The organism is Bradyrhizobium sp. WYCCWR 13022, assembly GCF_030435535.1.
Lineage (GTDB): Bacteria > Pseudomonadota > Alphaproteobacteria > Rhizobiales > Xanthobacteraceae > Bradyrhizobium.
This window is the reverse complement of record NZ_JAUIZJ010000006.1, coordinates 1-57,671: the sequence shown is the minus strand read 5'-3', so window position 1 is coordinate 57,671 and position 57,671 is coordinate 1. Positions and strand designations below refer to the sequence as shown.

General features: G+C 63.4%; 42 protein-coding genes and 1 pseudogene (1 of these 43 running past the window's edge). 23 read left to right on the top strand and 20 right to left on the bottom strand.

Features of this window, described 5'->3' with window-relative positions:
* The 4 genes in view from flgH to flgF are tightly spaced (at most 16 nt apart) and all read right to left on the bottom strand, a layout consistent with a single transcriptional unit that may run on beyond the window.
* A protein-coding gene (gene flgH / locus QY049_RS11570) for a flagellar basal body L-ring protein FlgH (protein WP_194481802.1) crosses the window boundary here: on the bottom strand, positions 1–29 show its 5' portion. The gene continues 733 nt to the left of window position 1, outside the view; the window shows 29 of its 762 coding nt (coding positions 1–29); it begins with the start codon at positions 27–29; its stop codon lies off the left edge, out of view.
* 9 nt (positions 30–38) lie between these two features.
* Entirely contained in the window at positions 39–1,172 is a 1,134-nt protein-coding gene (flgA, locus tag QY049_RS11565; protein ID WP_301269358.1) for a flagellar basal body P-ring formation chaperone FlgA, read from the bottom strand.
* A 10-nt stretch (positions 1,173–1,182) separates the two neighbouring features.
* A complete protein-coding gene (gene flgG / locus QY049_RS11560; protein ID WP_194481803.1) occupies positions 1,183–1,971 on the bottom strand; it encodes a flagellar basal-body rod protein FlgG in 789 nt (262 codons plus the stop codon).
* Between the two features lie 16 nt (positions 1,972–1,987).
* Positions 1,988–2,749, bottom strand: a complete 762-nt coding sequence (flgF, locus tag QY049_RS11555) for a flagellar basal-body rod protein FlgF (protein ID WP_194481804.1) — start codon at positions 2,747–2,749, stop codon at positions 1,988–1,990.
* 386 nt (positions 2,750–3,135) lie between these two features.
* Between flgF and fliL the strand changes: the two genes are divergently transcribed.
* From fliL to QY049_RS11530, 5 genes are all read left to right on the top strand, one after another.
* The gene (fliL, locus tag QY049_RS11550) at positions 3,136–3,633 is read left to right on the top strand and encodes a flagellar basal body-associated protein FliL (RefSeq protein ID WP_301269352.1); all 498 of its coding nucleotides are present in this window, start codon (positions 3,136–3,138) and stop codon (positions 3,631–3,633) included.
* Positions 3,634–3,663: 30 nt separating this feature from the next.
* The gene (gene fliM / locus QY049_RS11545) at positions 3,664–4,866 is read left to right on the top strand and encodes a flagellar motor switch protein FliM (RefSeq protein ID WP_301269351.1); all 1,203 of its coding nucleotides are present in this window, start codon (positions 3,664–3,666) and stop codon (positions 4,864–4,866) included.
* Positions 4,863–5,309, top strand: coding sequence for a DUF6468 domain-containing protein (locus QY049_RS11540; RefSeq protein WP_194481807.1), 447 nt, complete (start codon positions 4,863–4,865; stop codon positions 5,307–5,309). The genes fliM and QY049_RS11540 overlap by 4 nt, the downstream gene beginning before the upstream one ends.
* A gap of 9 nt (positions 5,310–5,318) precedes the next feature.
* Positions 5,319–6,080, top strand: a complete 762-nt coding sequence (locus QY049_RS11535; protein WP_194481808.1) for a MotE family protein — start codon at positions 5,319–5,321, stop codon at positions 6,078–6,080.
* A gap of 103 nt (positions 6,081–6,183) precedes the next feature.
* A complete protein-coding gene (locus QY049_RS11530; protein ID WP_301269350.1) occupies positions 6,184–9,957 on the top strand; it encodes a lipopolysaccharide assembly protein LapB in 3,774 nt (1,257 codons plus the stop codon).
* A gap of 196 nt (positions 9,958–10,153) precedes the next feature.
* On the opposite strand, the gene fliP is transcribed toward QY049_RS11530, so the two are convergent.
* The gene (gene fliP / locus QY049_RS11525) at positions 10,154–10,909 is read right to left on the bottom strand and encodes a flagellar type III secretion system pore protein FliP (RefSeq protein WP_194481810.1); all 756 of its coding nucleotides are present in this window, start codon (positions 10,907–10,909) and stop codon (positions 10,154–10,156) included.
* Positions 10,906–11,886, bottom strand: coding sequence for a flagellar biosynthetic protein FliO (locus QY049_RS11520; RefSeq protein ID WP_301269349.1), 981 nt, complete (start codon positions 11,884–11,886; stop codon positions 10,906–10,908). The genes fliP and QY049_RS11520 overlap by 4 nt, the downstream gene beginning before the upstream one ends.
* A gap of 361 nt (positions 11,887–12,247) precedes the next feature.
* On the opposite strand from QY049_RS11520, the gene flgB reads away from it, so the two are divergent.
* From flgB to QY049_RS11475, 9 genes are all read left to right on the top strand, one after another.
* On the top strand, positions 12,248–12,652 hold the full coding sequence (gene flgB, locus QY049_RS11515) for a flagellar basal body rod protein FlgB (RefSeq protein ID WP_301269348.1): 405 nt from the start codon (positions 12,248–12,250) through the stop codon (positions 12,650–12,652).
* Positions 12,653–12,670: 18 nt separating this feature from the next.
* Complete coding sequence (gene flgC / locus QY049_RS11510; RefSeq protein WP_194481813.1) at positions 12,671–13,096, top strand: flagellar basal body rod protein FlgC; 426 nt, start codon at positions 12,671–12,673, stop codon at positions 13,094–13,096.
* 17 nt (positions 13,097–13,113) lie between these two features.
* A complete protein-coding gene (gene fliE, locus QY049_RS11505) occupies positions 13,114–13,422 on the top strand; it encodes a flagellar hook-basal body complex protein FliE (protein WP_194481814.1) in 309 nt (102 codons plus the stop codon).
* 167 nt (positions 13,423–13,589) lie between these two features.
* Positions 13,590–13,853: a flagellar biosynthesis protein FliQ gene (gene fliQ / locus QY049_RS11500; protein ID WP_194481815.1), complete on the top strand. Its 264-nt coding sequence runs from the start codon at positions 13,590–13,592 to the stop codon at positions 13,851–13,853.
* Positions 13,854–13,870: 17 nt separating this feature from the next.
* The gene (fliR, locus tag QY049_RS11495) at positions 13,871–14,641 is read left to right on the top strand and encodes a flagellar biosynthetic protein FliR (protein ID WP_194481816.1); all 771 of its coding nucleotides are present in this window, start codon (positions 13,871–13,873) and stop codon (positions 14,639–14,641) included.
* Between the two features lie 173 nt (positions 14,642–14,814).
* Positions 14,815–15,894, top strand: coding sequence for a flagellar biosynthesis protein FlhB (flhB, locus tag QY049_RS11490; protein WP_194481817.1), 1,080 nt, complete (start codon positions 14,815–14,817; stop codon positions 15,892–15,894).
* Between the two features lie 155 nt (positions 15,895–16,049).
* A complete protein-coding gene (gene cckA / locus QY049_RS11485) occupies positions 16,050–18,635 on the top strand; it encodes a cell cycle histidine kinase CckA (RefSeq protein ID WP_194481818.1) in 2,586 nt (861 codons plus the stop codon).
* A 214-nt stretch (positions 18,636–18,849) separates the two neighbouring features.
* Positions 18,850–19,857: a Tim44 domain-containing protein gene (locus QY049_RS11480; RefSeq protein ID WP_194481819.1), complete on the top strand. Its 1,008-nt coding sequence runs from the start codon at positions 18,850–18,852 to the stop codon at positions 19,855–19,857.
* Between the two features lie 139 nt (positions 19,858–19,996).
* Complete coding sequence (locus QY049_RS11475; protein WP_301269347.1) at positions 19,997–20,704, top strand: glutathione S-transferase; 708 nt, start codon at positions 19,997–19,999, stop codon at positions 20,702–20,704.
* Between the two features lies 1 nt (position 20,705).
* Here QY049_RS11475 and QY049_RS11470 read toward each other — a convergent pair.
* The 3 genes and pseudogenes from QY049_RS11470 to QY049_RS11460 form a co-directional block, all read right to left on the bottom strand.
* Positions 20,706–21,373 (bottom strand): annotated as a pseudogene (locus tag QY049_RS11470) (isoprenylcysteine carboxylmethyltransferase family protein).
* Between the two features lie 117 nt (positions 21,374–21,490).
* On the bottom strand, positions 21,491–21,664 hold the full coding sequence (locus QY049_RS11465; RefSeq protein ID WP_194481822.1) for a hypothetical protein: 174 nt from the start codon (positions 21,662–21,664) through the stop codon (positions 21,491–21,493).
* Between the two features lie 106 nt (positions 21,665–21,770).
* The gene (locus QY049_RS11460; protein WP_194481823.1) at positions 21,771–22,250 is read right to left on the bottom strand and encodes a hypothetical protein; all 480 of its coding nucleotides are present in this window, start codon (positions 22,248–22,250) and stop codon (positions 21,771–21,773) included.
* A gap of 246 nt (positions 22,251–22,496) precedes the next feature.
* Here QY049_RS11460 and QY049_RS11455 point away from each other — a divergent pair, with 246 nt between their 5' ends.
* Positions 22,497–24,152, top strand: coding sequence for a fumarate hydratase (locus tag QY049_RS11455; RefSeq protein ID WP_194481824.1), 1,656 nt, complete (start codon positions 22,497–22,499; stop codon positions 24,150–24,152).
* A gap of 41 nt (positions 24,153–24,193) precedes the next feature.
* Here the strand turns inward: QY049_RS11455 and QY049_RS11450 are convergent, their stop codons facing one another.
* The 5 genes from QY049_RS11450 to QY049_RS11430 all read right to left on the bottom strand — a co-directional run bounded on the left by QY049_RS11450 (position 24,194) and on the right by QY049_RS11430 (position 27,754).
* Positions 24,194–24,490 carry a hypothetical protein gene (locus QY049_RS11450; protein ID WP_194481825.1) on the bottom strand — a complete coding sequence of 99 codons (297 nt, stop codon included), beginning with the start codon at positions 24,488–24,490 and terminating at the stop codon, positions 24,194–24,196.
* 120 nt (positions 24,491–24,610) lie between these two features.
* The gene (locus QY049_RS11445) at positions 24,611–25,165 is read right to left on the bottom strand and encodes an inner membrane-spanning protein YciB (protein ID WP_194481826.1); all 555 of its coding nucleotides are present in this window, start codon (positions 25,163–25,165) and stop codon (positions 24,611–24,613) included.
* Between the two features lie 13 nt (positions 25,166–25,178).
* Entirely contained in the window at positions 25,179–25,754 is a 576-nt protein-coding gene (locus QY049_RS11440) for a hypothetical protein (protein WP_194481827.1), read from the bottom strand.
* Between the two features lie 75 nt (positions 25,755–25,829).
* On the bottom strand, positions 25,830–26,312 hold the full coding sequence (locus tag QY049_RS11435) for an MAPEG family protein (RefSeq protein WP_301269346.1): 483 nt from the start codon (positions 26,310–26,312) through the stop codon (positions 25,830–25,832).
* Between the two features lie 44 nt (positions 26,313–26,356).
* Positions 26,357–27,754 (bottom strand): carotenoid oxygenase family protein, encoded by a 1,398-nt coding sequence (locus QY049_RS11430; protein ID WP_301269345.1) that lies wholly within the window; start codon positions 27,752–27,754, stop codon positions 26,357–26,359.
* A 105-nt stretch (positions 27,755–27,859) separates the two neighbouring features.
* On the opposite strand from QY049_RS11430, the gene QY049_RS11425 reads away from it, so the two are divergent.
* From QY049_RS11425 to QY049_RS11415, 3 genes are all read left to right on the top strand, one after another.
* Complete coding sequence (locus QY049_RS11425) at positions 27,860–28,576, top strand: TetR/AcrR family transcriptional regulator (protein ID WP_194481830.1); 717 nt, start codon at positions 27,860–27,862, stop codon at positions 28,574–28,576.
* A gap of 216 nt (positions 28,577–28,792) precedes the next feature.
* Complete coding sequence (locus tag QY049_RS11420; protein WP_246755785.1) at positions 28,793–29,251, top strand: DUF6321 domain-containing protein; 459 nt, start codon at positions 28,793–28,795, stop codon at positions 29,249–29,251.
* 159 nt (positions 29,252–29,410) lie between these two features.
* Positions 29,411–29,977, top strand: coding sequence for an SET domain-containing protein (locus tag QY049_RS11415; protein WP_194481832.1), 567 nt, complete (start codon positions 29,411–29,413; stop codon positions 29,975–29,977).
* Positions 29,978–30,030: 53 nt separating this feature from the next.
* Here the strand turns inward: QY049_RS11415 and QY049_RS11410 are convergent, their stop codons facing one another.
* From QY049_RS11410 to QY049_RS11395, 4 genes are all read right to left on the bottom strand, one after another.
* The gene (locus tag QY049_RS11410; RefSeq protein WP_194481833.1) at positions 30,031–30,429 is read right to left on the bottom strand and encodes a hypothetical protein; all 399 of its coding nucleotides are present in this window, start codon (positions 30,427–30,429) and stop codon (positions 30,031–30,033) included.
* Positions 30,430–30,465: 36 nt separating this feature from the next.
* Positions 30,466–30,696, bottom strand: a complete 231-nt coding sequence (locus tag QY049_RS11405; protein ID WP_194481834.1) for a hypothetical protein — start codon at positions 30,694–30,696, stop codon at positions 30,466–30,468.
* 162 nt (positions 30,697–30,858) lie between these two features.
* The gene (locus QY049_RS11400; RefSeq protein ID WP_246755786.1) at positions 30,859–31,479 is read right to left on the bottom strand and encodes a hypothetical protein; all 621 of its coding nucleotides are present in this window, start codon (positions 31,477–31,479) and stop codon (positions 30,859–30,861) included.
* Positions 31,480–31,869: 390 nt separating this feature from the next.
* A complete protein-coding gene (locus QY049_RS11395) occupies positions 31,870–32,349 on the bottom strand; it encodes a ParB N-terminal domain-containing protein (RefSeq protein WP_194481835.1) in 480 nt (159 codons plus the stop codon).
* A 633-nt stretch (positions 32,350–32,982) separates the two neighbouring features.
* On the opposite strand from QY049_RS11395, the gene QY049_RS11390 reads away from it, so the two are divergent.
* Positions 32,983–33,159, top strand: a complete 177-nt coding sequence (locus tag QY049_RS11390; protein ID WP_194481836.1) for a hypothetical protein — start codon at positions 32,983–32,985, stop codon at positions 33,157–33,159.
* Positions 33,160–33,537: 378 nt separating this feature from the next.
* Positions 33,538–51,852 (top strand): Ig-like domain-containing protein, encoded by an 18,315-nt coding sequence (locus QY049_RS11385; RefSeq protein WP_301269344.1) that lies wholly within the window; start codon positions 33,538–33,540, stop codon positions 51,850–51,852.
* Between the two features lie 295 nt (positions 51,853–52,147).
* On the opposite strand, the gene QY049_RS11380 is transcribed toward QY049_RS11385, so the two are convergent.
* Together QY049_RS11380 and QY049_RS11375 are read right to left on the bottom strand one after the other, a co-directional pair.
* Positions 52,148–52,465, bottom strand: a complete 318-nt coding sequence (locus QY049_RS11380; RefSeq protein ID WP_194481838.1) for a hypothetical protein — start codon at positions 52,463–52,465, stop codon at positions 52,148–52,150.
* 75 nt (positions 52,466–52,540) lie between these two features.
* On the bottom strand, positions 52,541–52,987 hold the full coding sequence (locus QY049_RS11375; protein WP_194481839.1) for a hypothetical protein: 447 nt from the start codon (positions 52,985–52,987) through the stop codon (positions 52,541–52,543).
* Positions 52,988–53,224: 237 nt separating this feature from the next.
* Here QY049_RS11375 and QY049_RS11370 point away from each other — a divergent pair, with 237 nt between their 5' ends.
* The 3 genes from QY049_RS11370 to QY049_RS11360 all read left to right on the top strand — a co-directional run.
* Positions 53,225–53,680, top strand: coding sequence for a hypothetical protein (locus tag QY049_RS11370; RefSeq protein ID WP_194481840.1), 456 nt, complete (start codon positions 53,225–53,227; stop codon positions 53,678–53,680).
* A 96-nt stretch (positions 53,681–53,776) separates the two neighbouring features.
* A complete protein-coding gene (locus tag QY049_RS11365) occupies positions 53,777–54,088 on the top strand; it encodes a hypothetical protein (protein WP_194481841.1) in 312 nt (103 codons plus the stop codon).
* 334 nt (positions 54,089–54,422) lie between these two features.
* A partial coding sequence (locus QY049_RS11360) for a hypothetical protein (RefSeq protein ID WP_301269343.1) occupies positions 54,423–57,671 on the top strand: 3,249 nt, incomplete at its 3' end.

Sequence of the window (57,671 nt, the reverse complement as noted above, 5' to 3'; positions counted from 1 at the left end):
AGACGGTGAGCCGAACTGAAAGCGGACATGACTAACTCTTACTTGGCTTGAGCTTGCGAGGCGCGAGCTTGCGGGATCTGGGCTTCTGCGACCTGGGCCGGCGACGCGGGGGGCTGGACCAGGTTCCGAAGCAGGGATGCGGTGTCGACGGGGGCGGGGGCTTCGTCGCGCTTCAGCGAGGAGGTCTGCTCGACCGCGGCCGGCATCGGCGCTGACTGGCTGGCGCCCTCAACCGTCACCTGGCCGCGGCCGGTGACGATACCGGTCAGCGTCCGCTTGGTCTGCAGATTGAGAACGCTCACGGTGTCGCCCTCGGCGCCGTTGTCGATCGCCTTGCCGCGGGTGGTGAGGTAGATTCCGGGGACCTGGTAGATGACGGTGACGCTCTGGTCGCGCGACACGAGTTCGGGCTTGGCAATGTCGGCGACGCGGATCGGCGTGCCCGCGCGCATCGGCCGGCGCAGCTGCATGCCGACTGCGCGCTCGCGCAGCGCGGGCTCGCCGGCCACTTCCGCCTTCGGCCGACGCTCCTGCGCGACGTCGGAGGCTTTCAGCATCTCGCTGCGGTCGATGTCGCGGGTCAGAACAGCGACCTCGACGGTCTCGATCGCGGTGCCGGTCAGGCGCAGCTTGGTCGGCGCGGTGGTGCTGTCGTTGGCGATCTCGAAAGTGACATCGAAGCGGCCGCCGCGCGCATCGTAGCGGGTCGCGACCGGCTGGAGCGCGCCGGTGTTGGAGGCGTCCAGCCGCATGTCGGAGATGCCGCGGTCGAAGGTGACGGTGATGTTGGCGGCATCGCCCAGGCCAAAGCGTCGCTCGAGCGCGGAGGCGACCGCGTCTTCGAGTTCCTTGTTGGCGAGCGTGCGGGCGAGGCGGGTGACCTGGACTTCCTTGATGTCGCCGGTCATCACGCCGATCACCTGCTTGGCGCGGAGCACGTTCAGGACCTGGGCGACCGGCAGCGCGCCGGTGGTGCCGAGATCGGGCGAGCGATAGACCGGGATCTGCGCGGCCGCCCCGGCATTGTCGATGAGGTCGCCGACGCGCACCACGTCGGAGGTGACGTTGACGCTGGCGCGCAGCGTCGGCGTGGCGATGCCGTCGTCGGCGGCCTGTGCTGGCAGCGCCAGCACGAGCAGGGTGGAGAGGGTGAGAAGCGCGGTGCGGATCATCATCATCACCTCAGCGGAACAGCGCCGTGGTCGATTGCATCATCTGGTCGGCGGCGCTGATCACCTTGGCGTTCATCTCGTAGGCTCGCTGGGCTGCGATCAGGTCGCTCATCTCCGAGACGACGTCGACATTGGCCTGTTCGAGGCTGCCTTGCGTGATCTTGCCGTAGCCTTCGGAGTTCGCGGTGCCGTCCTGCGGCGAGCCTGACGATGTCGTCTCGGTGAACTGGTTGCTGCCGACCGGCTGCAGGCCCGCCTTGTTGATGAAGCGGGTTATGCCGATCTGGCCGAGAACGGTGTTGCTCGACGAGCCCGGCAGCGTCACGGTCACCTGGCCCTGCTCGTTGACGGTGATGCCCGAGGCGTTGTTCGGGATCGTGATGGTCGGCTGCACAGGGTTGCCGCCTGCGGTGACGACGCGGCCCTGATTGTCCATCTGGAAGGTGCCGTCGCGGGTGTACTGGTAGGTGCCGTCGGGCATCAGGATCTTGAAGAAGCCTTCGCCCGAGATGGCGAGGTCGAGATCGTTGCCGGTCTGCGACAGCGTGCCCTGGGTCATGCTGCGCGGAGTGCCGACGGTCTTGACGCCGCCGCCGATGTCGACGCCGACGGGCAGGATGGTGCCCTGGTCCGAGGCTTGGGCGCCGACGCGGCGGATGTGCTCGTAGATCAGGTCCTGGAACGCCGCGGTCTGCTTCTTGAAGCCGGTGGTGCGCAGGTTGGCGATGTTGTTGGAGATCACCTGAACGTTGAGTTCCTGTGCCGCCATTCCGGTCGCTGCGGTGTGAAGCGCCTGCATCTCAGTTCTCCCTCAATCAGGCCGGCACGTCGGCGAGCTTTTCGATCGCCGATTTGTGGAGGTCGCTCTGCTGCTGGAGCAGGTTGGCGATCGCGGTGTAGCTGCGCATCACCTCGACCATGCGGCTCATCTCGCCGACCGAATTCACGTTCGACTTCTCGATGTAACCCTGCTGGAGGGTGGACTTGGCGTCGACCTGCTGGTTGGCGTTGCCTGCCGCGTAGAGGTTGGCGCCGAGCTTGGTCAGCTTGGCCGGATCGTCGAAGCTCACCATGCGGATCTTGCCGCGGATCGAGTCGGTCTTGGCCGTGCCCTCCAGCACCGTCACGGTGCCGTCGGGGGCGACGTTGATGTCGTGGTCGGTCGGCTGGAACACGATCGGACCGCCGGTGCCGAGCACCAGATTGCCGTCGGAGGTGATGAGCTGGCCGGTGCTGCTGAGCGCGAACTTGCCGTCGCGGGTGTAACGCTCGGCGCCGTTGGCCTGCACGGCGAAAAACGCGTTGCCGCTGATCGCCATGTCCAGAGGGTTGTTGGTCGCCTCCATCGGCCCCTGGCCGACGTCGCGGTAGGTGCCGCGGTCCTGCACATAGGAGACCCGGCGGTCTGAGCCGATGAAATTGTCCTCATGCGCGTTCGAGTTCAGATACTCCTCGAACAGCGAATGGTCGGCCTTGAAGCCGTTGGTGTTGGCGTTGGCGACGTTGTTGGCGATGACATCCATCTGCCGCTCCAACGTCATCTGCCGTGACAATCCGATCAGAAGCGCATTCTGCATCGGTCAATCTCCCCTCAAGTGAGCCCGGCCATTTCGCTCTCCCAAGCGCCTTGGCCGATCCCGTGAAAGAGGCCGTCGGGTTCTCCCAAACCGTTCGGTCTCGGCCCTCTCTTAGCGAAAGCCGTGCCAACTCGGAAAGACGTGCAATTACAGCCGGTTGTCTATTTTTCGGCGGCGCGCGTGGGGGGCAGAAAGGTTCTGTTAGCCATGTTTGCCCGGCAGATTTTTCCTAGCTGAGGCCCAATCGAAAGGTTCCGTTAACCATTATTACCGTAGCGTTTGCGCTTAAGAGGAGCGCATTGCGCTGGGGCATTTGTATCGCGTCACCGTCTGCCACGAGGCTTCGCTCTTTCGACCCTTTTTGAGATGAGCGAGCCCGGACGATCATGGCAGATGAAGCGGAAGGCGGCGCAGCCGCCGAAGGCGCGGAAGCCGCTGCCCCCAAAAGCAAGTTCAAGCTGATCCTGATCGTCGTCGGCGTGCTGGTCGTACTCGGCGGCGGCGCCGCGTCCTGGTTCCTGTTCTTCCGCCATGGCGACGGCGAGCATCACGCCGAGGCTGCGCCTCCGCCGAAGCCGCCGGCCTTCGTCGACGTACCCGACATGATGGTCAACCTCGCCGGCGCGCCCGGCGAGCGCGTGCAATATCTCAAGCTCAAGATCGTGCTCGAGCTGAAGGAAGAGAAGCAGATCGAGGCGATCAAGCCCTCGATGCCGCGCGTCACCGACATCTTCCAGACCTATGTGCGCGAGCTCCGCTCCTCCGACCTCAACGGGTCTGCCGGCATCTTCCGCCTCAGGGAAGAGCTGACCAAGCGCGTCAACGCTGCGGTCGCGCCGATCCAGGTCAGCGCGGTGCTGTTCAAGGAAGTCGTGCTCCAGTGAGGATGCTGCGGAAGGGTACGGGCTAGCGCCATGGCCGGCAACGAGCAGATGGACCAGGATGCGATTGCCGCCCAATGGGAGGCGTCGCTCGATTCCGAGGATCCCGCGGAGGCCGCGAAGGCTGCTGCCGAAAACGAACTCTCGGAGACCATGGCCCTGCAATGGGCGGCCATGGTCGAGGACGGCAGCCGCGATCTCGGCAACGGCAAGAACTCCGGCGAGCGGGTGCTGTCGCAGGAGGAGATCGACAATCTCCTCGGCTTCACCGTCGGCGACGTCACGCTCGACGACCACAGCGGCATTCGCGCGATCATCGACTCGGCGATGGTCTCCTACGAGCGTCTGCCGATGCTCGAAATCGTCTTCGACCGCCTGGTGCGGCTGTTGACGACCTCCTTGCGCAATTTCACCTCCGACAACGTCGAAGTCTCGCTCGACCGCATCACGTCGGTGCGTTTCGGCGACTACATGAACTCGATCCCGCTGCCTGCCGTGCTCTCGGTCTTCAAGGCCGAGGAGTGGGAAAACTTCGGCATGGCGACGGTCGATTCCAGCCTGATCTACTCGATGATCGACGTGCTGCTCGGCGGCCGCCGCGGCTCGAGCCAGCTGCGCATCGAGGGCCGGCCCTACACCACGATCGAGACCGAGCTGGTCAAGCGCCTGGTCGAGGTGGTGCTGGCCGACGCCGAGCAGGCGTTCCGGCCGCTGTCGCCAGTGACTTTCACGATCGACCGGCTCGAGACCAACCCGCGCTTCGCCGCGATCAGCCGTCCCGCCAACGCTGCCATCCTGGTGCGCCTGCGCATCGACATGGAAGATCGCGGCGGCAACATCGAGCTGCTGCTTCCTTACGCGACCATCGAACCGATCAGGCCCGTCCTGCTCCAGATGTTCATGGGCGAGAAGTTCGGCCGTGATCCGATCTGGGAAGGCCATTTCGCCACCGAGATCGTGCAGGCCGAGATTTCCGTCGATGCGGTGCTCTACGAGGCCGATATTCCGCTCAAGCAACTGATGCGGCTGAAGGTCGGCGACACGCTGCCGCTGGACATGCGCGCCGACGCCAACGTCTCCGTGCGCTGCGGCGACGTCATCATCACTGAGGGACGCATGGGCCGGGTCGGGGAGCGCGTTGCGATCCGCGTGACGAAACCCTTGCGCAAGCCAAGTACGACACTTGCGATGTTCGAGAAGGTGGACGAACAGAACAAGCTGATGGAGGCCCCATGAACCACTCCCTGGGAATGGCGATCGAGACGCTGGTGGCTATCCTGCTGATGCTCACGATCGGCTACTGCATGCTGCTCAACAAGCGGCTGACGCGGCTGAAGGCGGACGAGCATTCGCTGAAGGCCGTGATCGGCGAGTTGATCACTGCGACCGAGATCGCCGAGCGCGCGATCGGCGGGCTCAAGCTCGCGGTGCGCGACGTCAACGAGAATCTCGGCAACCAGCTCGCGGCTGCGACGCAGATGTCCGACCAACTCTACAAGCAGCTCGGCGAAGCCGACAACGTGGTGCGCCGGCTCTCCAAGATCGCGATCGCTGCGCGTCCGGTGACGAATCCGGAAACGGCCGCCGCGCCCGCCTCAAAGCCGTCGTCGGCGAAGGCGGTGGCCGCCGCCGCCGAAGCCTTCTCCGAGCGCCGGCGGTCCAACGGTCTCGCCGCATAAAGTCAGGGTATGAAGTCCTTTCGTAACATCCGCGTCATTCCGGTCGTCCTGGTTGCGGTCGCGGGTCTCGCCACGCTGAAGGTGGCGGGGCTCGTGATCAATGGCGGCTACGTCTTCGACTACCAGCCGAACAGTGTGAAGAAGTCCTGGGCGCAGGAGAATCTGAACTTCCCGACCGGGCGGGAGGATCCTGACATCACCGGCTCGACGCATGGCGAGCCGAAGGAAGCGCCCAAGCCGGCCGCGCCCGAAAGCAAGCCCGAGGGCACGCCGGTCAAGCTGGACGAGTCCCAGCCGCAGATTTCGGACTCGGAGCGTGCGATCCTGGAGCGGCTGCAGTCGCGCCGCCAGGAGATCGAGGCCCGCCAGCGCGAGATCGACATCCGCGAGAGCCTGCTGAAGTCGGCGGAGAAGCGTATCGAAGGCAAGGTCGAGGAGATGAAGGCGGTGGAATCCCGCATCACCGCGACCCAGGCCGAGCAGAAGGCCGCGGAGGCCCAGCGCCTGAAAGGCCTCGTGACCATGTACGAGGGCATGAAGCCCAAGGACGCTGCGCGGGTGTTCGACCGGCTGGAAATGAGCGTGTTGATCGAGATCGCCTCGGCGATCGCCCCTCGAAAGATGTCCGACATACTGGGCCTGATGTCGTCGGAGGCTGCCGAGCGGCTGACCGTCGAGATGGCGCGCCGTGCCAACGGGGGCGGGGATCAGTCCGCTTCCGCCGGGGACCTGCCGAAGATCGAAGGCAAGCCGACGCAAAAGCCGAATTGAGGGCTCATACTTAAGAAGTCCTTAATTGGCAAAACCTACATTCGAGGGCATGGGCCGGCACCAGTGCCGGCGTGGACTCGTCGAACCGGAAGAAATGCCGCCAATGGCGCAGAAGGCTGCCGCTGGATTTGTGTCGCGAGCCCGCGCCTTGGCGCTTGGGCTGTCGTGCCATGTCCGCAAGGCCGTCCTGCTGGGCGCCTGCGGGTTGATCGGCCTGAGCTCGGTTGCCCACGCGGCCGATCCTGTCAGGGGCGAGGCGACTTTCTCGGCTGGCGGCGGCTTTGCCCGCCTCGTGATCAAGCTCGGCGAAGACGTCCCCTCCGAGGTGACGACGGCCGGCTCCATCCTCATCATCCGCTTCGACCGCCCCGTCGACGTTCCCGTCGATCGCGTACCGGAGGGAGCGCCCGACTACGTCAACTCTGCCCGCCGCGATCCCGACGGCGTCGCGATCCGGTTGTCGCTGGCGCGGCGCGTCACCGTCAACACCATGAATGCCGGCGAGCGCACCTACATCGACCTGCTGCCGGAAGGCTGGAAGGGGCCGCCGCCCAGCCTGCCGATGGACGTGGTGAAGGAACTCGCCGAACGCGCCCGTGTCGCCGAGCGCGCGCTTCGCGCCCAGCGCGCCGCGGCCGAGACCAAGAAGCGTCCGCCGATCCGCGTACGCGCCTCGATCCAGCCGACCTTCGTGCGCTTCGTGTTCGAGATGCCCGACGGCGTCGGTGTCTCCTCCGTGCTGAACGAGCAGAAGCTGACGCTCGCCTTCAACGCCAATCTCAATTTCGACCTTGCCGACGCCGTCGTCGCAGCGCCTCCGAACGTGGCTTCGATCAAGCAGAAGGCCGACGTCGACCAGACCAGTGTCGAGATCGCGCTGATCGGCGATTCCGACGTGCACTCCTTCCGCGACGACAAGAACTACGTCGTCGACATCGCCTTCCAGCCCGACAAGGGCAAGACTGCCGCGACGCCCAAAGCCGCGATCGCGAAGGCGGAGGCCGGCGGTCACGGACCGGCCCGCGCTGCGGAGAAGCCGGCGGCCGCGAAGCCGAAGGACTCCCATAGTGAGATCGCGCCGCCGACCTCGGAGGCAATCGCACGCGAAGCCAAGATCGAGGTCAAGCCCGAAGCGAAGTCGGAAGCGAAGCCCGAGGCGGCTGCCGCGATGCCGCTCGCCGAGGGGGCGAAGCCGGCGGTTGTAGCGCCCGTTGCCGAAGCCCCGCACGCCGAAGCGCCCAAGGAAGCAGCCAAGGAAGCCGCGATGCCCGCGGTGCCCGCGAAGGAAGCGGTCACGCCCGTCAAGTCGGCGGAGCCCGTCGTTGCCGAAGCACCCAAAGCGGAAGCCGTCAAGGAAGCTCCGAAAGAGGCCGTGCAGGCTGAAGCCAAGCCTGCCAAGCCCGCACCGGCCGAGGCGCAGGCCGCGCCGTCGCCTGCCGCCAGCGTCGATGCGCAGCGCGACAGCGACGGGCTGCGCGTGACGTTCCCGCTTTCTGTTGCAACCCCGGCCGCCGCATTTCGCCGCGGCGACACGGTGTGGCTGGTGTTCGACTCGCAAAAGCCTCTTGACGTCGAGGCGATCCGCACCCGAGGCGGCGCGATGATCGGCGAGGTCAGCCGCATGCCGCTCGACAAGGGGCAGGCGGTCCGCATCCGCCTCACCCGTCCGCTGGTCTATTCGCTGACCAGCGAGGAGGTCGGCAAGGAGACCAACTGGCTGCTCACGCTCGCCGACAAGATTCAGGCGACGCCGCTGCCGCTGATGATGTCGCGCAACATCACCGATCCCGCGCTCGCCAACATCGCGATCCCCTTCGCCAATCCGGGCCTGCTGCACAAGTTCACCGATCCCGATGCCGGCGACATGCTCTACGTCGTCACCGCGCAGCGGCCGGTTCGCGGCTTCATCAAGCGGCAGGATCTCGTCGATCTGTCGCTGCTGGAATCCGCCCATGGCATCGCGATCCGGCCGAACTCCGACGAGGTCGGCGTCGAGGTCGGATCAGACAAGGTCATTCTCGGCAAGAAGGGCGGCCTGACGCTGTCGCCGGTCGACGTCTCGGCCGAGCGCGCACCGACCGCGGTGCGGCCGGTCTTCAATCCCGAAGGCTGGCGCAAGGGTCAGTCGGAAGATTTCTGGACGCGCCAGAGCGATCTGATCACGGCGATCTCGGCCGTCGAGCCGGCGCAGCGCTCGCTGCCGCGGCTCGACCTCGCCCAGTTCTACATGTCGCGCGCGATGTACTACGAAGCCAAGTCCGTGACCGACGTGATGCTGAGCGATCCCCTCAACAAGGAGGAGAGCAGTGCGCTGATCATCCACGCGATCGCGAGCATCCTGATCGGGCGGCCGGCGCAGGGCCTGAAGGATCTCGCCAATCCCGTGATCGGCAACAGCCACGATTCCCAGCTCTGGAAGGCGCTGGCCTATGCGCGCCAGGGCAAATGGGCGGACGCCCGCGAGAAGTTCAAGAACGTCGAATTCGCCATCGCTTCGCTGCCGCTCGACATCCAGCGCATCGTGACGATGGACGCGATGCGCGCCTCGCTCGAGGTCAAGGACTATGCCGGTGCCTCCAAGCGCCGCGGTGAGATCGAGGTGGTCGGCGTGCCGCCGGAGGCCGCGCCCGGCTTTGCCGTGCTGCGCGGCCGGCTCGCCGAAGCGCTCGGTCACGACAAGGACGCCCTCGACGACTACAAATTCGCCGTCGGCTCGAACGACCGGCCGGCAGCCGCCGAAGCCAAGCAGCTCGAGGTCGCGCTACGGCAGAAGCGCGACGAGATCAGCAAGGAAGACGCACTGAAGGAGCTCGAGACGCTGTCGATGACCTGGCGCGGCGACGCGATCGAGGTCAAGACGCTTCAGATGCTGTCGCAGCTCTATGCCGAGAGCGGGCGGTACCGCGACGCGCTCACCGCGGCGCGCACTGCGACCAGGCTCCAGCCCAATGCGGAAGCCTCGCGCCAGGCGCAGGATCTGGCGTCGGATCTGTTCACGCAGATTTTCCTGGGACCCAAGGGCGACGAGCTGCCGCCGGTCGAGGCGCTCGGGATGTTCTACGAGTTCCGCGAACTGACGCCGATCGGCCGGCGCGGCGACGAACTGATCCGCCGCCTGGCCGATCGTCTCGCCTCGGTCGACCTGCTCGACCAGGCCGCCGAGCTCCTGCAATACCAGGTCGACCATCGCCTCGAAGGCGCGGCGAGGGCGCAGGTCGCCGCGCGCCTTGCCATGATCTATCTCGCCAACCGCAAGCCGGACATGGCGATCACGGCGCTGCGCGCGAGCCGCATCAGCGATCTCTCCGGCGAATTGCGCCAGCAGCGCCTGCTGCTCGAAGCGCGCGCGCAGAGCGATGTCGGCCGCCATGACCTCGCGCTCGACATCGTCTCCAACGTCTCGGGGCGCGAAGTGCTGCGGCTGCGGTCCGACATTTTCTGGGCGGCGCGGCGCTGGCGCGAGTCCGCCGAGCAGATCGAGCTCTACTACGGCGATCGCTTCCGCGATTTCAAGCCGCTCAACGCGGTCGAGAAGAGCGATATCATCCGTGCCGCCGTCGGCTATGCGCTCGCCGACGACTCGATCGGCCTGTCGCGCTTCCGGGAGAAATACGCGCCCCTGATGAGCGAGAGCGCCGATCGGCTCGCCTTCGACGTCGCCAGCAAGCCGGCTGCTGCCTCCAGCGCCGAATTTGCCGAAATCGCAAAGCTCGCCGCAAGCGTCGACACGCTCGACGGTTTCCTCCGCGAGATGAAGCAGCGTTTCCCCGACGCCACCGCGCGCGCACCGGCCTCGCCACAGGCCAGGGACGAGACCGAGCACACCGGCTCGCTGCCCACGATCCCCGTCGTGCGGCAGATCAAGATGACGCGGTAGCGAAAACAACCCCATGCACAGTAGACGGCAGCCATCGAATCAAAGGGGCAGCTGACGTTGCGATTGAATGCGGATTTTACGAAATAGGTTTGACTCGTCGGGCAAACCACTGGCATGATGTTATCATGCGCATCGCCCCTCCGTCGCCGGCGGATCCAGCCGCCAAACTCGGTCCGCGACGGCTCCGCATTCGACGCTACCCCCCGTAACTCTGCACCAGACTTCCCGCCACCAGCGACCAGCCGTCGACCAGCACGAAGAAGATCAGCTTGAACGGCAGCGAGATCGTCGCGGGCGGCAGCATCATCATGCCCATCGACATCAACACCGAGGCGACGACGAGGTCGATGATGAGGAAGGGGAGAAACAGCAAGAAGCCGATCTCGAAGGCGCGCTTGAGCTCGGAGATCATGAAAGCGGGGACGAGGATGCGCAGCTCAAGCGCGTCGGGCGTCGCCGGCGGCGGCTCGCCGGAGAGATCCAGAAACAGCTTCAGGTCCTTCTCGCGCACGTTCTTCTGCATGAATCCGCGCAAGGGGACGGAGGCGCGCTGAAGCGCGTCCTCGACGCTGATCTGGTTGGCGACGAGCGGACGGATGCCGTCGTCGTAGGACTTTTGCAGCACCGGCCCCATCACGAAGAAGGTGAGGAACATCGCCAGCGCCAGGATCACCGAGTTGGGCGGGGCGGTCGCCGTGCCCATCGCAGTGCGCAGCAGCGACAGCACGACCACGATGCGCGTGAACGACGTCATCATGATCAGGATGGACGGCGCGATCGACAGCACCGTGAGCAGCGCGATCAGCTGGATGGCGCGCTCAGTGACGCCACCGCCGCCCTGGCCGCCGAGATTGATGCTGATGTCCTGCGCATGCGCAGGCATCGCGAGCGACATCGCGGCGATCAGGACAGAGAAAAAGAATACTCTACGCGGGAAGGACGGCAGCCTCACGAAGACGGCTTCGGACGGCCGAGCAGGGAGGCCATCTCGTCTTCGAGATTTTCAAAGCTGGTCTTTTCCGCGGCCGGCTTGGCCGCCGGCGCCGGAGGGGGCGGCGGCTCGACGCGTGCGGCGCGCGGAGAAGCCGTGGGCGCCTCCGGCGCGACCGGCGGCGCGATGGTCTCGCCGGCCGGACGGCGCAGGGCCGCCTCGAGGCGCTGGGCCATCTCGGCGAGATTTTGCTCGGCGCTCGACGGCGCGGCAACCGCGGGGGCCGGCGGCGGCACCGGCGGAGCCTGCGGCACGGGCGGAGGAGGAGGCGGCGGCGCGACTGCGCGCTCGGCGCGCACCGACGGCATCTTCGGCGGCTCGCCCTGACGCGGCGGGCGCGGCATCAGTGGCGGCTCGCTGCGCGGAACGCGCGGCGGCATCGGCTCGGGACGGGGCTCACGCTCCAGACGCGGCGGCATCGGCTCGGGCGAGAAGCCGCCGAGCTGCGGTTCGCCGCGGCGCTCGGCCAGAGTGGGCGCCGGCCGGCGGAGCTCGTCGGCGAAAGAGGGACGGCTAGGCCGCGGCGGCGGCTCCGGCATCTGCGTTTCGGGATGGTCGAGCACTTCGGGGCGCGGCGCCTCATCGGCCCAGCTACCGGCATCGGGCATCGGGGCGAGGCGCGGCGGCTCGGCGGCGCTCGGACGCTGCGGAATCTGGTCGCGGCCAGCGGCGGCGCGCACGATGTTCGGTTCGACGACGATGTCGGTGGGACCGCCGATCATCAGGAGATGTTCGACGTTGTCACGGCGGACCAGCACCAGGCGCCGGCGGCCATCGACTGCGGCGGCGTCGATCACGGCGAGCCGGGGCATCCTGCCGCGCTGGGTGTTGGCGCCGAGCCGGGTGGTCGCGAATCGGCGGACCAGCCACGCCGCGACGCCGATCAACGCCAGAACGACGATGAACGCGACGATGAAGGTGATAGGGCTACCGTTCATACCTGTCCTCGGTAAATGGCGCTTCCGTCGTGCCCATGGTCAGAAGCCGACCACCAGCGTGCGATGCCCCAAAACTGCGATCTCTTAACGTCCCACGGCAAGTTTTGCCGTCCCCAACTCTTAATAACCCATGAATCGCCCGATCCAAAACGACTTCTTGGCCTGTCCCTGCATCGCCAAGCGGTTGGGTTAATGCAGCTTTTGGAACGCGTAGAATCACGGGGGGAGAATGGTATGTTTCAATCAGAAACATGCATCCGACGCGCCTTAACCGCTTGTTAACCATACACGCGGCAAATTCTGCCTAGCTTCGGACCCAAGTACGCACATGGGTCCGCAAGAGGCGGAAGGAGCCGCAACGATGTCCATCAACGATCTTCCGGTGCTGTCGGCGCTTCGAACCAAGATGCAGTGGCACCAGGAACGCCAGCGCGTCCTGTCCGAAAACGTCTCCAATTCCGATACCCCCAATTTCCGGCCGCGCGACCTGGTCGAACCGAAGTTCGACAAGAACGGCGCCACCACAGGCTCGATGGGCACCCTGGCCATGACGGTGACCAGCGCCTCGCACATGACGCCGTCGGGGGCGGCCTCCAGCTTCGACCAGAACAGGAATGCAGGTTTCGAGACGCGCCCCGCGGGCAATGCCGTCAATCTCGAAGAGGAGATGATGAAGTCCGCCAACAACCAGATGGATTATGCGGCGGTGACCTCGCTCTATTCGAAGAGCCTGCATCTTCTGAAGACCGCAATCGGCAAGGGCTAGAGCTAGAGGAGCCGGATCATGGCGAATGACAGCAGCGATTTTGCCCGCTCGATGGCGATCGCAACCTCGGGGTTGCGGGCGCAGGCCGGTCGGATGCGGGTGATCTCCGAAAACATCGCGAACGCGGATTCGACCTCGGCGACATCAGGCGGCGATCCCTATCGCCGCAAGGTGCCGACGTTCTCCTCGGCGCTCGACCGCACGCTCGACGCGCAGGTCGTCACGCTGGGCAAGATCAAGCCCGACCAGTCCGACTTTCGCATCAAATACGAGCCGAGCAATCCGGCGGCGGATGCCAACGGCAACGTGAAATATCCCAATGTGAATTCGGTGGTCGAGATGACCGACATGCGCGACGCGCAGCGGTCCTATGAGGCCAACGTCAACATCATCAGTGCGACGCGCCGGATGATCCAGCGCACGCTCGACATCCTCAAGGCCTGAACGGGAATTCTCAAGCCATGGCAACACCCTCAATCGCGGCCAATGCCTATGCCAACCTTGCGCGCGTGCTGGAAAATACCGGCGCAGGCAAGGGCAGCGAGCCGAACGGGCAGTCCTTTGCCTCGCTGCTGAAAGACGCCGTCGGCAGCGTCGTGGAATCCGGCCGCAAATCCGACGCGCAGACCGTGGCGATGGCCAACGGCAAGGCCAACGTGATGGACGTGGTGACGGCGGTCGCCGACACCGATGTCGCGGTGTCGACGCTGGTCTCGGTCCGCGACCGCGTGATCGCGGCGTACGAAGACATCATGAAGATGCCGATCTGATTTTCGGCGCGGGCGCTCGCCTCATCGTCATTGCGGGCGCAGCGAAGCAATCCAGGCTCTCTCCGCAGGCACCAGTCTGGATTGCTTCGCTGCGCTCGCAATGACGGGGAGGGGTCTTCGTTCCCCGTCGGCTTGGCGGGGATGTGACTTGAACAAGGAAAGTGCAAATGACCGGACCTGAAACCCTCGACGTCGCGCGCGATGCGATCTGGACCATCGTGATCGTGTCCTCACCGCTGATGGTGGTCGGGCTCGCGGTCGGCGTGATCGTGTCGCTGTTCCAGGCGCTGACGCAGATCCAGGAGCAGACGCTGGTCTACGTGCCGAAGATTCTCGCCATCTTTGCCACATTGCTACTGGCGCTACCGTTCATGGCCGATGCCCTCCACGCGCACATGCTGCGGATCTCGTCGCGAATCATCGGCGGCTGAGGCACTATGCGCCCACCATGCGCATCGACGTCTCGCTGCTGCCGGCGCTCGCCGCGGCCTTCATGCTCGCTTTCGCCCGGGTCGGCGCGATGGTGATGCTGCTGCCGGGGCTCGGCGAGACCAACATCCCGGCGCGGGTGAAACTGTCGATCGCGCTGCTGCTGACGCTGATCATCCTGCCGCTGCATCGCAACGCCTATCAGGTCGACATGGGCTCGCTCGCGCCGATGCTGGTCATGATGCTGCACGAGATCGTGATCGGCATCGTGCTCGGCGCGACCGCGCGCGTGACGCTGTCGGCGCTGCAGGTCGCGGGCGCCGTGATCGCGCAGCAGATGGGGCTCGGCTTCGTCACCTCGGTCGATCCGACCCAGGGGCAGCAGGGCGTGCTGGTCGGCAACTTCCTGACCATGCTGGGCGTGACCCTGCTGTTTGCCACCGACAGTCATCATCTGGTGATCGCGGCACTGAATGACAGCTATTCGATCTTCGCACCGGGCGAGACCGTATCGAGCGGCGACGTAGCGTCGCTGGCAACACGCGCCTTCTCCGCAGCGTTCCTGCTCGGCTTGCAGCTGTCGGGGCCTTTTCTGGTGTTCGGGCTCGTCTTCAATATCGGGCTCGGCGTGCTGGCGCGCCTGATGCCGCAGATGCAGGTCTATTTCGTCGGCGTGCCGCTATCGATCTTCGCTGGCTTCATGGTGCTGGCCGTGGTGCTCACGGCGATGATGGGCACCTATCTCGATTACTTCATCGGTGTCATGCACCAGATGCTGCCGCTCAAGTAGGTGAGCTGGTGCCGCCGATTTGAAGTTCCTACAGGGCAAGCCTCGCGTTCGACCAGGAACTTCAAATCGATCAGCGGCACTAGCCAAATTGAGAGTCTCGTAGCGCCCCTGTGCTTTCCGAAGTTCGTGCACGGGGGCCGCGAAAGTGACGAACTTCGGAAAGCGGGCGCTACGTGGCGGAAGACAACGATCCAGAGAGTCAAACAGAAGACCCGACGCAAAAACGCCTCGACCAGGCGCTCGAACGCGGCGACGTTGCCAAAAGCCAGGAGATCAACACCTGGTTCATGATCGCGGGCGGTACGCTCGTGATCTCGACTTTCTCAGGCTCGGTCGGCAGCGGGCTGCTGACGCCGATGCGCAATCTGCTGGCCAATTCCTGGATGATCAAGACCGATCCCGGGAACCTGCTCGCACTGATGCGGCAGATCGAGGTCGCGGTGCTCGCCGCAGTCGGCGTTCCGCTGTTGATGCTGGTGATCGCGGCCATTGCCGGCAACATGCTCCAGCACCGGCTGGTGTGGTCGGCCGAATCCCTCACGCCCAAATTCAGCAAGCTCTCGCCGGCAGCGGGCTTCAAGCGCATCTTCGGCAAGCAGGCGGGGGCCAACTTCCTGAAGGGTATCGGCAAGCTCGTCGTGCTCGGCGCGGTCATGACCACGATCCTGTGGCCGGAGCGGCACCGCATGGAGGCGATGGTCAAGCTCGATCCAATGGCCATGCTCGGTGCCACCACCGGCATGATCGTCCACCTGCTCGGCTCGGTGGTCGCAGCCCTCGCGATCATCGCCATCGGCGACTATTTCTTCCAGTACCGCAGCTGGTTCCAGCGGCAGAAGATGTCGCTCCAGGAGATCAAGGAAGAGTTCAAGCAGTCGGAAGGCGACCCGCACATCAAGGGCAAGCTCCGGCAATTGCGCCAGCAGCGCTCCAAGAAGCGCATGATGGCGGCGGTTCCCAAGGCCTCGGTGATCATCACCAACCCGACCCACTATTCGGTGGCGCTGTCCTACGAGCGCGGCATGTCGGCGCCGATCTGCGTCGCCAAGGGCGTCGACAACCTCGCTTTCAAGATCCGGGAAATCGCGCGCGAGCACGACATTCCGATCGTCGAGAACGTGCCGCTGGCCCGCGCGCTCTACGCCACCGTCGAGATCGACCAGGAAATCCCCATGGAGCACTACCATGCGGTTGCCGAGGTCATCGGCTACGTGATGCGGATGAAGCGCGGTTTTAGCGCCGCACGGCAATAAAACCCCCGAAAAGTACCGGAAATGGCTGTAAGCTGGGAATCAGCGTACGCTTTCGCCCCGCCGCCCTTGCGTCTGCGGGTCCGATTCAGGCAGGGAGGACCCCACGTGCCCCCGAAGCGCGTTGATTCTCTGCCGACAGGCCAAACCTGCGTGAAATGACCGCCGAGACCGACCACGACCTGTCACGCGAGCCCGTTGCGGCGCAAGAACCGTCGCCGCGCTCGGGCAGCATTGCGCTGGTGCTCCTTGTGGCCACCGGCCTTGTTGCTGTCGCCGTCGGGCTGATGACGCTCGGGCGCGCGCAGGCGCAGCCCTATATTCTCGGCATTCTCGCCGTGCTGGCGATGATCGGCTTGTTCAATCTGTTCGCCTTCGCCGCCGGTATCATCCGCTTCGTCGACCGCAATCTCGACGATCCCGTGATGGGGCGCATTGCCGATCACGCCTTCGACGGTCTCGCGGTGACCGATCCCCGTGGCCATGTGGTCTATTCCAACGCAGCCTATCTGACGCTGACCGGCGCCGCCGGCCCGCAGGACGTTCGCCCGGTGGAGCGTGTCTTCATCGGCAATCCGGACGTTTCCGAAGCGGTGTTCCGCCTGCTCAAGGCGGCGCGCGAGGGCAAGCGTCAGCAGGAAGAGGTGCGCATTTCCGGCCAGGACGGCAGCCAGGGACGCTGGCTGCGCATGCGCGTGCGTCCGCTCGGCACCGGAAAGCGCGAGGCCAAATATGCGGTGTGGTCGATCTCCGACATCACCCGCGATCGCGAGCGCCAGGAGGACGTGTTCCAGGAGCTCCAGCACGCGATCGAATACCTCGATCACGCGCCGTGCGGTTTCTTCTCGGTCAATCCCGCCGGCGAACTCGCTTACGTCAATGCGACGCTGGCGAACTGGCTCGATTACGATCTCGCCGAGATCGGCTCGGGCGGCTTGAGGCTTGCAGACATCGTCTCGGGCGACGGCACTTCGCTGCTGAGCTCGATCGTGGCCGTGCCGGGCGAAGTGAAGACGGAGGTCTTCGACATCGATCTGCGCATGCGCACCGGCAAGACCATGCCGGTCCGGCTCTATCACAAGCTCGCCTTCGGCGCCGACGGCGCACCGGGGCCGTCCCGCACGCTCGTCATCAGCCGCGCCCGCGACGAACGCAGCGATCCCGATCGCGCCGCCGAAGTGCGTTTCATGCGCTTCTTCGACCACACGCCGATGGCGATCGCCACCGTCGATCGGGGCGGCAACGTCGTGCGGGCGAACGCGCGCTATGCCAAGCTGGCGCAGGGGCTTGGGCTCGACAGCGCCTCCAAGTCGATCTTCCGCGCCATCAATGCCCGCGACCGTCATCTGGTGATCGCGGCGATCAACCAGGCCGCCGAGGGCCAGGCCGACATCGCTCCGGTCGAGGTTGCGCTGGAAGGCACCAAGGAGCGCTGGGGCCAGTTCTTCGTCACGCCCGTCGACGCGGCCGAGAATGACGCGGAAGCCGCCATCGTGCACATGCTCGAGACCACCGAGCGGCGCGCACTGGAGAACCAGATCAACCAGTCGCAGAAGATGGAGACGGTCGGTCAGCTCGCCGGCGGCATCGCTCACGACTTCAACAACGTGCTCTCCGCCATCATGATGGCGAACGACTTCCTGCTGAACGCGCACAAGCCGACAGATCCGTCGTTCCAGGACATCATGCAGATCAAGCAGAATGCGACGCGGGCTGCGACGCTGGTGCGGCAGTTGCTCGCCTTCTCGCGGCGGCAGACGCTGCGGCCGCAGGTGCTCGATCTCGGCGATGCGCTGTCGGATCTCACCATGCTGCTGCGACGCCTGATCGGCGAGAAGGTCAAGCTCGACCTGATCCACGGCCGCGACCTGTGGCCGGTCAAGGTCGACGTCTCCCAGTTCGAGCAGGTCATCGTCAATCTCGCGGTGAACGCGCGCGATGCCATGCCCGACGGCGGCAAGCTGATCATCCGCACGGCCAATGTCGCGACCGAAGAGGCGGGCAGGCTCGCTTACAAGGGCATGCCGGCCGCGGATTATGTGCGGATCGAAGTCGCCGACACCGGCACCGGCATCCCCGCCGACATCCGCGACAAGATCTTCGAGCCGTTCTTCTCGACCAAGGAAGTCGGCAAGGGCACCGGCCTTGGCCTCTCAACCGTCTACGGCATCGTCAAGCAGACCGGCGGTTTCATCTACGTCGACTCCGAACCGGGGCACGGCACCTCTTTCCACATCTTCCTGCCGCGCCATCACGCCGAGCCCGAGGTCCAGGTCGAGCAGCCTGCGGCTGCGAGCGTCGCGACGAACGGTGCTGCGAAGGAAGCCGTCCCCGCCGCGGTCGAGGCCAAGTCTCGCACCGATCTGACCGGACAGGGCACGATCCTGCTGGTCGAAGACGAGGAAGGCCTGCGTGCGCTCAACGCCCGCGGCCTGCGCTCGCGCGGCTATACCGTCGTCGAGGCCGAGAACGGCGTCGAGGCGATGGAGGTGCTGGAAGAGCAGAGCGGTGCGATCGATCTCGTCGTTTCCGACGTCGTGATGCCGGAGATGGACGGACCGACGCTGCTCAAGGCGATGCGGGAGAAGAACCCCGACATCCGCTTCATCTTCGTCTCCGGCTACGCCGAGGATGCGTTCGAGAAGAGCCTGCCCGAGGGGCAGCAGTTCGACTTCCTGCCAAAACCGTTCACGCTCAGCCAACTCGTGGCGGCGGTGAAGGAGACGATGACGAAGCAGGGGTGAGCGCGCGGCTGCGCCCGCGTTGACGAGGCGAAAACCCGTTCATCGTGAATCGACATTTCACCGGTAACAGGCGACCGTGGTTCCCGCTCCCATCCGGCCAAGTCCCCGGTAAATATGGGCTTTTGCCACATCCCCGCGACTGAGGGCCGCAGCCGCGGGTTCCGAAACCGGCTTCCATTTTGATGAAGGCTGCCCATCTTACTGGCACGTCCCCATGCCGGGGATTTGGGAAACGCACATGAAGTTCTCGCAATGGTCCCGCAGTTTCGTGAAGACGATTGCCGTCGTCCTGGCGCTCGCGCTGCCGACGGCGCTTGCGATCTCCTCCGCTGACGCCCGCGTCGGCGGAGGCTTCTCGTCGGGGTCGCGCGGTTCGCGGACCTTCTCGGCCCCGCCGTCGACCACGACCGCGCCTGGCTCGACCTCGCAATTCAACCGCACCTATAGCCAGCCGGGCGCCGGCATGAACAGTGCTGCGCCTGCGCGCGGCGGCCTGTTCGGCCGCGGCGGTGGCTTCCTGGGTGGTCTTGCGGCCGGCTTCCTCGGCGCGGGCCTTCTGGGCATGCTGTTCGGTGGCGGCCTGTTCGGCGGCCTCGGCGGCCTGTCGTCGATCCTGGGCCTGATCATCCAGATCGCGCTCGTCGTGTTCGTGGTGCGGCTGGGAATGTCCTGGTGGCAACGACGCAATTCGCCGCGGGCGGCCTATGCCGGCGGCGCTGACACCGGTTCGGGTCCGCAGACGAGCTATCGCAGCGGTCTCGGTGGTGGGCTCGGCTCGGGTCTTGGCGGCGGCTTCGGCTTCGGCGCCAACAACGCGCCGCTCGAGATCAAGCCCGACGACTACGAGGCGTTCGAGCGTCTGCTCGGCGACATCCAGTCTGCGTGGTCGAACGAGGACGTTGCCAAGCTGCACACGCTGGCGACGCCGGAAATGGTCTCTTATTTCGAGCAGGATCTTGCCCAGAACCGTGCGCGCAACGCGGTCAACAAGGTGACCAACGTCAAGCTGTTGCAGGGCGACCTCGCCGAAGCCTGGCGCGAAGGCGAGACCGACTACGCGACGGTGGCGATGCGCTTTGCGCTCACCGACAAAACGGTCGACCGCAACACCGGCGCGGTCGTCGCCGGCAGCGAGCAGCCGGGCGAAGTCACCGAGGTCTGGACCTTCGCCCGCCGCCCGGGCAGCCCCTGGGAATTGTCGGCGATCCAGCAGACCAACTGATCGCGCTCATAGCGACAAGCGAGGGCGTCGTGCTTCGGCACGGCGCCCTTTTTGTTTGGGGTCCAGTGCTCTCCGTCCCACTCTGACGGAACTTGCGTCACGTGCTAGGCTTGTCCTGCGCGTCGCAAAGGACTGTCTCATGACATACGAGCTCTACTATTGGCCCGAGATCCAGGGGCGCGGCGAATACGTGCGGCTGGCGCTGGAGGAGGCGGGGGCGGCTTACGTCGACGTTGCGCGCGGATCGCGCGGCAGCGGCGCCATGATGAAGATGATGGAGGTCCACAAGGGCACACCGCCCTTTGCGCCGCCGTTCCTGAAAGCCGGCAAGCTCGTGATCGGCCAGACCGCCAACATCCTGCTCTATCTCGGCGCTCGTCACGGGCTCGCGCCGAAGACTGAAGCCGGGAAACTCTGGGTGCACCAGCTTCAATTGACGATCGCGGACTTTGTGCTGGAGATCCACGACACCCATCATCCGCTCGGGCCTTCGCTCTACTATGAAGACCAGAAGGCGCCGGCGAAGAAGCGTACCGCCGAATTCTGGGATGAGCGCGTGCCGAAATATCTCGGCTATTTCGAGCAGCTTCTCGATGACCATGGTGGTGTCTATGTCACCGGTCGCAGGCTAACCTATGTCGATCTCTCGCTGTTCCAGATCGTGGACGGGCTGCGCTACGCCTTTCCCAAGCGCATGAAGGCGTTCGAGAAAAAGATCCCTGGCCTCGTCGACCTGCACGACCGCGTCGCGTCGCGGCCGGGCATCAAGGCCTATCTTGCAAGCGAGCGCAGGATTCCCTTCAACGAGCAGGGCATCTTCAGGCGCTATCGCGAGCTGGACGCATGAATCACCACACGCCCGGCAGCAGGCGATAGCGCACCCGCGCGGCATAGTCGGAATAACCCGGCAGTCCTGCGCGCAACGTGCGTTCTTCGATGTGGATGCGGATCGCAAGCAGGATCAAAAGGACAGGCGCCACGGCAAGTCCCCACCATGAGCCCAACAGCAGCGGCACGCCGGCGAAGAACATGATCATGCCGCTGTACATGGGATGGCGGACATGGGCGTAGGGCCCGGTCGAGATCACATGCTGGGCGCGCTCGGCCTGCAGTTTCACCACAGGTGCGGCGAACGAGTTCTCGCGGAATACCCACATCGTGAACGCCGTGCAGCCGAGATACAGCACGAAGCCGAGGGCCTGCAATGCGACCGGCACGTTGGAGGCAACCGGTCGAGACCGATCGCAATCAGCCAGCCCAGGATGGCCGCGATGAAGATAACGATGAAGGCCTTGTCGGCGCGCGGCTGCTCCCTCTGGATCACCGGACGGAGCCGCTCTGCCAGCAGCCCCGGATCGATCCGGTAGAGCCACCAGCCGCAGAGCGGGCCGAGCAGGGCGGAGGTGGCGAGGAACACCCAGGCCGACGGCCAATGCAGCGTGCCCGCGGAGGCGAACAACAGTGCGCCCATCGCGACGACGAAGATCGTGTTCTGCAACAAGAGGCGTGCGATCATGCGCGGTTCCCCCGGGCATTCTCGCACGAGTCTCGCAGCGCTATCCGGCAAATATGCGACCGGATACGCGAAAAGCCCGGTCACCAGGACCGGGCGATCCATCGCAGGCAAACGCGATCAGGCGAGCTGATCGATCCGCGTGCCCTGACCCGGCGGCAGCGGCGCGGGCGGCGTCGGCTGATAGGTCGGGTCGTTGTCCCTGGTCTTGGTCTGGTCGTCCGGCTGCTTGGTCGTGTCGTAGCTCGGGACCACGATCGTGACAGGCGGCGGCGCAACGCTGGAAACGCTCATCCACAAATCCTCACAGATTGACACAATTGACCTTGCCCCGGAGGGGACGAAAGGTCCGTCAAGCCAATCGTTAAAATGCGAGGGATCCGGTGCGATAGATGCGCCGTTACTCGTCCTTCGGCCGCGTGATGGTGATTGCAGCTTCCTTCTTCGTCCGCGTGCATTCCATGTTGAGGCGCTTGTAGCGCATGGTGATCTTGTCGCCGCGCAACAGGCCCATGCGCTTCAGGCAGCGCGTCGCGCCGGTCGTGGTGTCGTCCTTCGTCACCGTGAAGATGATCGCGGCCGCGGACGCCACCAGTTCATAGAACTGCGGCGTCGGCTTGCGGTCGCCCTTGGCATAGAGCTCGTTGGAATAGGCCTGTCCCTGGGAGCGGCAGCCGAGCGACAGCTCCTTCGCCGCGGGGTGGGTGAGGTAGATGATGTTGGCGGCCTTGAAGTTGACCTTCAGCCCGTCGATGCCGCCGGCGAGCTGCTTGGCGATGTCGTCGCACTGGTCCGCGCGCGCCGACGGGGCGAGGGTCACAAGGCCGATGGTTGCGGCGGCGACCAGCATCGCGCCGCGAAAGTCCAGTTTGAAAATCATGATGAAAAGCCCCTTAGGGCGCGCATTCAACCGTCGCCGCGCGCGAAGTGCAAGGGGTGCAACCCCGCTCGGCCGGGCACGACTAAAGCTATTTGCCGGCGGAAGGCGGGCAACAAAAAAATGGCCGCAATGGCACCGAATCGGGATGCCCCGGCCGCGCCGGAACGCCTTCCCTTTGCGGCAAAAAAGCTTAGAACGCTTCTATGCTTAGAGGCCCGTGAGGGCTCCAGAACCCGAGATCGCCCCATGAACGCTCCCACCGCCTTCCCCGACCAGTCCAAGCCCGTTCCGCCCTACAAGCACACGCCGCTGTTTCCGCTGGGCAAGGACGAGACGCCGTACAAGAAGATCACGTCCGAGGGTGTCAGGGTCGAGAAGGTCCTGGGCAAGGACATGCTGGTGGTGTCACGCGAGGCGCTGCGGGCGCTGTCGGAGGCGGCTTTTGGCGACATCAATCACTATCTGCGTCCCGGACATCTGAAGCAGCTGCGCGCGATCCTGGAAGACGGCGAGGCGAGCCCGAACGACAAGTTCGTCGCGCTCGACTTTTTGAAGAACGCCAACATCGCCGCCGGCGGCGTGCTGCCGATGTGCCAGGACACCGGCACCGCGATCATCATGGGCAAGAAGGGCTGCAACGTCATCACCGACGGCGATGACGAGGCCGCGCTGTCGGAAGGCGCGCGCGATGCGTATCTGCGGCGCAATCTGCGCTACTCGCAGGTCGCGCCGCTGTCGATGTACGAGGAGAAGAACACCGCCAACAACATGCCGGCGCAGTGCGAGATCTACGCCGAGGGCGACGACGCCTACAAGTTCATGTTCATGGCGAAGGGCGGCGGCAGCGCCAACAAGAGCTTCCTGTTCCAGGCGACGCCCTCGGTGCTGACCAAGGATCGGCTGCTCGCCTTCCTGAAGGAAAAAATCCTCACGCTCGGCACCGCGGCGTGCCCGCCTTATCACCTTGCGATCGTGATCGGCGGCACCTCGGCCGAGCTCTGCATGAAGACGGTGAAGCTCGCCTCCGCCCGCTATCTCGATGCGCTGCCGACCCACGGCTCGCCCGACGGCAACGCGTTCCGCGACGTCGAGATGGAGAAGGAAATCCACAAGATGACGCAGTCGCTCGGCGTCGGCGCGCAGTTCGGCGGAAAGTATTTCTGCCACGACGTGCGCGTGATCCGGATGCCGCGCCATGGCGCCTCGCTCCCGATCGGGCTCGGCGTGTCCTGCTCGGCCGACCGCCAGGTGCTCGGCAAGATCACCAGGGACGGCGTCTATCTCGAGGAGCTCGAGCACAATCCGGCGCAGTATCTGCCGCAGGTCGAGCAGTCGCTCGGCGGCGAAGTGGTCAAGATCGATCTCAACCAGCCGATGAAGGACATTCTGGCGACGTTCTCGAAGCATCCCATCAAGACGCGGGTCTCGATGACCGGCACCATGATCGTGGCGCGTGACTCCGCGCATGCGAAACTCCGCGAGCGCCTGGAGAAGGGCGAGCCGCTGCCTGACTATTTCAAGAATCATCCGGTCTACTACGCCGGCCCGGCCAAGACCCCCGAAGGCTACGCCTCCGGCGCGTTCGGTCCGACCACGGCGGGTCGCATGGATTCCTTCGTCGACCAGTTCCAGGCTGCCGGCGGATCGATGGTGATGGTGGCGAAGGGCAACCGCGCGCCGGCCGTGCGCGAGGCCTGCAAGAAGTATGGCGGCTTCTATCTCGGCTCGATCGGCGGCGCGGCGGCGAACCTCGCCGAGCACTGCATCAAGAAGGTCGAGGTGCTCGAATATCCCGAGCTCGGCATGGAAGCGATCTGGCGCATCGAGGTCGTCGACTTCCCGGCCTTCATCATCATCGATGACAAGGGGAACGACTTCTTCAAGGAGTTGAATCTGGGTTAGCTCTTGACCTCGCCCCGCGACAGCGGGGCGAGGTAGTAAGATCAGGCGCGCGCGCCCGTGAACGGGAAGCTGCCCATAGGGCCGATGCCCATCTCGCCGCTCATGCTGTCGCCGGAGACGGTGCCGGTGAATTCGAGCGTGAGCGGCATCGGGTTGGTGATCGAGACCTTCCAGGAGACGTTGTCACCGGAGACGGTGCCGTCGAAAATCTCGGCGGTATTGCCTTCCGCACCCTGTGTGCCCGTGAGCGTGCCGCCCGCGGCCTTCAGGCTCAGCGTCGCCTGGCGTTCACCCATCGGCGTCGTCATGGTCAGATTCCAGTTGCCGTCCACGGCCATTCGCGTCTCCCGAACACTATTCCGGCGGGTTGCGATCATTCGCAGCCAGTCCTGAACCGAGCCTATAGCCTAACTTGAAGCTGCTGCCTAACGTCCCTTCGACGCTCCTTGGGGCGGCATTCAGGCGCGGGCGGCGGCGCGCCGGCGGCTGGTGACGACGAGCCTGAACACGAGGTATTGCACGGCAAAGGCGAGAGCCTTGGCGCCGCCCGCAACCGCGGAGATGTAGAAAGCCCACAGCTTCAGATCGCCGGTGGCGGCGACAGCGATCGTGCCGGCGCCGAGGGCGAACATCAGCGCGGCCCAGGCGTAGCCCGCAGCGGTGACATATTCGGGTGCGGTCTCGACCACGATCGGCGGCATGTAGCGCAGCATCCAGCCCCGCTTGAGCATGATCGCGCCGATCGCGAAATGCGCGATCGCAGGCTTGGCCAGCATGAAGCGAGGATCATTGGTCAGCAGCGTGATTGTACCGAGGACGACGACGAGCGCGAGGCTCGCATAGGTCATGTAGCCGAGTTCGCGTCCCTTGACGCGCGCGTAGATCACTTGCGCGATCGCGCCGGCTATTGCGACGGAGGTCGCCAGGATGACGTTGTCGGTGACCAGATAGATCACCAGGAAGACGATAGCCGACAGGAAGTCGGAGGCGAGGCGGGCGAATACGTCCTTCATTGTCGGTCCTGTCTCACTTGGCTTCGGACAGCGCGCCGGAAGGCGCACCATACTTGATCTGGCGATATTCGGGATACCATTTGGTGAAATAGATCGCACTGTTGCGTGCGGCGAAAGCGACCGCGAGGCCCAGCCAGACCGGCAGGCCCGGGAAGTAGAGCAGCACAATGTTGGCGGCCATCATCAGCAGGGCGGCCACGGTCCATGCGCCGGTGATGATGTAGTTGGCGGTGAGGAAGCCGGGCATTGCCGCGGTCTCGGCCGGAACGGCCTCGATCGCATATTGCAGCGTGAAAGGGCGGCGCGCGAGCATCGAGCCGAGCGAGATGACGAAGATGCCGATATCGACCGAGAGCTTGACGCCGAGCGTGCTGAGCACGGGGCCGCGGAGCGCGAGGTAGAGGCCGATGCCAGCGAACAGGATCGCCGAGCCGGCAGCCAGGGTCTTGATCGAGCGGCCCCGGGCCACGTCGATCGCGATCGTGGCGAGGCAGATCGCGGAGGCCGTGAACACGCTGACCGTGGCCGAGGTCATGAACATCAGGAGGGTGTAGACGCCGTAGGGGGCAAGGATCAGGAAGATCGTCATGGTCGCCTCGGTCGCACTAATCTTTACGATGTCAAGATTGGTAGTTCAGGCCAAGGAGCCGGTCAAGCAAAATCTTTACAGTGTCAAAATGACGTGAATGACTTCTAGAAATTGAATGGTCGCAATGGCTTGGTCGGTCAATTCATCGGCAAATGCCGCCCAGGGCAGGCGCGACAGGATGGTGAGGGCGCAGGAGATCAACAGGCCGATGGTCAGGAAGATGCCGCCGGCGCGGCAGATCATGAATCGGAGCGAGCCCGGCCTCGCGTACATGCCGAGTGGATGCAGCAGGCGCGACAGCACAAGTGCGCCCATCAGCATGTGAATGCGCAGTGGTGATGCGCCGGACATTTCGAGCAGGGCGATCATCAGCGCGATGATCGGGACGTACTCCATGAAATTACCATGGGCCCGGATCGCGCTGCGCAGGCCATCATTGCCGCCGTCATTGAACGCGGCGCCGCTGCTCCGTCGCAGCCGGATGACCTGCAACGCGAGCGCAGCGTAGATCAGCGCGAGGATCGCGAGGTAGTTCGCCGTGATGGTGGGGACGTGCATGCGAAGTCTCCCTGATGACATTCGCAAAGGAGTGAGGGTGGGAGCTACTGTGCTCCCACCCAGTTGCCGTGAAAGCCGTCGGGCACGCGATGGCCGAGCTGCACCAGCGCGGCGGGGCCGGCCTCGATGTCGGTGGCATTGAACACGGCGAGGTCGCTGCGGTTCTCCAGCGCGCGCCAGACCACCGCCAGCAGCCAGCCGTCGCCTTCCGCCGCATCCTTCGATCGCTCGACGAACACAGGCTCAGAGATGGTGTCGCCCGCCGGCAGCAGATATTGGCCGAGGCGCTTGCCGGCGCCGTCGACATGGACGATGCCGGATAGTGCGCCGAACATCGGCAGACGCGGATTGGCACAGGCGTACCAGCCATGACGGCTCTTCAAGCCGGCGCGGCGATCGTCGATGCGCGGGAATTCGCCGGTGAGGTCGTCGAGATAGGTCTGCTGGAAGCGGTCGGTATTCCCGGAGAGATCGAAGGTCCAGCGGCAGTGGCGGGCGCGCGATTTCTCCGGATCCGTCGGCCGGCCGTCGGGATGAGGAAACAGCGGCGCTTCTTCGAACTGCATGACGTCGGCGACAATGCGGCCGCCATTCTCCCACGCATTCATGATGTGGAAGACGTAGCAGGCCTCGCCGCGGAACCAGACGATATCTTCCGCCGTGCCGCTCCGTTTCATCACGCCGACATAGGCGCCTTTCTCCGGTTCCCAGGCATAGGGCGGCTTGCCGCTCATCGCGCGCTCCATGCTGCCGGTCAGGGGCAGGATCGGAAACAGCACGTGATTTTCGGTGACAATGAAGTCGTGCACCATGCTGGCATAGGGCGTCTCGAAACGCTCGAAGCGTGTGACCTTGCCGCCCGCATCGATCGATCCGTAGGAGAGGGCAGGCGTCAGCGGTCCCGCCGCGTTGTATCCGAAGAACACCAGTTCGCCCGTAACGGGATCGACCTTCGGATGCGCGGTGAAGGGACCGGCAACGCCGCCCTGATAATTGTCGTAGCCGCGCGTTGCCAGCGTGCCCGGCTCGATCTCGGTCGGCAGATGTCCTTCTTCAAGGGCGAGCAGCTTGCCGGCATGGAAGACGATGTTGGTGTTGGCGACGCCGCCGTCGGTCAGGTTTTGCGGCGCACCCGGGAGCTTGCGGCCGAAGCCGCCGAACAGCGCACGACCGGCATCATGCTCGGCGAGCCATTTCGGCGTGCGGACCCAGCGGTTGCGGTAACTGGCGCGCCCCTCCTCGAGGTGGAAGGCGTGCAGCATGCCGTCGCCGACGAACCAGTGCGCGCCTGGCGAGTCGAACTGCGGGTTGGGGCCGTTGCGGTAGAGCGTGCCGTTCAGTTCGCGCGGCAATTCGCCGACGACCTTGAGGAACGGCGCATCCGCCTCGAATGGAATCGGCGCGATGTTGTTGCGGCGCTCGGCGGTCGCATCCTGATGCACGGCGTATCCCTCCTATCTTTACATCGTAAAGATGCCATAGAACCAAGCGCGGCTTCCGTCAAGTGAAATCTTTACACTGTCAATATTGCGTCATATAGCTTGTAAATGGCCAAGAGAGACACCACCGGCGAGACGCCGCGCCGCCCCAAAAAGACATCGCCGGCATCTCGTCCGGCGCGTCGCCCTGCGAGCGCGAAGACCGAGACGCCCTATCACCACGGCGCCTTGCGCGAGGCGTTGCTTCTAGCCGCCGAACGGGTGCTGGAGCGCGACGGGCTCGCCGGTCTGACGTTGCGCGCGGTGGCGCGAGAGGCGGGCGTCTCGCATGCGGCGCCAACCCATCATTTCGGTGATCTCACCGGACTCGTCAGCGAACTCGCGGCGATCGGCTTCCGCCAGTTCAACGCGGCGATGGCCTCATCCTGCGACGCGGCCACCTCGCCGCTGGAGCGGGCGCTGGCGCGGCCCAAGGCCTATGTCGCGTATGCCCAGGCCCATCCCGGCATGTACGGGTTGATGTTCCGTACCGAGCGGCTCGACTATTCCAGGCCCTCGCTGCACGAGGCCGCTGAATCCTCGTTTGCCGGACTTGCTAATGCCATCGGCGCGATGCGGCAGGAGCCGATCAGAGGCAACGCGCTGACGATCGAGCAGGGCGCCGCGATCGCGCGGGCCTGGTCGATGGTGCACGGCTTCACCATGCTGCTGCTCGACGGGCGGCTCGAGGATATTCTGGAGCGGCTGCCCGATGGAACGACGGCCGAGCAGCTTCTGGAGGCGATCCTGAAGTCGACGGTGGCCGGACGGCTGCCAAGCACCTGATCGGACGAGACGTTCGCAATCCTCGCTATGAACCCTTGCCGTGCCCGGGCGTTGACGCCCATGGCAAGATCATCTCGCGCGCCCTGGAAACGCCAAAACCCGCGCAAGCGGGCGGGTAAAGCGTCAAAGCATCTTACTTCCGCGGAGAAATCGGCGGCGAAGGTGCGCGCCCGTCGTGCCGGTCGCCGCTATCCCAACCTCGTGGACAACATTCGCATGGCAGCCAGGAAGAGGACCAAGACGAAATCCGCCGGAACGTCAGCGACGAAAAAGACGCGGAAGGCCGCTGCGCGCAAGACCACAGCACGGAAGAGCGCAAAGGGACGCAAGCGCGGCGCCTCGGCGCCTGCGAAGGATCCGCGCGGCGGCCTGACCGCGGCGGGCCGCAAGGCCTTTGCACGCAAGCAGGGCGCACATTTGCGGCCGGGCGTAACCAAACGTGAATCCGAGATGACGCCGCAGGACATGCGGCGGAAGGGCAGCTGGGCGGTGCGCTTCTACGGCCGCGCGAAGCTGCCGCCTTTGGTCGATGCCAGGGGCCGGCCGACACGGCTCGCGCTATCGGCCCACGCCTGGGGCGAGCCGGTGCCGAAGACAGTCGCGGCCGCGCGGCGCATTGCGGCCAAGGGAGAGCGTCTGCTGGCACGCTATCGGCGGATCAAAGAAGGTGCCTAGTCATACGAGATGCCGCGGAACTCGCGGCTTGCACATTTTTCACTGTGGGCAAGCATCAAACGTCACAGGGACAGGCCTGACAGCGGTGCGGAATCGTTCTAGAAGAGCGGCTCCGCTCGGGCTCACGCAGCCTGGTCCGCGTCCTCGTTACACCTGATCATGCCAGCCATCGCTCCCCGCAAATCCTACCGTGTCGGCCGTTCCAAGACCGGACTTGGCCTCTTCGCCACCATGCCGATCAAGAAGGGCACAAGGATCATCCGTTACTTCGGGCCGATCCTGGACTGCCGCATTCCAGCGCAGGACGAGATCGAGAACAAATATCTGTTCGAGCTCAACAACCGCTGGACGATCGACGGCTCGGTGCGCAAGAACCTCGCGCGCTACATCAACCACTCCTGCCGTCCCAACGCGGAATCCGACGTCCGTCCGCGCGAGCGCAAGGTGTTCATCCGGGCCATCAAGAACATCGAACCCGGCGACGAGATCAATTACGACTACGGCACCGACTATTTCAAAGCCTATTTGAAGCCGATCGGCTGCAAGTGCCCCTCCTGCGAAAACAAGCGCAAGAAACAGCGCGCCGAAGCCCGTGTCGAACGGGCCAAGGTGAAGGCGCGCGCGGAGCGCAAGGCGGAGAAGGCAGCCGCCAGGGGCGCAAAGAGCGTCAAGAAGAAGCTCAACGGCCATGCCGTTGCCACGCCGAAGGGCCGCGCGCGGGCGTAGCCCGCGCGTTGCGCCCGTCGTGTGCCGCTAACGCAGCGCATCGAGCACTGGCTTCATACAGCCACCGCGTTCCCGCTCTTCCGCAAGCCCACATATTGCAGCTCGGCAAAGACGCCGGTTGCGATCGCCTGCGCGACGACCATGACCTCGCCGGCGAGGTTCGGTGAGGTCGTGCCAGAGAACAACAATGCGATACTGCCGACGGTCCACGCGGCGTTGCCGACGACGACCAGGAGCACGAGCGGCTTCGGCACCGTTGTGCGCGAGGCGAGCCAGCCGACCAGCGCAGTATAGGCGATCAGGAACAGGCCGGTTTCGCGCAAAAGTGCTTCAGGCAGATTGAACAGCGCCGCGAACGCGCCGGCACCGAAAGTGAAGCCGATTGCGGCGATACCGCTGAAGACGGTGTCGGCAAACAGGGCGCCGCGCAGGAATCTGGATGCGTGGATCACGAGAGGTCTCCATGGTTGGTTGGGCGCGAGGTGAAATCAATGCCGTCCGCGCCAGCAGGCGCGGAGCAGGCGGGTGAGGCGGAACGGGCAGAGGCTCCTGCCGATGCTGTGCTCGAAGGCGGAGACCTGCGCGAGGACATAGTCGCCGGTTGAGTGCACCAGTGGCTCGGGCATGTTCAGCCCACGCGCCAGCATCCGGGTCGCAAAAGCTATCGCCCAGGGTCCAAAGTGATCGGCGAGAAAGCGGTAGAGCAGCAGCGCGATCATGGTCATCTCCTGTCGTGACCGAAGATGCGCCGATGCGGGCCCCAATTCGATTACCTCAGGGGTAATCAACGGGCCAATTCAAATCCGTTCGAAGACGTTGGAGGACGTTGTTGTTCGCCGCCCACGAAAGCGTTCACGGTCGGGCGGCGCGGGCAGGGCCGGTCAGACCTCGAAGGTCCCAAGTCGGGAAATCATCGCGTTCGAGTAGGGCGAAGGCTGTATGACCGTGAAGACGGCATTCGGAAAGGCCTTCCAGACGGCGAGATCGTTTCGCGTAATTTCGACCAGGCCGAAGCGAGAGCGATGTTCGCCCGGTTCGCTCGGCTCGCCGACATCGGAAAAGCGCAATCGTAGAATGCGATCCTTCGGCAAGGGAAGCGGCGGATGGCGCGCTTTCACCACGGCCAACGGCTCAAGGCTGATGACTGGAGGTGTCTTTGCTGCCGGCGGGCTTGAAAGCACACTGGGCTCCTCGCCGCGCGCAGCCTCCGGCATGGGGTCCAGCGCACTCGCAGCTACACTGGTTGGGTCTCCAGGTAGAGAGATTGGCCCAGCACTGGGTTCACGATCGGGTTCATCAACAGGCGGTGTGGTTTGCGAGGAAACCCGGTCACCGCCAGATGCACTGTCGACTTCCAAAGAGGCGCTGGCGGCGCTGGTTGGCGAAACCGGAATCGGCTTCGACCGTGGTAACGCCAACGCGCTCCAATCAAAATGCTCGGGAAGCTCGGCTTGCACATCCCCTACGAGGGCGGAGCCAGGTGTGTTCGCGTTGTCGTTCATTGCATCCGTCGTGGTCGTATTCTAAGCCAGCTCAATGATTTCGGATCGTGGGCCGGTCTTGCAAAGCGTTCCGCAGCCCATGCTCAGGCTCGCCGCTGATCGGTCAAATAAGCTATGGCCAAACATGGGCATTGGCCAGTTGATCGGCGCGCAATCGGTGGCCTCGGTTAATCGTAGACCCGAGACTTGGCGGGACGGGTGCATCGGGATTAAGGAGTGTTTAGTTACCTAAATGAATTCGAGTTGCGTTCTACCCACGAGACCCCGCTGGTCGTCTAGTGAAAATTGTACGATGCGTTCCTGAACCGATCACGTTTACTCCGCCCGCCAGTCCCGGTGCGTAGGGCTGTCAATCGGTATCCTGCGCAAGTCGAGCGTGCGCAAAGAAGATCAGTAGCGGCTGCCGTCGCTCTTCTGACGGGCGATCCATTGTGACAGGGTTTGCGGTCCGGGCCTCGATACTGCCGCCGTTCGCTTCGGTCGCGGCGGGGATGCGCCAGATTTGGCTGACGGGACGGCGACCGCAGCGGCTGCCTCTCTCTCGAGCCGAAGCTGCTTCAGCCGCACCATCTTGTCGCGCTCGGCCTCCAGCTCGGTGCTGTCGGAGAGCAGCCTTCTATGCTGAGGACTTTCTGCCTGGACCACGACGGCAATGACGGATGTTTCGCCAAGGGCTCTGCAGGCTTCAAGGCGATGCAATCCTTCAACCAGAATGAACTGATCCTTATCGACTCGAACGGAAATGGGCGCTTGCTGCCCGGTCTCCAGAATGCTTTCCGCGAGCTCCCGAACGCGCTCCGGCTGGAGCGCCCTGCTTCTTTTGGCCGGAATGTGGATCTTTTCGATCGGGAAGCTCTCCGCTTTCGGCATCGCTTCTGCTCCCTTCAACCCGGGCCGTCACGCGCAGCGATCATCGCCGATATCCTAGGGGTGGGCGAGCGAGAGAGGCAACCGATTTCCAGGTCTATGTCGACGCGGCTTGTGATGGAACCAATCGAACACCGAGAGCATCTGGCGCACGGGAGGTGCGGTTCGAGAGCGATCAGCTGCTGCTAGTGAGACGCGCACGACCTCTGCGATCTACTCGAAGTCTTCTTGCCTTCGGCCGTGGCTTGCATTCCGCGGGGCCGCTCACGGTTGCGCCAGGATGCAGCCTCCGAAGCATCTCGCTCGGTCGATCAGGCCGCGCCGGGCAGTTTGCCGCAGGTGAATGCGATACCCGCGAAATCCCAACAGCCTCCACATGAACTGCCGGCACTGCGCGCAGCGATCTCAATCCAACGATCCTGAATGTCTTTTCTTTAAGTCAATGCAGGGCAATGGAGATAGCGGCTTGCGGGTATGCCGAATTCGCTGCGGATACTTGTGCGACGCAAAAACGGCTGACGCATCTGCCCCAAGTTGGAAGCGTTTCAGAAAATCTCCCGCAAAAAAAAGTTTACTCCGCGCCGATCCGAGGGCTAAATTTGTTCTCCCTTTTGGTGACGAGTTGGGGAACCTCTCATGACTGCTTTCCAAGCCAAGCTGGAACGGTTTGAAGATCTGGCGGCCGAGTGCGAGTTGATCGCGAGCCGTGTGCAGGAAGGGCAGCGCGGGTTGTATGTGAGGCTGGGCGAGCGTTATCGCACCCTTGCAAGTGATATGCGGGCTCTGATCGCCACGTTCGACGTTGCGGCCTGAAAAGAGCTGGCCAAAGGCACCCGCAAGCTTCGGAAGCGCCGCTGCGGCTGGATATCAGGGTGGCAATTCACCGGCGCATTCGATCAGGCGCCGTCGGCCTTGGCGTCGTTCAGAAATCGACATCGAAATCTCGGACTCGAAGCCTCACCGGCGCGGCCCCTATCTGGTTTCAATTTCGTCCGCCGCATCGTTGCCGCTGATTCATGAATAAAATCAATTTGTTGATTGATATTCGGTTTTTTTTGAATTTCTCCATCAGTCAAATTAATTACGGGCGGAAAAACTCGCGCATTGCGCGTGTGGCTACTTTTCCGGTCGGCATTGTAATGCTATCTCAATAGGTAATTTAATTTATTTTTAACTATTTACGGTGGCGTCTTGAAGTACACCGACACATTGCCGTCGATCGGCTCGGATCACCAATCCCTTCATTTCGGCCCCGTTTCGGCTGCCGATCATCGGCCTACAAGCAGCGTCGAAATTCCCGACGCGCATCTTTTGTTCTCCGGCAACTTTGAGCGGATCGGAGCCGACCTGATCCTGTCGGACGAGCTTCATCGCGTCATCGTGCCAAACTACTTTCGCGATCACGTGCGCCCCTTGCTCGTGTCCCCGGAAGGAGCGCCGCTCGATCCCGGCGTCGTCGATACCCTGACAGGTCACACCCAGTATGCACAGGCCGGCGCGCCAGCTGCCGGCGGCAAGGTCGTGGGCCACGTCGTCAAGATGACCGGCAGCGCAAGCATCGTCCGCAATGGCGTGGCGATCGTCGCCAATGTCGGTGATGCCGTCTACCAGAGCGATGTGGTCCAGACGGGCAGCGGGTCGACCCTGGGTCTCGTGCTCGACGATGGCACGACGTTCAATCTGTCCGCCAGTTCGCGGTTCCTGCTGAACGAATTGACCTATGATGCCAGCAGCACTTCCAACAGCTCGCTGATGACCCTGGTTCAGGGCGCCGCCAGCTTCGTGGCGGGGCAGGTTGCAAAGACCGGCGATATGCGGGTGGCGACACCCACCGCCACGATCGGCATTCGCGGTACGGCTGTCATTCTCGACGTGTCCGCGACCGATGGAAAGGTGTCCGTCTCGGTCGTCGATCAGCAGGACGGTCAGGTGCATGCCGTTCAGGTTTTCAACACGGCCGGCGTCCTGATCGGTACCGTCACGAGCAACGGATCGACGCTGACGTTGACGCCGACCGCAAACTTCGACGTGATTGCTCAGCAGACCAACAAGACGACAGATCAGGTCGCTCAGGAATTCAGTGCCTTCCAGCAAGTGCTGAGCACATATGATTCCGGCAAGCAGCTGTTTCCAAATCTTCCCCAGCACACCGAGAACAAGGATCAGAACAACAACAACCCGAGCCCGAATAGCACCACGAAGTTCGCCGGCAGCCCGCCGCTCCAGCCGCCCGGTACCGAATATCATCCGCCGGCCGGGACAACTACCGTTCAACCCTCGAGCGCGACGACGTCGACGGTTGTCGTCACGGTCAATCCGTCTGACGCTGGCACGGACTTGGCGACCACCAAGTCCGTCACGGTCGATCCGATCATCATCCCGGTCAAACTGTCGTCGATACCTTTTGTCGTCACTCCGCCGAGCGTAGCGGCGATCACCTCCGGTGCGGGAGATCACATCGGCCCGGTCATGAGTGCCAATGGTGACGTGGTCTACGATCCTGACGGCGCCATCTATTTCTTCAGCCGCGAAACCGGCACGACTACCACCATCGCTTCGCCGTCGAGCGGCTGGAGCTATGGCTCGCCGACGATCAGTTCCGATGGGCGGTACATCGTCTATCAGGGATCCGATGGTAGTGGGAGTTTCGTATTCGTCTACGGCACTGATTCTTCCGATCCCGCGCATTACCATGTCCAGACTGAGCTGGCTCCAGGCAGCGCTCCCACCGTCAGCGGTGACGGCAGCGCGATCGTGGTCGAGCAAGGTGGCGGCAATATCGCGATCTACGATTTGCAGGGCAACCTGAAGGCCGTGATCACGCCGGCCGCTGCCGGAAGTTCGGGGGCGCTTTGGAAGCCCGCAATCAGTGCCGACGGCCACATTGTCGTGTTCTGGAACTCGGACGCAGCAGTTTCCGGAGGCGCAGGCCAGCTCGACGTGCTCGATCTCTCGACGGGGGGAATTACCCAGATTGGGAACACCGCCATCGGTGCGGGGACTGCGCCGCCGACCGTCAGCGCCGACGGCCACCTGATCGCCTACCAGAGCACTGACGGGACCGGCCATTCCGAAATCTATCTCTATGATCTGAACGCCGGCACGGTCGTATTCCACACCTCGAACGCCTCAGGCAGCAGTTACAGTCCGGTGCTGAGCCCTGATGGACATTTCATCGTCTTTACCAGCGACGCGCAGCTGGCGTCGGCCGATCACAACAGTTTTGCCGACATCTATATCGTCGATGTCACGAACCCGGCTGCACCGGTGTACAAGCTGGTTTCCGATGGTGTGAATGCGGCTTCCAATGGAGGCGCGGCCATCAGCGCCGGGGGCCAGTACGTCGCTTTTGGAAACAGCAGCAACATCTTCTTTGCCGACCCAACCTCGGGCCTCAGCGCGATCATTCTGGAGACCGTCAAATCGCCGGCGATGCTGACCGCGAAGGGGGCGATCTCGATCACCGGCGACTACACGGGCGTGGATATCGGCGTGACCGATCAATTTGGCAGCTCGACGCCAAATTTCACCGCGAGCTTCGATTCCGCCGGGCACATCAATTGGACCTTCAGCGAGTTGAAGAGCGACTTCGCCTTCTTGTCTTATGGCCAGGATGCGACGCAAGAGTTCATTGTCACGCTGTCCGCTGACAATGGCACCCTGACGATACCAGTTTTCATCACGGTGCATGACGGCGTACAGCCGACCATCCAGACTGCGGATGCCGCGCCGGTCGCTGCGCCCGTCACGCTTGCGCAGGGTCAGCAGGACAATTCGTATACGATCACGCCGGCCGCGCTGCTGACGGGGGTCGCCGATATCGATGGACCGTCGCTGACCATCACGTCGCTGGCGGTCAGGAGCGGAGGCGGCGGCCTCGTCCAGAACAGTGATCTGACATGGACCTATACGCCGGATCCCGGATTCAGCGGTCAGGTCGTTTTCGACTACACGGTGTCGGATTCCATCAAGTCGGCCGCTTCGATCGCAAGCCTCAACATTGCGCTGCCGCTTGCGATTACGTCGATCGCTCCGGACGGCGGCGTAGTTGGGGACTTTGTCACCAACGGTACGTCACTGACCGTCTCGGGGACCAACGGCACGCTATCGGCCGGCGAGAAGATTCAGATCAGCAGCGATGGTGGCATCACGTGGAGCGATGCCGTCCAGACGTCGGGATCGACATGGAGCCTGACCGATCCGGTCGTGCACATCTCGAACTTTGCGTATCAAGCGCGCGTCGTCGATTCCGCCAACAACGCCGTCAACTCGGTGGTTCAGGCGATCACGATCGACACGGCTGCGCCGGTGGTCGGAATCACGAGTGGCAGCGGCCTGACCAATCATGCCAACCAGATCGTCGCAGGAACAGTGGATCTGGCTGATGCGGGCACCACCGTCATTGTGTTCGATAATGGCAATTCCGTCGCCGGCGCCGTTGTCGGGGCGGATGGACACTGGAGCACGGTCGTTTCCCTGACCGAGGGGGACAATAGCCTGGTTGCCCAGGATTCCGACGTTGCAGGCAATGTCGGTGTCAGCAACACCATTGTCATTTCGCTCGACACGACGGCACCGAGCGCGGTCGCGACTGTCACGGCGCTGAGCCCGGACAGTGGCAGCTCGTCGACCGACTTCAATACCAACGTTGCCTCACAAACGATCAGCGGGACCTACACCGGTGCGCTCGGCTCCGGCGAGGTGATCCAGGTCAGCGCCGATGGCGGCGCGACTTGGGTGGCGGCGACGGCATCGAGTGGCAATTGGTCGGCCTCCGGGGTCACGTTGTCCCCCGGCGCCGGCCTGCTGTCGGTTCGCACGATCGACCTGGCAGGCAACACCACGTCCGGCACGGGCCACGCCTACACGCTGGATCAGAACGCGCCGACCGCGGTTGCGACCGTCACCGCGCTAAGCTCCGACACCGGCTCATCGAGCAGTGATTTCGTCACCAGCAGCAGCTCGCAGACAGTAAGCGGAAGCTTTACAGGCACGCTGAGCTTCGGCGAGCAGATTCAGGTCAGCGCCGATGGCGGTGCCACCTGGGTGACTGCAAGCACGAGCGGCGCGAGCTGGTCGGCGTCCGGCGTGACGCTCTCGACGGGCACGGGCGCGCTGTCGGTGCGCACGATCGACTTGGCCGGCAACATCACGTCGGGAGCGGGTCATAGCTATACGCTGGATCAGACTGCTCCTTCGGGCGGTGCGCCGGATCTGATTGCGACGTCGGATTCAGGCGTTTCCAGTACCGACAATATCACCAACGTACTGGCGCCGACGTTCTCAGTCTCGCTCGGATCTGGCGTGGCAGTGGGTGATATCGTTGAGCTGCGGCTGAATGGAGCGTCGTTCTCTCATCCGCTGGTGCATGCGGTCAGCTTGGCCGACCTCTCTGCCCAGAGCATCAGTTTCTCGGTTAATCCTGGCGATCTTGGGATCGACGGCGCCAAGCAGATTTCGGCGCTGTTCACGGATGCTGCGGGCAACAGCACGACCAGTTCGGTGCTTGGCGTCACGCTGGATACCTCGGCCCCTGTGGTGACAATCGGCAACGCGGGCGGCAACACGAACCAGGTCGCGCAGACCATTTCGGGGACTGTGGACCTCGCGGACGCAGGTGCGACCGTCAGCGTGCTGGATGGAGGTGCGCCGGTGGCTACCGCCACCGTTCAGGCCGACGGCAGCTGGAGTACGAGCGTTACGCTCCAGAGCGGCAACAACGATCTGACAGCTCAGGTCACCGATACCGCGGGCAATCAAGGTGTCAGCAATGTCGTCACCTATACGCTGAACACGAACGCGCCCATTGGCGGCACCCCGGACCTGATAGCCGCATCGGATTCCGGATCGTCCAGTACGGACAACATCACCAATGTAACGGCGCCTATTTTTACGGTTGCGCTAGGTACTAATGTAGTGGTCGGCGACACGGTCGAGCTGCTGCTTGGTGGCTCGTCTCTGGCAACTCCGGTGCTGCATACCGTCACCTCAGCCGATGTCACTGCGCACAGCGTCAGCCTGACGGTCACGGCGGGCGATCTCGGGGGCGACGGCAATAAGCAAATCTCGGCGCAGCTGAGCGATTCATTCGGAAACAGCTCTACCACAGCGGCGCTGATCGTCACCGTGGATACGACGGTGCCATCGGCGGTTGCGACGGTGACGGCGTTGGGCGCCGATAGCGGCAGTTCCTCGATCGATTTCGTCACCAACGTGGCGTCGCAGACGGTCAGCGGCACCTACACCGGTTCGCTGGGATCCGGCGAGACGATCCAGGTCAGTGCCGACGGCGGCACCACCTGGGTCACGGCGATCGCGAACACATCAAACAACACCTGGTCGGCAGCGGGAGTGACCCTGTCGGCGGCCGGCATAACGCTGTCGGTGCGGACCATTGATCCGGCCGGCAACGTCACGGCGGGCACGAGCCATAGCTATACGCTCGACACCACGGCGCCGTCGGCGGTTGCGACAGTGACGGCCCTGAGCTCCGATAGCGGCAGTTCGTCGAGCGACTTCGTCACCAACGTGGCGTCGCAGACGGTGAGTGGGACCTACATCGGTACGCTTGGCTCCGGCGAAACGATCCGGGTCAGCGCCGACGGCGGCGCCACCTGGGTTACAGCGGCCGCCAATACATCGAACCATACCTGGTCGGCATCGGGGGTAGCGCTATCGCCCAGCGGTACGACACTGTCAGTGCAGACGATCGATACGGCCGGGAATGCGACGGCGGGGACAGGGCACAGCTACACGCTCGACACATCCGCACCCACCGCAGTCGCGACGGTGACGGCGCTGAACTCCGATAGCGGCAGCTCGTCGAGCGACTTCATCACCGGCGTGGCGTCGCAGACGGTGAGTGGCACCTACAGCGGTACGCTGGGGTCCGGCGAAACGATCCAGGTCAGCGCCGATGGCGGTACCGCCTGGGTCACAGCGACAGAAAACATATCGACCAACACCTGGTCGGCGCCGGGCGTGACCCTGTTGGCGGCCGGCACCACGCTGTCGGTGCGGACCATCGATCTGGCCGGCAATGTCGCGGCGGGCACGAGCCACAGCTATACGCTCGACACGACGGCGCCGACGGCCGTTGCGACGGTGACGACGCTGAGTTCCGATAGCGGTAGTTCGTCGAGCGACTTCGTCACCAGCGTGGCGTCGCAGACGGTGAGCGGCACCTATAGCGGCACGCTGGGATCTGGCGAGACGGTCCAGATTAGCGCCGACGGTGGCGCCACTTGGGTCACGGCCACCGCGAACACGTCAAACAACACCTGGTCGGCGGCGGGGGTGACCCTGTTGGCAGCCGGCACTACGCTGTCGGTGAGAACCATTGATCTGGCAGGCAATTCCACGGCGGGCACGGGGCACAGCTATACGCTGGACACGACGGCGCCGGCGGCCGTTGCGACGGTGACGGCGTTAAGCTCTGATACCGGTTCATCGAGCAGCGACTTCGTCACCAACGTGGCGTCACAAACGGTGAGCGGCACCTACAGCGGCACGCTGGGATCCGGCGAGACGATCCGGGTCAGTGCCGACGGCGGCACCACCTGGGTCACGGCGACCGTCAATACGTCGAACCACACCTGGTCGGCGTCGGCGGTGACGCTGTCGCCCAGCGGCACGACACTGTCGGTGCAGACGATTGACACAGCCGGGAATGCGACGACGGGGACACCCCATAGCTATACACTGGATACGACGGCGCCGACGGCCGTTGCAACGGTGACGGCGCTGAGCTCCGATAGTGGCAGTTTGTCGAGTGACTTCATCACCAATGTGGCGTCGCAGACGGTGAGTGGTACCTACATCGGTACGCTGGGAGCCGGCGAGACAATCCAGGTCAGCGCAGACGGCGGCACCACCTGGGTCACGGCGACGGTCAATACGTCGAACCATACCTGGTCGGCATCTGGCGTGACGCTGTCGCCCAGCGGCACGACACTGTCGGTGCAGACGATTGATGCGGCCGGGAATGCGACGGCGGGGGTAGGTCACAGCTACACGCTCGACTCAACCGCACCTACAGCAGTTGCAACGGTAACCGCGCTCAGTTCCGATACTGGCTCATCGAACAGCGACTTCATCACCGATGTGGCATCGCAGACGGTGAGCGGGACCTACACCGGTACACTGGGATCCGGCGAGACGATCCAGGTCAGCGCGGACGGCGGCGCCACCTGGGTCGCCGCGATAGCAAATACATCGAACCATACCTGGTCGGCGTCGGGCGTGACGCTGTCGGCCAGTGGCACGACGCTGTCGGTGCAGACGATCGACACGGCGGGGAATGTGACGGCTGGGACCGGCCACAGCTATACACTGGACACGACGGCGCCGACGGCAGTTGCGACTGTGACGGCGTTGAGCTCCGATAGCGGCAGCTCGTCGAGCGATTTCATCACCAGCGCGGCGTCGCAGACCGTCAGCGGGACCTATAGCGGCACATTCGGAACCGGCGAGACGATCCAGGTCAGCGCCGATGGCGGCACCACCTGGGTCGCCGCAACGGTCAATACGTCGAACCACACGTGGTCTGCATCTGGCGTGACGCTGTCGCCCAGCGGCACGACACTGTCGGTGCAGACGATCGATACGGCCGGGAATGCGACGGCGGGGACAGGCCACAGCTACACGCTCGACACATCCGCACCGACGGCGGTTGCGACGGTGACGGCCCTGAGCTCCGATACCGGTACATCGAACAGCGACTTCGTCACCAGCGTGGCGTCGCAGACGGTCAGTGGGACCTATACCGGTACGCTGGGATCCGGCGAGACGATCCGCGTCAGCGCAGACGGCGGCACCAACTGGGTCACGGCGACGGCAAATGCGTCGAACCATACGTGGTCGGCATCAGGCGTGACGCTGTTGGCTAGCGGCACTTCATTATCGGTGCAGACGATTGACCCGGCAGGGAATGTGACGTCGGGGACACCCCATAGCTATACACTGGACACGACGGCGCCGACGGCTGCTGCGACGGTGACGGCCCTGAGCTCCGATAGCGGCAATTCGTCGAGCGACTTCATCACCAATGTGGCGTTGCAGACGGTGAGTGGCACCTATACCGGTACGCTGGGAACCGGCGAGACAATCCAGGTCAGCGCGGACGGCGGCACCACCTGGGTCACGGCGATCGCAAATACATCGAACCATACCTGGTCGGCGTCGGGCGTGACGCTGTCGGCCAGCGGCACGACACTGTCGGTGCAGACGATCGATACGGCCGGGAATGCGACGGCGGGGACAGGGCACAGCTATACACTGGACACGACGGCGCCGACGGCAGTTGCGGCGGTGACGGCGCTGAGCTCCGACAGTGGCAGTTCGTCGAGCGACTTCATCACCAGCGTGGCGTCGCAGACTGTGAGTGGCACCTACACCGGTACGCTGGGATCCGGTGAAGCGATCCAGGTCAGCGCCGATGGCGGCACAACCTGGGTGACGGCGACCGTCAATACATCGAACCATACCTGGTCGCTCTCGGGTGTGACGCTGTCGCCCGGCGGCACGACACTGTCGGTGCAGACGATTGATGCGGCCGGAAACATCACGGCGGGGACCGGCCACAGCTATTCGCTCGACACATCAGCACCCACGGCAGTTGCGACGGTAACGGCGCTGAGCGCCGATACCGGTACATCGAACAGCGACTTCGTCACCAGCGTGGCGTCACAGACGGTGAGTGGCGCTTACACCGGTACGCTAGGGTCCGGCGAGACGATCCAGGTCAGCGCAGACGGCGGCACAACCTGGGTGACGGCGACTGCAAACACGTCGGCCAACACCTGGTCGGCAGCAGGGGTGACGCTGTTGGCGGGGGGCACCACGCTATCGGTGCGGACCATTGATCTGGCCGGCAACATCACGGCGGGTACGGGGCATAGCTATACGTTGGATAGTTCGGCGCCGCCTGAAGCCGTCGCAATTACCTCCATTACCGGAGCATCGTCGCCTGCGAGCACGTCGATTATCGTTGCCGGCACCAACGGTGCGCTCCGGCCCGGCGACAAGGTGCAGATCAGCAGCAGCGATAATGCGACGTGGACGGATGTGGTGGCCAGCGGGTTGAATCGGTGGAGTTTCGCCGACAACGTCGCCCGCAGTTCGAGCTTCACCTACTTCATTCGGGTCGTGGATTCGGCCGGCAACGCCGGCGCGACGGCGACCCAGTCGGTGGTGGTTGCTAACAACGGTGCAACCGTGGCCATGGCCGCGGCCGGAGGTGTCGCCGAGTTCACCGGGACCGGCGGAAATCTCCAGGTCGGGGCGGCTGGTGTGTCCGCCACCATCAACGCCATTTCGGTCGCGAGCGGCGGATCCGCCACGATCAACGGGAGCGGCAATGTCATAACGTCTGCTGGCGATGCCATTGATCTTTACGCAACGGGAGCACCTCAGGGAAGCCCGGAAAACCTGCTGGTCAATCCAACAGGAACGATCACGGGCGCTGCCTCGGGCATCTCTGTGGCCCAGAATGCAGCGGGTTCGATCATGGTCACGACCTCCGGGCCGGTGACCGGCCTCGCGGGCCGAGGCATTCTGGCGCAGCAAACCGCAACGGGCACCGGCGCGATTACGATTAATGGATCGGGCACCGTAATCGGCACAGGCGCAGCCTTCAGTGGCATCGCAGCGCAGAACCTGAACTCATCGAACAATGCCGACATAACGGTCAGCCAAACCGGAAATATCATTGGTGGACACGACGGGATCCACGTCCAAACCAACGGCAACGGCAATATCAGCGTAACCACCGCGCCTAATCCGCTCGAGGCAACCGCGCAAATCGTCGGGTCCGCGCTCTACGGCATCGAGGCACAATCCAAGGGCACGGGCAATATCCTGATCACGACGGCTGCCGGCACGGTCATTACATCAGGCGGCGTCGGGATCAACGCGTACAACGAAGCGACCTCTTTGCCCAAGGTCGGCAATGTGATCGCAAGCTCGATTTCAGTCAATGCGAGCGGCGTGATCAACTCAGGCGTAGCTCTGACCGGACAAGGTGGCCGTGCAGCCGGTATCCTCGCCGGGTACAAAGGCGGCACGACCAATACGGTCAATGCCAGCGTGTACGGCAATGTCGTCGTCAACAACTCTGCGACCATCAACGCGGCGGGTGGTGACGGTATCCGCGCCTACAACTTCGGCCCAGGCAACGTCTCCATCAGCAATTCCGGGATGATCACTGCCAAGGATGTCTATGGCATCGTCGGTTCGAGCAACGGCACGGGCAACGTCTCGGTCACGACGACCGCCAGTTCCAGTATCACCTCGGGGTCGCATGGCATCCTTGCGATCAACCAGGCCACTTCGATTTTGCAGACCTTGGGCTCGACGGTCACCGTGATAGCCGACGGTACCATCAACTCGGGTGTACACCTTTCAGCCGGAGGCGCCTCGCCAGCCGGCATTTCGGCCGGATATTACGGCAGCAACGGCACGTCAAATCCGAACATCAACGGCTCGGTGCTTGTCGATAACGCGGCCAATATCACGGCGAGAGCGGGATACGGCATCATTGCCTTCAATCTCGGCTACGGAAACATCGCCGTCATCAACAGGGCCGACACGTCCGTGAGCGGCGGGCAATTCGGCATCAACGTCGGTTCGTCCGTCAACGGCACCGCGTCGCCGTCCGATGTCTCGGTGACCATCGAAGCCAATTCGACGCCGACGATTGCTGCAGTGACCGCGAGCTCGCTCATGGGCCTCGCCGCAATCAACGCCAACAACTCGAGCGGCGGCAACATCACGATCGTGACCGGTGCCAATGATCAGTTTATCTCCGGTGGCTTCGGCATCAACGCCAATTCGTCGGCGGGCAGCGTCGCAGTCGGAAAGCAGATATCAGTCACGACATCGACGGGGTTGATCGACTCCGGTTACAATGTCTTTTCGGGCGGTGGTACGCCTGCGGCCATTTCGGCCGGCTACGGTGTCCTCTCGCCGGCCAGCATTCACGGTAACGTCGTTCTGGACAATTCGGCGACTGTCACCGCGGCTTCGGGTTCCGGAATCAATCTCTACAACAACGGCAACGGCAGTATCAGCGCAACGCTGCGGCCGACGTCGTCGATCAACGCAGCGCAGGGAGCTGGCGTTACAGCATTCTCGGCCGCCGGCGGCAACATCGGGATCGACAACCAGGGCGCCATCACCGCGGCGGCCATCGGCATTTCCGTCAACAACGGATCCAGCGCTTCGGTCAACGGGTTGATCTCGATCTCCAATTCCGGAACGGTCTATGCGCCCGGCGTACCGTACATGCCCGTCGTGACAATCGGCAATGCGAACAGCACTCAGACCGCAACGGTTTCCAACAGCGCTACCAAGTCCATCGCCTCAACTCTCTTTGCCCGCACGACCGGCAACGTCGCCATTTCGTTCTTCACCGGCAATGGGTCGGTCACCAACAATGGCACGATCACCGGCAACGTCAATTTCAGCGGGAGTGCCAGCGGCAGCTTCAGCAACGCGTCCGGGGCAACCTGGAATATCAACGGCTGGAATTCCTTTGGCAGCGGTACAAGCACGATCGGCAATTCCGGTCTTATCAGCTTGTCTGGCCTTGCCGCCTTGTCCGGCCCAAGCGCGATCACCCTGACGAATACGGGCAGCATATCTGTCAGTTCCAATGCCTCGGCGCAGATCTTTGCGAACGTCAGCGGGGCAGGCGCGATCGCCTTGGGAGATCATGCGGCTCTCGAGCTTGGATCCTTTGTTGCGGCCTCACAGGCGATCAATTTGGCCGGCAGGGACCTTCTGACATTCGATAACCCGGCCTCGGTGGGTACCAATCTGCCGCTCACCTTTAGTACCAGCGGCAACGGCAACATTGGCACCGTCATAACCCTGCAAGGCAGTGGCATCACGGCTGCGAATGTAAGTGGCTCCACGCTGACCGTGAGCGGCGCTCAGAACCAAACGTTCCAGGTGTCCGGCACCGGGCTATCCGGCAACACGTTTGACGTTCTCTCGTCGAACCGCATCGTGCTGGTGCCAAGCAGCGCGCAGACCGTCTCAGGTATCTTTACATCGCAGCCGGCAGTAGCGCCCGCAAACTTCTACATCCTCGACAATTACCACATCAACAGCAGCACGGGCGCTGGATTCAACCTGTCGACGTCTGACACTGCGAATACGTATACGATCGTCGCCAACGCCAGTTCCGACATTGTGATCAACGGTGCGTTCCCCGGTCTCCGGGTCGCGACGCAGGGCGCCAGCGGCGCGATCATCAATGCTGCGAATATAGCCGGCCCGATCGCTGGCACTGGCCCCATCACCGGTGTCGTCGTGGATACCACGCAGAATGCAAACACCGGCAACGGCTCCGCCGACATCGTCAATTACGCAAATGTCAGCGGCACCACCAACGGCATCACCGCCAATACGGTCAACGGCAATATCAGTATTGTCAACATGGCCACCACGGTGGCCGGAACTAGCTCGTACGGAATATTGGGCGTGTCCAGCGGCACGGGCAACGTCACCATCACCTCGTCGGGCGGCACGATCACCGGCGGCTTTAACGGCATCCGCGCCGCAGCTCTGCAGGAGTTCACTCCCGGGACGGGCAACGTCATCATCTACAACTCGTCCAGCATCACGAGTGGCGCGAACTCAAACAATGCAGGCAGCGGCGCGGCCGGTCTTCGCGCGCGCATTCTCAATAACAACAACACGGTGCCGAACGCCGCGATCGCAGGCGACGTCACGATCGAGAATCGCGCCAGCATCACGGCGCTGGCCGGCGCGGGCATTTTTGCCGACAACTACGGTTCGGGAAATACGTCAGTTACGTTTGCGGGCGGCCAGAACACGATCACGGCGGTCAATGGCGGAGCGACGGGCGTCGGTAGTGGCCTTACTCAGTACGGCATCTTCGCCTTCACCTATGGTATTGGAAGCTCGCTGGTGAATTCCGGCTATGGCACCACCATTACATCGGGCAGCACTGGCATCAATGCCGGCAACCAGGCCACAACGATTGCTTCGGGCAGCGGCAGCACCGTCTCGGTCTACAGCCAAGGATTCATTTCATCCGGAACGAACGTCAACAACGGCGGCAGCGCGCAATCCGCGATCCAGGCAGGCTATAATCCCGGCGGCAGCGGCGCCTTCAGTTCTGCGGTGTATGGCGACGTGATCGTCAATGTCGCGAGTGACGGCAATCCCTTCGGCAACCCCAATCCGACTCTGCTCGCTGCGGCCGGGCCCGGCATCCTTGCGTACGACTACGGCGTCGGCAACATCACGGTCAGCGTCGGCTCGGGTGTGTCGATCAATGCACTGAACGCTGCATCGTCGTCATCGGGTGGTAATGCTCCCTATGGCATCAGCGCCACCAATCGCGGGCCGGGCAGTATTTCCGTCCTGACGTTGAACGGGTCCTCCATCAATTCCGGCAGCACCGGCATCAACGCCGTCAACGACGCAAATCCGACGGTGAGCACGCCGGATCTGGTCAATCTCTTCGCCGCCAATGCCGCTACCGGCAATCCTGCGGTCGTCGCGGTGACGGCGGCCGGCACGATCACTGCAGGCGGACAGCAAACAAACAGCGGCGGTACACCGTCCGGCATCGCCGCCGGCTTCTTTGGTGGAGGAGGGCACTCCAACCAGTATGTCAGCGGCAACGTCTTCATCAACAACGCCGCGGTGGTCAACGCTGCTGGCTTTGGTCTCCAGGGGTACAATTTCGGCTACGGCAGCATCACGATCAACGTCGCCTCGGGCGCCAACATCACGGCGGGCTCTAACGGCATCTACGCTCACGCCGACGGCGGCTTCACCGATCCGGTCACCGCCAGCGCGCTCACGCGTGATATCTCGATCAACGTATCGGCAAACACGACGATCACCGCCGGCTCTGCGGCTTTCAACAAGGCCTACGGCATTCTCGCCTTCAGCGTCAACGCGAGCAGCATCTCGATCGTGACTTCGGCGGGGGACACGATCGATTCGCAACAGGGCGGCTCCGGCATCAACGCCGTCAACGAGGCCACCAGCATTGCCCAGTCGTTCAACAGTTCGGTGGTCGTGACAAACGCGGCGACAATCCACTCCGGCATCGGCCTCACCGGATTCAACGGCCAGCCGGCCGGTATCATCGCGGGCTATATCGGCCAAACGACGGACCCGAGCCTGAACAATCCGCCGAACCCTGCGAACTACAACGTCTATGGCGAGGTCGACGTCAACAACTTCGGCAATATCACGTCGAATGCAGGCGACGGCATCAGGGCTTACAATTATGGCGTCGGCGACGTCTATGTGAACAATTTTGCCGGAACCATCGTCGCCATGGGCGGCGCCAGCCCGCCGAACGGAACGGGTGTCGGCATTCTCGCGCAGAATTTCGGACCGGGCAGCATTCATCTGACGACCTCGGCCACGACCTCGATTACGTCAGGCAGTTCCGGCATCGCTGCGGTCAACAAGGCGACCACTGCGGACCCGCTCCATCCCACCGTGGTCGTCCCCGCGACATCCGAGATCGCCGTTTATGCCTCCGGAATCATCAAATCCGGCACGACGCTGACGGGGTCCGGCGACGTGCCTGCGGGCATCTTGGCCGGCTACAACCCGAACAATTTGAACAACCCCCAGGTGGGCGTCGGCGTCCACGGCAACGTTTTCGTCGACAGCCATGCCACGATCCAGGCACCGTTCGGCACGGATGGTATTCGCGGGGTCAACTACGGCGGTCCGGATAGCAGCGGCGCTGGCGGCGATATCAATATTTTCATCGAAACCGACTCGACTGTGACGGGCGGGCGCTATGGCGTCGCCGCCCTGAGTTACGGCGTTGCCGTCGACCCACTGAGCCCTGACCCACAGAACCCGAACTATGTTCCCAATGGCGGAGACGTCAGTGTCACGAACAACGGCGCGGTGTTTGGTGGCGGGCTCGCGGCGATCAACGCGACGACCAACGGCGCCGGCGTGGCGACAATCGACAACACCGGTTTCGTCAGTGGTGTGGTGATAGGTTACAATGCGACTTTCACCAATGAGGCCAGCGGGCGCTGGCTCTTTGACGGCACCAGCAGCTTCACCGGCGCAAGCAGCTTCACTAACGCCGGAACCATCGAGACCAGCGGTACGTCCGCGATCAGCGGCCTCGATAGTTTCACCAACACCGGGATGATCACCGTCGATTTGGGCACCTTGACGATCGGCGCGCCCATGACCGGCGGCGGCACCGCCCGGCTCTACAATGGAACACTGGTTCTCACGGGCGTGTCCGACGTCAATGTCCAGTTTGCCGACATCAATCCCGTAAGCGGTGGCGAACTGGTGCTCTTGGATCCCATTCACTTCACCGGTACCGTTACAGGCTTCGACTTTGCCGACGCGATCGATCTTGCCAACGTTGCGCCTGGCAGCGTCAGCGTTACGAATGACGGCGGCTTCCTGCGCGTCAATTTCGCCGGCGGCGCGATCCAGCTGCTCGGCAATTACGCGGCCAACGGCTTCTCGATCAACTCCGATCTCAGTGGCGGCACGCTCGTCCGCTGGGAAGGGACCACCCACGGACCAGTGATCGACGCCTCGCATTTCACGCTTCAAAACAACGCGGACGGTACGACCACGATCTTCGGCCTTAATGTGAGCGATACCGATCCGGTCGGATCGCTGAACATGGCGATGGCCACGATAACCTCCTCGGGGGTGGGTACGGTCTCGCCAAGCAGCGGCTCGGGAACCCTCTCCGACCTCACCACCACGCTCAACAACGGCGTGATCTACAATCCGACTGCGGCACCGGCGCAGAAGGAAATGATCACGATGACGATCACCGACAGTGACGGTGGGTCTGACGCGGTGCATTTTATCTTCACGCCCGGTTCGAACAACGGCGGCAACGGTGTTACCCTGCAGGGGACCTCCGGCGAGGACGTGATTTTCGCGACCGGCGGCCCTGATACGCTGACCGGCGGTGCGGGCGCCGATCTGTTTGTCATCACGCCTAACGGTTCAAGCACGGCGCAGGACACGATCACCGACTTTGTCGAGGGCTTCGACAAGATCGATCTCAGGCAGATGCCAGGGATTTTCTTCCTGGCTGACATCCAGTCACGCGCCACGCAGCAGGGCAACGATGCCCTCATCGACTTCGGCGCTACCGGCGGAGTGATACTGAAGAACGTCCTGGCGACGAGCCTTCTGGCCGGCGACTTCATCTTCAACAACGGCGTCACCGGGACCACCGGCAACGACACGCTGGTCGGCACCGGCCAGGTCGACGGGCTGTTCGGGCTCGATGGCAACGACCGCCTGCAGGGCCTTGCCGGCAACGATTGGCTGGATGGCGGTCAGGGCTTTGACCGCGCGATCTATACGGATGCGACCGGGCCCGTGACGATCAATCTGGCCGCGGGCACGGTGAGCGGTGCCGGGGTCGGCACCGACACGCTGGTCAACATCGAGGGCGCGGTCGGCAGCAATTTTGCCGACACGTATAACTCGGCGGGATTTACCGGCGACAGCGCGATACCGGGCACGCCGGTCGGCTTCAACGAATTCGAGGGCAAGGGTGGCGACGACACCATCATCAGCAATCTCAACAGCCAGGGCGCCGAGCTGACACGGGTGTCCTATGTCAGTGCGACCGGGGCGGTGACGGTCGATCTTATGGCGGGATACGCCCAAGGGGATGCGTCCGTCGGTCACGACACGCTCGTCGGCTCGGGCTTCAGTGGCGTCTACGGATCGGCGTTCGACGACACCATCAGCGGCAGCAATAATCCAAACTTCACGGCGGAAGTTTTCGCCGGCTTTGCCGGCAACGATCTGATCGACGGTCGCGGCGGCTTTGACCGCGCCGACTACAACGTCGATTCGACGACCACGTCGGGCATCAACGTCAACCTTGCGGCGGGCATCGTGACGGGTGACGCAACGGTCGGAACCGATACGCTGCGTTCGGTCGAGGCGGTCCGCGGTACCAACTTTGCCGATACCTACGACGCGACGGGTTTCAGCAATAACAGCACGAATGCAGGCTCGCTCGGTACGTTCAACGAGTTTACCGGCAACGGTGGTGACGACACGATCATCGGCAACGGCAACACGCGACTCGGCTTCAACAACGCCACGGCGGGCGTGAATGTCGATTTTGTGACCGGTATTGCCACCGGAGATGCATCTGTCGGCACCGATCACTTCAGCGGAGTGAATGCGGTGCAGGCGTCGGTGTTCGATGACACCCTGCTCGGAGGTGCGACCAACGACACCTTTACCGGACTTGCCGGCAACGACTACATCGACGGTCGCGGTGGCTTTGACATCTCATCCTACAACAACATCTTCTTCACCACCGGCGGCGTGACGGTGAACATGGCGGCGGGCATCGCGGCCGGAGACGCCTCGATCGGCAGCGACACGCTGCACTCGATCGAGGGCATCCAGGGCACGATGTTCGCCGACACCTACGACGCGACCGGCTTTGGCCAGGCGGGCGCTGCCAATGTTGGCAGTCTCGGCACCTTCAACCAGTTCGAAGGCCTTGGCGGCGACGACACGATCACCGGCAACGGCAACACCAAGGTCATCTATGGCAATTCGACCGATGGCGTGACGATCACGATCGGCGTCGGCGGCGCCGGCACGGCACAGGGCACGGCGAGTGGCGATCTGGCCACCGTCGGCCACGACGTCTTCACCGGTGGCGTCAACGCCGCGCTCGGCAGCAACTTCGCCGACGTCTACGACGCACACGCCTTCGACGGCGGCTTCAACGCGTTTCAGGGCAATGCCGGGGATGACACCATCACAGGCAATGGCGCGACCCAGATACAGTACGGCAATGCGACCACCTCAGGTGTGACGATCACGATCGGCGCAGGCGGGGTCGGCACGGCTGCAGGCGATACCTCGGTCGGCACGGACCACTTCACTGGAGTTAACAGTGCGATCGGTAGCAGCTTTGCCGACAGCTACAACGCGTCCGGGTTCAGCGGCTTCAACTCGTTCCAGGGCCAGGGCGGCAACGATACCATCACCGGCAATGGCGCGACCCAGATCCAGTTCAGCAACGCCACCGCCGGCGTCGCAGTGGACCTTGCTGCCGGCACTGCGGACGGCGATGGCTCGGTCGGACACGACATCTTCACCGGCGTCAGCAATGTCGTGGGCTCGAACTTCAACGATACGATTACGGGCAATGCCGCCAACAACGTTCTCTCCGGCTTGAATGGCAACGATACTTTTGTCTTCAAGGAGGTGACCGGTGGCGGAATAGGAAATGACGTGATCACGGACTTCGTCGCCGGACAGGATCATATCCAACTCGACTATGCGGCATTCGATCCGAACAACGCTTCGACCTTTTCCGCCTGGCTGTCGAGCCACGCCAGCACGGTGAACGGCACGGATACGTTGATCGACCTCGATCCCGTGTCGAACCCGGGCAAGGATACGATCCTGCTGAAGACCGTGGCGCAAGCCAGTCTACATGCCAGCGACTTCATCGTGCCCTGAAGTGGCTGTCTGCGGAGGTGTCTCGCCATTGAATTACTGCCTTTGGGTGCCGTCGTGTTTGTGCAGGTAGTGCGTCTGGCTCTCAAGAACCCGGGTCGGGAGCACGGATGAAGGAGATAGAGGTTTTGCTGAGGTCTCTCGTTGACGTCGACCGCGACATGTTGATCTCAGTGTTGTCCATGGAGGTTCAGACTGCGACAAAGATCGCGATGAGCGGTCACCAGCGAACCGCCTGGCAGCGCGTCAAGAGGCAAGGCGCCGTCGAGCGCGCCGCGCGTCTTGCACATATCCTGGCCTATTTCAGGGACGGCGAGGCACCGCCCGGCATGTCGGAGGATGACCGTGAGCTTTGCGCACAGATTGCGGAAAAGCGCAGCTTGTAGGTCGATGCGATGATGCGGACTGCAAGACGTTCGATGAAGAGTTGATCGCCATGGATGAGAACGACGCATTGCTGGCGGACCTTGCGGTCGGCAGTCGCTTCCGGGTCAAGTCCCTTGGAAAGCACAGCAGACGTCTGCACGGCCGGACCGGACGGGTCGTCGGTTTCGCCCATACCAAGAACGCGCTTCGGGTCATTCTCGATGGACAGAAATCCCCGCAGACGCTCCATCGCAGCTACCTCGAACCCCTGACCGAGACCGCACCCTGAGGCAAGGTGCGCTCGACCCTCCGGCTTGATGCGACGTCAGTTGGATTCGATAGGTGCGATCAGATCGACGATGCGAAGCAAGCCCTGACAGACGCGCCAGATGCAGCCTGTCCCGAGAAAGAGTTCGGTAGACGCATTCATGTCGCCGAACTGGAGGTGATATCCGTTGGCGATCACGTTGATGGATATGCGGATGCCGTTCGTGCCCACCAGCTGGGTGCGCGCGGTATGGACCGCTTCCACCAGCCGCCGTCCGAACTCCCTGGCGTCCTCGATATCGAGCGTTGCCAGCCGCGGCGGCGTGCGGGCTTGGTTGAACGGAAACACCGCGTCGATGAGTATGGTGTGCCCGTCCGATTGCAGTAGCAGCTGGCTGACCGACTTTCCGGCCGGGAAGAGGAAACAGCGCTCGTCGAGATCGATCTTGATCTCGTGCTTCGGCCGTAACTCGGCGATGATCCGGGGTGCGGGATTGATATTCATCGTGCTGCAATGCGAGTTGACCGTAAAATGGCTTTATCCTAGGCCGCTGTCGTGGAAGCGGCAAGCTGGATGAGATCAGGGACCGAAATGTTCCGGCATTCGACAGGCCGGCGGAGGCGCTATCGCGAGCCGCCATGTGCGGTATAGTCGATAAAGATTTAGACACGGACGCGGGCCGGGGAGACCCGACCGCGATTTTTTTGGGACATTGGGCCAATGGCAATCAGGATTGCGGCGGTGAGCTCCGCCACCATGTCGGACGACCGCAAGGAATTCGTCGTTCATACCACCGGTAAATACACCGGCGCGCTGGAGCTGCGGTTCGCCAGCGACTGCGTCGACGATTTGATCGCTGCGCTGACAAGCGCGCGGGGCGACGCGCACCCGGCGGCCCCAGATGCCGCCCAGCCGGCCGCCGCCCCGGCAGTCGTCCGCAATCCGAACGGCGCGGAGGCGGTCGCGCCGGCTGTGCCCAGCAAGGACAATCCCGACGAGGTGAAGTTCGAGATCCCCAAGAACTGCACGATTTCCGCCGATAACTCCGGCCGTGGCCTGGTGCTGTTCATTCTCAATCACCGGCTGGAACGACAGGCCGGCTACGCATTCACCCCGGACGCGGCGAAACAATTGGCCGGAGGGCTCACCAAGAGCGCCGATGCATTGCTGGCGCGGCAGGCGGCACCGAAGACCTAGGCGTCGAGCCGCCGTGTTGGTTTCCGGTCTTTTTTGACCCGTTCCGCAAGAAGTGACGATGATGAACAACGCAATCACGCTCAGCATTCGCCCGAAATGGCCGAGATCTCGGATCACTACGCGGCCTGGTCCCAAGGCCGCGAGATTGGCACGATCCGTCACGCGCGCGATGCGAGCGGGCCTGATCGTTCGTGGGAATGGTTCATCGTGGTCCCGATGGGTCTGCCGGCCTGGGCGAGCGGCGACGCACCGGACAGGGACACGGCAATCAGGGCGTTCAGCGCAGCCTGGGGAAGGCTGCTGAAGGAAACGCAGCCGCAGCGGCTGCAGCGCGCCTGGGAACTGGGCCATGCGGCGCAATCGCGAAGCGCGCCGTCGCAGTGCTCGCCGTCTCCGACCGTTGGCTGAGAGCCGGACGATCCTTCCGCTCGTCGGGCTGCCTAAGGTATTTGCCAACCTGCGAAAATCGGCGTTTGTCCGGATTTTCCCGACCATTGACGTCTCCAGCCGTAGCTTTTGCTCTTATAAACGTTGCATTATTGGCAAATAATTGCTTAATTTTCCCGGTTTGGCTCGTTTTGGGCAGAGGCTGTTTTGATTGATTTTTGCCCTCGTTGTTTTGCGTAGGCCGGCACGCGTGTCCCGCGTGAACGGTTTTTTTTATGCAGCCAACGACCGCAGAGCGGCGTCCTCCCAATCGGTTCCGGAATTTTTTTGATTCAGGGCTTTTGGAGGGTAGGTCATGGCAACGTTCAAATACGATCCGGCGACGGGCACGTACACTCTTGTCGATGACACGCAACTGATCGCAGATCCCACTCTAGCCAATCTTTCAGTCGCCACGGATCAGATGGATTATGCGCCGGGCTCGACGGCCGAGATCACGGTTTCGGGCTTTAGCTCGGGCGACACCGTCGAGATTACCGCTCAAGTGGTTGAAGCCGACGGAACGCTGGATGCCATCACGTTCGACACGATATTGACCGTCGACGGCAACGGCACCGGATTGACCACCATGTGGATCGATCCAACGCTCTATACCAACCAGACCATCCTGCTGACCGCGACCGACCTGACCGCGGGCGTCATGACGACGGAAATTTTCACCGACGCGACGCCTCCTGTTCCGACCGATTTCGGATATGTCGATGCGCATATCGACCTGGCGACGACCAACGCCACCACGCTCAGCGACGCTGGAGCCATCTGGGCCAACTCAGGAACGGCGCTGGTTCCCGGCAAGACCAGCGGCACCGGCACTTACAGCACATTCTCGGAGGTGCAAACTTCGAGCGGATCGGAGCAGGGGTTCAACACGAGTGCAAATGGTGTCCTGGACGAGAAATATAGCGACGTTCACAATCACCAACTCCATCTGACGAATCTTGTCGCGGTCTACGACGACGGCAGCGTGGTGGGTTCGGGGACGCCAACAGGAACCACCTATTACGAGTTCAAGCTCGATCTGCATCAAAGTGGCAGCAAGCCGTATCTGTCGCTCGACGGCTTGCAGATTTGGCAGTCGCACACCGACAACCTCGGTCTCAACACCTATACGGCGACGCCCGATACCGATGGTTCGCAGCCATCCACTGCCCCAAGCTTCAGTTTCAATGCGGGTGTTGCGACGCAGATCTACGATCTCGGCGCTCACTCTGTTCTCCTGAACGCTTCGTTCGCGGCGGGTAGCGGCGGCGGTAGCGACGTGATCGTGCTGATTCCGACGGCCGACTTTGACCCGTCATTGGGCAATGCCATCTATCTCTACTCGGCCTTTGGCAACCAGGGCGCCGATTGGCAGGCGAACTCGACCTTCGAGGAGTGGGGGGCTCTGACCGGCACGAACAGCACCCCCAATCCGACGGCGATCCTATCCGGATTCAAATATAATGATCTCAACACCAATGGTGTGCTGGATCCCGCCACGGATCTGCCGTTGCAAGGTTGGACGATCGACCTTTACAAGGACAACGACAATTCGGGAACGCTCACGGCTGCGGACACGCTATTTGCGAGTACGTCGACCGACGCGAGCGGCGCCTACCAGTTTGGTGATCTCGTAACGGGCATTGCCGCCGGCAATTACATCATTGTCGAGGAGAACCAGGCCGGTTGGACGGAGACGCCCGACATCCACACGACGCTTGTCAACGCGGCCTTCAATGCTGGCGATGCCGAACATGGCTATGCTGTGACCGTTCTGGCTACGGATACGACCCGCACCGGATTTAACTTCGCAAACCACGAGTCGAACTTCTCGGCCAGCGGCCAGAAGTTCGAGGACCTGACTGGGGACGGCAAGACGGCCGACGACCAGGGCTGGACCTATGGTCCGGTCACGATCTTCATTGACGAGGACAACAGCGGTACCCTGACGGCTGGTGACAAGTCGACGACGACCGATGCGACCGGTCACTGGTCGATTGGTGGACTGACGCTGTCCGACGTCGGCAAGATCATTTACGAGGTCGTGCCGAGCGGCTCTGAGCAGACCGGCGTGCTGGTGCAGACGGTCGACAATCCCGGCGGCGGCGGGACCGATACCGGCAACGACTTCACCAACTTCCGCAACTTCACCGTCAGCGGCCAGAAGTTCGAGGATCTGACCGGCAACGGCAAGACCGCCGACGACCAGGGCTGGACCTATGGTCCGGTGACGGTCTTCATTGACGAGGACAACAGCGGGGATTTGAGCGCCGGCGATAAATCGACGACGACCGATGCGACCGGTCATTGGTCGATCGGTGGTCTGACGCTGTCCGACGTCGGCAAGAGCATCTACGAGGTCGTGCCGAGCGGCTCTGAGCAGACCGGCGTGCTGGTGCAGACGGTCGACAATCCCGGCAGTGGCGGGACCGACACCGGCAACGACTTCACCAACTTCCGCAATTTCACCGTCAGCGGCCAGAAGTTCGAGGATCTGACCGGCAACGGCAAGACCGCCGACGACCAGGGCTGGACCTATGGTCCGGTGACGGTCTTCATTGACGAGGACAACAGCGGGGATTTGAGCGCCGGCGACAAATCGACGACGACCGATGCGACCGGTCATTGGTCGATCGGTGGTCTGACGCTGTCCGACGTCGGCAAGAGCATCTACGAGGTCGTGCCGAGCGGCTCTGAGCAGACCGGCGTGCTGGTGCAGACGGTCGACAATCCCGGCAGTGGCGGGACCGACACCGGCAACGACTTCACCAACTTCCGCAACTTCACCGTCAGCGGTCAGAAGTTCGAGGATCTGACCGGCAACGGCAAGACCGCAGACGACCAGGGCTGGACCTATGGTCCGGTGACGGTCTTCATCGACGAGGACAACAGCGGGGATTTGAGCGCCGGCGACAAATCGACGACGACCGATGCGACCGGTCACTGGTCGATTGGCGGGCTGACGCTGTCCGACGTCGGCAAGAGCATCTATGAAGTCGTGCCGAGCGGCTCTGAGCAGACTGGGGTGCTGGTGCAGACGGTCGACAATCCCGGCAGTGGCGGGACCGACACCGGCAACGACTTCACCAACTTCCGCAACTTCACCGTCAGCGGCCAGAAGTTCGAGGATCTGACCGGCAACGGCAAGACCGCCGACGACCAGGGCTGGACCTATGGTCCGGTGACGGTCTTCATCGACGAGGACAACAGCGGGGATTTGAGCGCCGGCGACAAATCGACGACGACCGATGCGACCGGTCATTGGTCGATCGGTGGTCTGACGCTGTCCGACGTCGGCAAGAGCATCTACGAGGTCGTGCCGAGCGGCTCGCAGCAGACCGGCGTGCTGGTGCAGACGGTCGACAATCCCGGCAGTGGCGGGACCGACACCGGCAACGACTTCACCAACTTCCGCAACTTCACCGTCAGCGGCCAGAAGTTCGAGGATCTGACCGGCAACGGCAAGACCGCAGACGACCAGGGCTGGACCTATGGTACGGTGACGGTCTTCATCGACGAGGACAACAGCGGGGATTTGAGCGCCGGCGACAAGTCGACGACGACC

Bases quoted from the DNA above. Each gene is read 5' to 3' on its own strand.
- flgA (WP_301269358.1), bottom strand. From the start codon at position 1,172: ATGATCCGCACCGCGCTTCTCACCCTCTCCACCCTGCTCGTGCTGGCG.
- flgG (WP_194481803.1), bottom strand. From the start codon at position 1,971: ATGCAGGCGCTTCACACCGCAGCGACCGGAATGGCGGCACAGGAACTC.
- flgF (WP_194481804.1), bottom strand. From the start codon at position 2,749: ATGCAGAATGCGCTTCTGATCGGATTGTCACGGCAGATGACGTTGGAG.
- fliL (WP_301269352.1), top strand. From the start codon at position 3,136: ATGGCAGATGAAGCGGAAGGCGGCGCAGCCGCCGAAGGCGCGGAAGCC.
- fliM (WP_301269351.1), top strand. From the start codon at position 3,664: ATGGCCGGCAACGAGCAGATGGACCAGGATGCGATTGCCGCCCAATGG.
- QY049_RS11540 (WP_194481807.1), top strand. From the start codon at position 4,863: ATGAACCACTCCCTGGGAATGGCGATCGAGACGCTGGTGGCTATCCTG.
- QY049_RS11535 (WP_194481808.1), top strand. From the start codon at position 5,319: ATGAAGTCCTTTCGTAACATCCGCGTCATTCCGGTCGTCCTGGTTGCG.
- QY049_RS11530 (WP_301269350.1), top strand. From the start codon at position 6,184: ATGGCGCAGAAGGCTGCCGCTGGATTTGTGTCGCGAGCCCGCGCCTTG.
- QY049_RS11520 (WP_301269349.1), bottom strand. From the start codon at position 11,886: ATGAACGGTAGCCCTATCACCTTCATCGTCGCGTTCATCGTCGTTCTG.
- flgB (WP_301269348.1), top strand. From the start codon at position 12,248: ATGTCCATCAACGATCTTCCGGTGCTGTCGGCGCTTCGAACCAAGATG.
- flgC (WP_194481813.1), top strand. From the start codon at position 12,671: ATGGCGAATGACAGCAGCGATTTTGCCCGCTCGATGGCGATCGCAACC.
- fliE (WP_194481814.1), top strand. From the start codon at position 13,114: ATGGCAACACCCTCAATCGCGGCCAATGCCTATGCCAACCTTGCGCGC.
- fliQ (WP_194481815.1), top strand. From the start codon at position 13,590: ATGACCGGACCTGAAACCCTCGACGTCGCGCGCGATGCGATCTGGACC.
- fliR (WP_194481816.1), top strand. From the start codon at position 13,871: ATGCGCATCGACGTCTCGCTGCTGCCGGCGCTCGCCGCGGCCTTCATG.
- cckA (WP_194481818.1), top strand. From the start codon at position 16,050: ATGACCGCCGAGACCGACCACGACCTGTCACGCGAGCCCGTTGCGGCG.
- QY049_RS11480 (WP_194481819.1), top strand. From the start codon at position 18,850: ATGCCGGGGATTTGGGAAACGCACATGAAGTTCTCGCAATGGTCCCGC.
- QY049_RS11475 (WP_301269347.1), top strand. From the start codon at position 19,997: ATGACATACGAGCTCTACTATTGGCCCGAGATCCAGGGGCGCGGCGAA.
- QY049_RS11465 (WP_194481822.1), bottom strand. From the start codon at position 21,664: ATGAGCGTTTCCAGCGTTGCGCCGCCGCCTGTCACGATCGTGGTCCCG.
- QY049_RS11460 (WP_194481823.1), bottom strand. From the start codon at position 22,250: ATGATTTTCAAACTGGACTTTCGCGGCGCGATGCTGGTCGCCGCCGCA.
- QY049_RS11455 (WP_194481824.1), top strand. From the start codon at position 22,497: ATGAACGCTCCCACCGCCTTCCCCGACCAGTCCAAGCCCGTTCCGCCC.
- QY049_RS11450 (WP_194481825.1), bottom strand. From the start codon at position 24,490: ATGGCCGTGGACGGCAACTGGAATCTGACCATGACGACGCCGATGGGT.
- QY049_RS11445 (WP_194481826.1), bottom strand. From the start codon at position 25,165: ATGAAGGACGTATTCGCCCGCCTCGCCTCCGACTTCCTGTCGGCTATC.
- QY049_RS11440 (WP_194481827.1), bottom strand. From the start codon at position 25,754: ATGACGATCTTCCTGATCCTTGCCCCCTACGGCGTCTACACCCTCCTG.
- QY049_RS11435 (WP_301269346.1), bottom strand. From the start codon at position 26,312: ATGCACGTCCCCACCATCACGGCGAACTACCTCGCGATCCTCGCGCTG.
- QY049_RS11425 (WP_194481830.1), top strand. From the start codon at position 27,860: ATGGCCAAGAGAGACACCACCGGCGAGACGCCGCGCCGCCCCAAAAAG.
- QY049_RS11420 (WP_246755785.1), top strand. From the start codon at position 28,793: ATGGCAGCCAGGAAGAGGACCAAGACGAAATCCGCCGGAACGTCAGCG.
- QY049_RS11415 (WP_194481832.1), top strand. From the start codon at position 29,411: ATGCCAGCCATCGCTCCCCGCAAATCCTACCGTGTCGGCCGTTCCAAG.
- QY049_RS11405 (WP_194481834.1), bottom strand. From the start codon at position 30,696: ATGATCGCGCTGCTGCTCTACCGCTTTCTCGCCGATCACTTTGGACCC.
- QY049_RS11400 (WP_246755786.1), bottom strand. From the start codon at position 31,479: ATGAACGACAACGCGAACACACCTGGCTCCGCCCTCGTAGGGGATGTG.
- QY049_RS11395 (WP_194481835.1), bottom strand. From the start codon at position 32,349: ATGCCGAAAGCGGAGAGCTTCCCGATCGAAAAGATCCACATTCCGGCC.
- QY049_RS11390 (WP_194481836.1), top strand. From the start codon at position 32,983: ATGACTGCTTTCCAAGCCAAGCTGGAACGGTTTGAAGATCTGGCGGCC.
- QY049_RS11380 (WP_194481838.1), bottom strand. From the start codon at position 52,465: ATGGAGCGTCTGCGGGGATTTCTGTCCATCGAGAATGACCCGAAGCGC.
- QY049_RS11375 (WP_194481839.1), bottom strand. From the start codon at position 52,987: ATGAATATCAATCCCGCACCCCGGATCATCGCCGAGTTACGGCCGAAG.
- QY049_RS11365 (WP_194481841.1), top strand. From the start codon at position 53,777: ATGGCCGAGATCTCGGATCACTACGCGGCCTGGTCCCAAGGCCGCGAG.